General features: G+C 69.8%; 42 protein-coding genes, 3 tRNA genes and 2 pseudogenes. 26 read left to right on the plus strand and 21 right to left on the minus strand.

The features are described 5' to 3' along the window. Window positions 1–31: 31 nt before the first annotated feature. From RJQ01_RS11050 to RJQ01_RS12810, 3 genes and pseudogenes are all read right to left on the minus strand, one after another. A complete protein-coding gene (locus RJQ01_RS11050) occupies window positions 32–751 on the minus strand; it encodes a DUF4386 domain-containing protein (RefSeq protein ID WP_350476777.1) in 720 nt (239 codons plus the stop codon). A 29-nt stretch (window positions 752–780) separates the two neighbouring features. After that, window positions 781–1053 carry a zinc-binding dehydrogenase gene (locus RJQ01_RS11055; RefSeq protein WP_350476827.1) on the minus strand — a complete coding sequence of 91 codons (273 nt, stop codon included), beginning with the start codon at window positions 1051–1053 and terminating at the stop codon, window positions 781–783. Window positions 1054–1112: 59 nt separating this feature from the next. Further along, a pseudogene (locus RJQ01_RS12810) lies at window positions 1113–1754 on the minus strand (NAD(P)-dependent alcohol dehydrogenase); the annotation flags it as partial. A 167-nt stretch (window positions 1755–1921) separates the two neighbouring features. On the opposite strand from RJQ01_RS12810, the gene RJQ01_RS11070 reads away from it, so the two are divergent. After that, complete coding sequence (locus RJQ01_RS11070) at window positions 1922–2566, plus strand: TetR/AcrR family transcriptional regulator (RefSeq protein ID WP_350476779.1); 645 nt, start codon at window positions 1922–1924, stop codon at window positions 2564–2566. A 76-nt stretch (window positions 2567–2642) separates the two neighbouring features. On the opposite strand, the gene RJQ01_RS11075 is transcribed toward RJQ01_RS11070, so the two are convergent. After that, window positions 2643–3338, minus strand: a complete 696-nt coding sequence (locus RJQ01_RS11075) for a PadR family transcriptional regulator (RefSeq protein ID WP_350476780.1) — start codon at window positions 3336–3338, stop codon at window positions 2643–2645. Beyond that, complete coding sequence (locus RJQ01_RS11080; RefSeq protein WP_350476781.1) at window positions 3335–4198, minus strand: DUF4097 family beta strand repeat-containing protein; 864 nt, start codon at window positions 4196–4198, stop codon at window positions 3335–3337. Before RJQ01_RS11080 ends, RJQ01_RS11075 begins: the two co-directional genes overlap by 4 nt. Before the next feature lie 352 nt (window positions 4199–4550). Here RJQ01_RS11080 and RJQ01_RS11085 point away from each other — a divergent pair, with 352 nt between their 5' ends. Next, window positions 4551–5297, plus strand: a complete 747-nt coding sequence (locus tag RJQ01_RS11085; RefSeq protein ID WP_350476782.1) for a MerR family transcriptional regulator — start codon at window positions 4551–4553, stop codon at window positions 5295–5297. On the opposite strand, the gene RJQ01_RS11090 is transcribed toward RJQ01_RS11085, so the two are convergent. Next, window positions 5273–5416, minus strand: a complete 144-nt coding sequence (locus tag RJQ01_RS11090; RefSeq protein ID WP_350476783.1) for a hypothetical protein — start codon at window positions 5414–5416, stop codon at window positions 5273–5275. The two genes, RJQ01_RS11085 and RJQ01_RS11090, sit on opposite strands and share 25 nt — an antisense overlap. Beyond that, complete coding sequence (yczE, locus tag RJQ01_RS11095) at window positions 5413–6207, minus strand: membrane protein YczE (protein WP_350476784.1); 795 nt, start codon at window positions 6205–6207, stop codon at window positions 5413–5415. The genes RJQ01_RS11090 and yczE overlap by 4 nt, the downstream gene beginning before the upstream one ends. Window positions 6208–6269: 62 nt before the next feature. Between yczE and yczR the strand changes: the two genes are divergently transcribed. From yczR to RJQ01_RS11110, 3 genes are all read left to right on the plus strand, one after another. Beyond that, window positions 6270–7694, plus strand: coding sequence for a MocR-like transcription factor YczR (gene yczR, locus RJQ01_RS11100; protein ID WP_350476785.1), 1425 nt, complete (start codon window positions 6270–6272; stop codon window positions 7692–7694). Between the two features lie 161 nt (window positions 7695–7855). Next, window positions 7856–10951 (plus strand): efflux RND transporter permease subunit, encoded by a 3096-nt coding sequence (locus RJQ01_RS11105; protein ID WP_502885264.1) that lies wholly within the window; start codon window positions 7856–7858, stop codon window positions 10949–10951. Between the two features lie 104 nt (window positions 10952–11055). Next, window positions 11056–11976 carry an ion transporter gene (locus tag RJQ01_RS11110; protein ID WP_350476787.1) on the plus strand — a complete coding sequence of 307 codons (921 nt, stop codon included), beginning with the start codon at window positions 11056–11058 and terminating at the stop codon, window positions 11974–11976. Window positions 11977–11992: 16 nt separating this feature from the next. Here the strand turns inward: RJQ01_RS11110 and RJQ01_RS11115 are convergent, their stop codons facing one another. Continuing rightward, complete coding sequence (locus RJQ01_RS11115) at window positions 11993–12469, minus strand: GNAT family N-acetyltransferase (RefSeq protein WP_350476789.1); 477 nt, start codon at window positions 12467–12469, stop codon at window positions 11993–11995. A gap of 284 nt (window positions 12470–12753) precedes the next feature. Here RJQ01_RS11115 and RJQ01_RS11120 point away from each other — a divergent pair. Further along, window positions 12754–13602 (plus strand): annotated as a pseudogene (locus RJQ01_RS11120) (DEAD/DEAH box helicase); the annotation flags it as partial. Between the two features lie 200 nt (window positions 13603–13802). Then, window positions 13803–14687 carry a DEAD/DEAH box helicase gene (locus RJQ01_RS11125; RefSeq protein WP_350476828.1) on the plus strand — a complete coding sequence of 295 codons (885 nt, stop codon included), beginning with the start codon at window positions 13803–13805 and terminating at the stop codon, window positions 14685–14687. Window positions 14688–14825: 138 nt separating this feature from the next. On the opposite strand, the gene RJQ01_RS11130 is transcribed toward RJQ01_RS11125, so the two are convergent. After that, window positions 14826–15848 carry an EamA family transporter gene (locus RJQ01_RS11130; RefSeq protein ID WP_350476790.1) on the minus strand — a complete coding sequence of 341 codons (1023 nt, stop codon included), beginning with the start codon at window positions 15846–15848 and terminating at the stop codon, window positions 14826–14828. A gap of 203 nt (window positions 15849–16051) precedes the next feature. Here RJQ01_RS11130 and cysK point away from each other — a divergent pair, with 203 nt between their 5' ends. From cysK to recQ, 3 genes are read left to right on the plus strand one after another with little or no spacing between them, the layout of a single operon-like run. Beyond that, entirely contained in the window at window positions 16052–16987 is a 936-nt protein-coding gene (gene cysK / locus RJQ01_RS11135) for a cysteine synthase A (RefSeq protein ID WP_350476791.1), read from the plus strand. Continuing rightward, a complete protein-coding gene (gene epsC / locus RJQ01_RS11140) occupies window positions 16988–17557 on the plus strand; it encodes a serine O-acetyltransferase EpsC (RefSeq protein ID WP_350476792.1) in 570 nt (189 codons plus the stop codon). Between the two features lie 60 nt (window positions 17558–17617). Then, a complete protein-coding gene (gene recQ, locus RJQ01_RS11145) occupies window positions 17618–19591 on the plus strand; it encodes a DNA helicase RecQ (RefSeq protein ID WP_350476793.1) in 1974 nt (657 codons plus the stop codon). Between the two features lie 443 nt (window positions 19592–20034). On the opposite strand, the gene trxA is transcribed toward recQ, so the two are convergent. Then, on the minus strand, window positions 20035–20418 hold the full coding sequence (gene trxA, locus RJQ01_RS11150) for a thioredoxin (protein WP_350476795.1): 384 nt from the start codon (window positions 20416–20418) through the stop codon (window positions 20035–20037). Between the two features lie 201 nt (window positions 20419–20619). On the opposite strand from trxA, the gene RJQ01_RS11155 reads away from it, so the two are divergent. Genes RJQ01_RS11155 through RJQ01_RS11165 form a run of 3 tightly spaced genes read left to right on the plus strand, consistent with a single transcriptional unit; the run spans window position 20620 to window position 24029 of the window. Further along, window positions 20620–22779, plus strand: coding sequence for an acyl-CoA dehydrogenase family protein (locus tag RJQ01_RS11155; RefSeq protein ID WP_350476796.1), 2160 nt, complete (start codon window positions 20620–20622; stop codon window positions 22777–22779). A gap of 33 nt (window positions 22780–22812) precedes the next feature. Then, on the plus strand, window positions 22813–23295 hold the full coding sequence (locus tag RJQ01_RS11160) for a methyltransferase family protein (protein ID WP_350476797.1): 483 nt from the start codon (window positions 22813–22815) through the stop codon (window positions 23293–23295). Then, on the plus strand, window positions 23292–24029 hold the full coding sequence (locus RJQ01_RS11165; protein WP_350476798.1) for a dienelactone hydrolase family protein: 738 nt from the start codon (window positions 23292–23294) through the stop codon (window positions 24027–24029). Before RJQ01_RS11160 ends, RJQ01_RS11165 begins: the two co-directional genes overlap by 4 nt. A gap of 26 nt (window positions 24030–24055) precedes the next feature. Here RJQ01_RS11165 and RJQ01_RS11170 read toward each other — a convergent pair whose 3' ends face one another. Both RJQ01_RS11170 and RJQ01_RS11175 read right to left on the minus strand, forming a co-directional pair. Then, complete coding sequence (locus RJQ01_RS11170) at window positions 24056–24202, minus strand: hypothetical protein (protein ID WP_350476799.1); 147 nt, start codon at window positions 24200–24202, stop codon at window positions 24056–24058. A gap of 105 nt (window positions 24203–24307) precedes the next feature. Next, complete coding sequence (locus RJQ01_RS11175) at window positions 24308–24568, minus strand: glutaredoxin family protein (protein WP_350476800.1); 261 nt, start codon at window positions 24566–24568, stop codon at window positions 24308–24310. 112 nt (window positions 24569–24680) lie between these two features. On the opposite strand from RJQ01_RS11175, the gene RJQ01_RS11180 reads away from it, so the two are divergent. Then, window positions 24681–25187, plus strand: coding sequence for a rhodanese-like domain-containing protein (locus RJQ01_RS11180; RefSeq protein ID WP_350476801.1), 507 nt, complete (start codon window positions 24681–24683; stop codon window positions 25185–25187). A 21-nt stretch (window positions 25188–25208) separates the two neighbouring features. On the opposite strand, the gene RJQ01_RS11185 is transcribed toward RJQ01_RS11180, so the two are convergent. From RJQ01_RS11185 to RJQ01_RS11220, 8 genes are all read right to left on the minus strand, one after another. Next, window positions 25209–26246: a TerC family protein gene (locus RJQ01_RS11185; RefSeq protein WP_350476802.1), complete on the minus strand. Its 1038-nt coding sequence runs from the start codon at window positions 26244–26246 to the stop codon at window positions 25209–25211. Between the two features lie 200 nt (window positions 26247–26446). Further along, window positions 26447–26908 carry an iron chaperone gene (locus RJQ01_RS11190; RefSeq protein ID WP_350476803.1) on the minus strand — a complete coding sequence of 154 codons (462 nt, stop codon included), beginning with the start codon at window positions 26906–26908 and terminating at the stop codon, window positions 26447–26449. Window positions 26909–26945: 37 nt separating this feature from the next. Beyond that, window positions 26946–29876 carry a DUF3427 domain-containing protein gene (locus RJQ01_RS11195; protein WP_350476804.1) on the minus strand — a complete coding sequence of 977 codons (2931 nt, stop codon included), beginning with the start codon at window positions 29874–29876 and terminating at the stop codon, window positions 26946–26948. Continuing rightward, complete coding sequence (locus RJQ01_RS11200; RefSeq protein ID WP_350476805.1) at window positions 29869–30288, minus strand: (deoxy)nucleoside triphosphate pyrophosphohydrolase; 420 nt, start codon at window positions 30286–30288, stop codon at window positions 29869–29871. The genes RJQ01_RS11195 and RJQ01_RS11200 overlap by 8 nt, the downstream gene beginning before the upstream one ends. A 156-nt stretch (window positions 30289–30444) precedes the next feature. Continuing rightward, window positions 30445–30951, minus strand: a complete 507-nt coding sequence (locus RJQ01_RS11205) for a peroxidase family protein (protein WP_350476806.1) — start codon at window positions 30949–30951, stop codon at window positions 30445–30447. Window positions 30952–31113: 162 nt separating this feature from the next. Continuing rightward, window positions 31114–31189 (minus strand) — tRNA-Phe (locus tag RJQ01_RS11210). A gap of 75 nt (window positions 31190–31264) precedes the next feature. After that, a tRNA-Asp gene (locus RJQ01_RS11215) sits at window positions 31265–31338 on the minus strand. Window positions 31339–31367: 29 nt separating this feature from the next. Then, window positions 31368–31440, minus strand: a tRNA-Glu gene (locus RJQ01_RS11220). A gap of 367 nt (window positions 31441–31807) precedes the next feature. Between RJQ01_RS11220 and RJQ01_RS11225 the strand changes: the two genes are divergently transcribed. Then, window positions 31808–33118 carry a peptidoglycan DD-metalloendopeptidase family protein gene (locus RJQ01_RS11225; protein WP_350476807.1) on the plus strand — a complete coding sequence of 437 codons (1311 nt, stop codon included), beginning with the start codon at window positions 31808–31810 and terminating at the stop codon, window positions 33116–33118. 51 nt (window positions 33119–33169) lie between these two features. Then, window positions 33170–34462: a C40 family peptidase gene (locus RJQ01_RS11230; protein ID WP_350476808.1), complete on the plus strand. Its 1293-nt coding sequence runs from the start codon at window positions 33170–33172 to the stop codon at window positions 34460–34462. 27 nt (window positions 34463–34489) lie between these two features. On the opposite strand, the gene RJQ01_RS11235 is transcribed toward RJQ01_RS11230, so the two are convergent. After that, on the minus strand, window positions 34490–34984 hold the full coding sequence (locus RJQ01_RS11235) for an inorganic diphosphatase (protein WP_350476809.1): 495 nt from the start codon (window positions 34982–34984) through the stop codon (window positions 34490–34492). Window positions 34985–35063: 79 nt separating this feature from the next. Here RJQ01_RS11235 and tilS point away from each other — a divergent pair, with 79 nt between their 5' ends. From tilS to RJQ01_RS11285, 10 genes are all read left to right on the plus strand, one after another. Further along, window positions 35064–36113: a tRNA lysidine(34) synthetase TilS gene (gene tilS / locus RJQ01_RS11240; protein ID WP_350476810.1), complete on the plus strand. Its 1050-nt coding sequence runs from the start codon at window positions 35064–35066 to the stop codon at window positions 36111–36113. A 33-nt stretch (window positions 36114–36146) separates the two neighbouring features. After that, window positions 36147–36704: a hypoxanthine phosphoribosyltransferase gene (gene hpt / locus RJQ01_RS11245; protein ID WP_350476811.1), complete on the plus strand. Its 558-nt coding sequence runs from the start codon at window positions 36147–36149 to the stop codon at window positions 36702–36704. 134 nt (window positions 36705–36838) lie between these two features. Then, a complete protein-coding gene (gene ftsH, locus RJQ01_RS11250) occupies window positions 36839–38896 on the plus strand; it encodes an ATP-dependent zinc metalloprotease FtsH (RefSeq protein ID WP_350476812.1) in 2058 nt (685 codons plus the stop codon). Between the two features lie 9 nt (window positions 38897–38905). Beyond that, the gene (gene folE / locus RJQ01_RS11255; protein ID WP_350476813.1) at window positions 38906–39490 is read left to right on the plus strand and encodes a GTP cyclohydrolase I FolE; all 585 of its coding nucleotides are present in this window, start codon (window positions 38906–38908) and stop codon (window positions 39488–39490) included. Continuing rightward, window positions 39487–40344 carry a dihydropteroate synthase gene (folP, locus tag RJQ01_RS11260; protein ID WP_350476814.1) on the plus strand — a complete coding sequence of 286 codons (858 nt, stop codon included), beginning with the start codon at window positions 39487–39489 and terminating at the stop codon, window positions 40342–40344. Before folE ends, folP begins: the two co-directional genes overlap by 4 nt. Next, entirely contained in the window at window positions 40341–40715 is a 375-nt protein-coding gene (folB, locus tag RJQ01_RS11265; RefSeq protein ID WP_350476815.1) for a dihydroneopterin aldolase, read from the plus strand. The genes folP and folB overlap by 4 nt, the downstream gene beginning before the upstream one ends. After that, entirely contained in the window at window positions 40712–41281 is a 570-nt protein-coding gene (gene folK / locus RJQ01_RS11270) for a 2-amino-4-hydroxy-6-hydroxymethyldihydropteridine diphosphokinase (RefSeq protein WP_350476816.1), read from the plus strand. Before folB ends, folK begins: the two co-directional genes overlap by 4 nt. Beyond that, on the plus strand, window positions 41278–41742 hold the full coding sequence (locus tag RJQ01_RS11275) for a DUF3180 family protein (protein ID WP_350476817.1): 465 nt from the start codon (window positions 41278–41280) through the stop codon (window positions 41740–41742). Before folK ends, RJQ01_RS11275 begins: the two co-directional genes overlap by 4 nt. A gap of 28 nt (window positions 41743–41770) precedes the next feature. Continuing rightward, complete coding sequence (locus RJQ01_RS11280; protein ID WP_350476818.1) at window positions 41771–42289, plus strand: PH domain-containing protein; 519 nt, start codon at window positions 41771–41773, stop codon at window positions 42287–42289. Next, window positions 42286–43053, plus strand: a 768-nt coding sequence (locus RJQ01_RS11285; RefSeq protein ID WP_350476819.1) for a PH domain-containing protein, incomplete at its 3' end; no start/stop codon positions are given. The genes RJQ01_RS11280 and RJQ01_RS11285, both read left to right, overlap by 4 nt.

Raw genomic sequence — 43053 nt, forward strand, 5'->3', positions numbered from 1 at the left:
GTGTGTGTGGGTGATGCGGATGGGGTGACGATCAGACGGTGGGGGCGCTCGCAGGGTCGCGCGTGACGGCACTGGACCGGCGGCCCGCGAGAAGCAGCCAGATCGTGAACGCGAATTCGGCCACGATGGACGGGATCGCGACGATCGCGAGCATGACGTCGGCGATGGCGGCGTAGTCGGCGACCAGCACGTGCGCAGCCGTGTCGACCACGTAGGCGGCTCCGGCGACAGCGAGGATGACTCCGATGGCCCTCGGTGCGATGCGCGTGCGCACGATGAGCGCACCGAGCAGCACGAGGTGGAAGCCGAAGGCGCTGAGCCCCACGAACCACGCGAAGTCGAACGCGCTCACCATGAGCAACGCGGCATCCGGGCCGAGGCCGACCGCGCCGTTCGCGATCTCGAGGGCGAGGAACAGGAACACGGTGGCGACACCGAGCATCACGGTGTAGGCGATGCGGAACCAGGCGATGAGCAGCGATCGCGCACGCCCGCCCGGGGCGAACAGCACGTAGAGGGCCCACGCGACGGGGATGTCGATGAGGAAGACCGCGACGAAGGCGGCGAGGCCGGTGCGGAACAGGGTCTCCTGCTCGCGGATCGCCGCGACCGTGGCCTCCGCGTCGCTGGGGTCGATCATCCCCTGCTTGACGATGAAGTTGGCGAAGATCGCGAGAACGAACAGTGCCAGATAGCCGACACCGGCCACGCGAGCGGCGGTGCGCCGCGACGAATCGATGAGGGTGGACATGATGTGTTTCCTTTCGGTAGGTGTGGCGCTCAGGACGCCACGTGGAGAACGGCCTTGCCGCGGATGCGACCGGCCGAGAGGTCGTCGATCGCCTCGCGCACCGCGGAGAGCGGGCGCACCACGTCGACGGTGGAACGGAGCTGGCCGGAGGAAACCAGTCGCGCGAGCTCGGGCAGCCCGGCTCGTGACTCGGACGAGATGAAGAAGCCGAGGCGACGGCGGGTGAAAGCCGAACGGATGCGCGCACCGAATTGACGCTGAATGCCACCGGTGAGCTTGCCGCCGTCTTCGCCACCGACGATGACGAGCGTGCCCTCGGGGTGAGGATGCGCACGAGGCGGCCCAGCGGGAGACGACCGTTGATGTCGATGATCACGTCGTAGCGATCAGGCGACGTGGTCACATCGGTGACCGCGTAGTCGATCACGCGGCGCGCACCGAGCGATTGGACGAAGTCGGCCTTCGCCGCGCTCGCCACGCCCGTGACCTCCGCGCCGGCGGCCGCGGCGATCTGCACCGCGTAGCCGCCGACGCCCCCGGAGGCTCCGAGAACGAGCACCTTTTGCCCCGCGGCGACCGCGCCGTGATCGCGCACCGCCTCGAGCGCCGCGAGGCCCGAGACGGGCAGCGCGGCCGCCGCGATCATGTCGACGCCGGTCGGGATGCGGGCCAGCGCCGAGGCGTCGGCAACCGCGTACTCGGCGAAACTGCCGTCGGCTGTGCCGAACACCTTGTCGCCGATCGTGAAGTCGGTCGTGCCGGAGCCGAGGGCGACGACCGTGCCGGCGACGTCGAGCCCGGGGATCGGCTGACGCGGCGTGGACATCCCGAACATCGGGCGCACGATGTAGGGCAGCCCGGCCATGATGTGCCACACGCCGCGGTCGACGCCGGCGGCGCCGACGCGGAGCAGCACTTGGCCCTCGCCCGGCTCGGGCACGTCGAGGCGGTCGACGCTCAGCACGTCGGTGGTGCCGTAGCCGCGCTGCACGACGGCGCTCATGGTCGTGGGAATGGTGGGGACGTTCGCGGGCACGGGGGCCTCCTTCGCTGATCGGATGTTCGTACTAAGTACGACGACTCGCACGACGATAGGCGTACTTAGTACGATGTGTCAAGATCGCGGCGCGGATCCGTTGCCGCAAGTTCCGGAAGGAGACGTGAGACCCCATGCTCGATCGAGCGCGCATCATCGAGGGGGCCCTGGAGGTCGCCGACCGGATCGGCCTGGAACCGTTGACGATCCGGCGGCTCGCCGAGCACCTCGGCGTGAAGCCGATGACGCTGTATCACTACGTCGACGGCAAGGACGACATCATCGACGGCATGGTCGGCCGAGTGTTCGACGAGGTGGGTGCGACCGACACGACCATCCCGTGGAAGGACGCCATCCGCGCGCGAGCACGCTCCCTTCGCGACGCTCTGCGTCGGCACCCGTGGGCGATTCCCATCATGGAGTCGCGGCGCAAGCCCGGAGAGGACATCCTCGATCACCACGAGGCGATGCTGCGGGTCTGGTTGAGCACGGGCTATCCGTTGCCGGTCGTGGCGCACGGAGTCGCGGTCGTCGATGCGTTCGTGTACGGCTTCGCGCTGCAAGAATCCGCGTTGCCACTGGGGGAGAGCGGCGGCGACCTCACTGAGGCGAGCGAAGAGGTCGTCGTGCCGCTCTCGCCCGAGCGGTATCCGTCACTCATGCGCTTCACCATGGACCACGTCATGCAGCCCGGGTACGACTTCGGCGCCTCGTTCGAGGCTGGGCTCGACTACGTTCTCGACGGCGTCGAGCGTGCCGGCGCCGTAGCCGCCGAGTAGCGCGACTGAGGAGCCGCGTGCACGGGGGAACCGCGTTCACGGGCGCGGAGTACCCGAGGGCGAGCGCCGCGTGCCGTCAGCGCACGAGGCCGAGCACGTCGGCGCGCAGCCGCGACAGTCGCGACTCCAGCTCGTCGACCGCCGACGCGAGGTCGGCGCCGCGCGCCGCCGCCGAGCGCAGCTCGGTGCGCACGTCCTGACGGAACTCGGCGAGCAGCACCTCCGCCCGCTGAACCTGAGCCCGGGCATCCGCCCGCGACTCGTGCAGCGTCGAGTGCATCGAGGTCGTCGCATCGCGCACCGCGTCCGAGGCGGCAGCAGAGGCGTCCGCGGCGGTCGCCGACGCGTACGAGGCGGCCTCGCGCGCGGTCGCGCCCGCCCCCCGCGTCTCGCGTGACGCCGCGGCGAGCTCAGCCCGCAACGAGGTCATCGCCTCCGACACCGAGGCCCGCACCTCGTCGGCGAGCCTCCGCACCGAGTCGCCGATGCCGTTCTCGATGCCCTCCAGCTCATCGCGCCGATCGTTCAGTTCGGCACGACCGGCATCGGTGAGCGCGTACACCGTCTTCCGGCCATCCGACTCCTTGGAGACGAGCCCCTCCGCCTCGAGCTTCGCGAGCCTCGGGTAGATCGTGCCCGCCGACGGCACGTAGGTGCCGCCGAAGCGATCGCTGAGCGCCTGGATGATCTCGTAGCCGTGCATGGGCCGCTCGTCGAGCACGAACAGCAGGTACAGCCGCAAGTGCCCGTGCCCGAACACCGCGGGGCTCACGAGGCGGCTCCCGAGGCGGCGGGCTCGCCCGCCGCATCCTCACCCGCCGCATCACTGGATGCCCCGCGCACCGTGTGCACGACCGACACGTCGCCCGACACCGAGTTGGCGCGCACCTCCGTGAACGACCCGGCCAGCTCGCCGTAGCGACCCGTGTACTGGCCCTTCACCCCGCTGATGCGCGCGTCATCTAGCTGCAGCCGACCGCTCAGCGTGCTGATCGAGTACTGGGACGGCCGACCCGCGTCGAGCCGCACCGTCAGATCGCCCGACACCGTGCTGTTGCGCACCCGGTCGGGTGCGCCGTGCAGGTCGGCGACCACGTTCGCCGACACGCCGTCGCACGTGAACCGCCGAATCTCACCGGACGCCGTCACGTCGCCGCTCACCGTCTGCACCGTGAGATCACCGTGCAGCCCGCGCACCGACACCTCACCGTTGACGGCGTGCACCGACACGTCGCCGACGATGCCATCGAGCACAACCTCGCCGTTGACCGTGTTGACGGTCACCTCAGAGTTCAGGCCGCTGATGAGGCCCTCCGCCGACACCGCGTTGAACGACAGCGTCGCCGAGCGCGGTACGAGAATGCTCACCTCGGCACGCGCCTTCACGCCGAACAGGCGGAAGTTCTCGAAGAAGGTCTCCCACTTCAGCTGCGGGTGGTCGACGACGAGGGTGTCGCCCTCGAGCGCGACCTTGAGGTCGCGGCCCGAGACCTCGTGCACCTCCACGCGTGCGCCCGGCTCGTCGTGCGCGACGATGTCGATCTGCCCGCCGATGAGCCCCACCTTGAGGCGGCGCACCACCTCGAGGTCGATGACGGTCGGGTCGGTGACGATCCACGTCTCCTGGGCCATGAGTGCTCCTTGCTCGAGCCCCAGCGGGGCATCCCTATCGCGATATATCGCGTCTCGAGAAGTCACGATATATCGCGAATGATGCGCGCGCAAGCGGGGCCGCCGGTCCGGCCGGAGCGGGACGGTCGGGCCCCGCTCGGCTCACGGCGCCACGCCGCACCCACACACGCCGAAAGTGACAAGCCACGGGGAACGTTCCGCGTGGCTTGTCACTTTCGGCCCCGCGAGCAGCTGGCCCGCGGGGCGCTGCCACAGGGATGCTCCGCCGAGGCTTGACCTTGACGCAGCGTCAACCTCTAGCGTGGGCACGCACCCCACCGAGGGGTGCCGTGGAGACGAGGAGGCGAGACGCATGCAGTGGTCGATCCAGGAGATCGCCCGACTCGCGGGCGTCACGAGCCGCACCCTGCGGCACTACGACGACATCGGGCTGCTGCCCCCGACGAGCGTCGGCGCCAACGGGTACCGGTACTACGACGAGGCGGCGCTGACGCGACTGCAGCGCATTCTGCTGCTGCGCGAGCTCGGACTCGGGCTGACGGCCATCGGCGAGGTGCTCGCCGAGCAGGACGACGACCTGCGAGCGCTCGTGAGGCACGTGCGCTGGCTCGAGGACGAGCGAGCCCGCATCGAGCGGCAGATCGCGAGCGTTACCACGACGATTCGCAAGAGGGAGGGAGGTGAAGAACTGATGGCAGAAGAGATGCTCGACGGGTTCGACCACACCATCTATCGGGAGGAGGTCGAGCAGCGCTGGGGCGCTGAGGCCTACGCGCGCAGCGACCGGTGGTGGCGCGAGCTGGGCGCCGAGGGGCAGGAGGCATTCCGCGCCGAGGCGGCGGCGATCACCGCCGGCCTCATCGAGGCGCGTGCGTCGGGAGCCGCCGTGGAGGACGCGGCCACGCAGGCACTCGTCGCCCGGCACTACGCCTGGGCGCGGGCCGGCTGGGGCGGCGCCCCCATGAGCGCCGAGGCCTACCTCGGGCTCGGCGACATGTACGTCGCCGACGACCGCTTCGCGCGGCACTACGGCGGCCTCGAGGCCGCGCAGTACCTGCGTGAGGCGATACGGGTCTACGCGCGGAACGAGCTCGCGTAGTACCCGTCGTGATGCGAGCGGACGGGTACGGGACCGTACCCGTCCCTCGCGATCACCTCGATCGTCGCGATGATCGCCCACACCGCGAGAGCGACGAGAGCCGTGCCGAGCGCGATCATGACCCGGCCACCACGGTCTGCGGTGCGGTGCCCGCCTCGGGCGGAGCCGGCGACTCGGCGGGAACGGCTGACGTGCCCGCGAGGGGGGAGAGCGGGCCGGCGACGGGCGCAGCCGCCGGCCCGCGGTCTGAGGCCGCATCCGAGGTCGCCGGATGCCCGAGGTCCGGCTGGTGGGCCGCCGCGGCCGCCGCGTCGCTCGGCAGCGGCACACGCAGTCGCGGCAGGGTCACGTGCACCATGGGTCCGATGAGCAGGGCGAAGGCGACCGTGCCGAGCCCGACGTTGCCGCCGAGCAGCCAGCCGATCGTGAGCACGGTGAGCTCGATCGTGCCCCGCACCGCCCAGATGGGGAACCCGAAACGGGCGTGCGCGCCCGTCATGAGCCCGTCGCGCGGCCCCGGGCCGAACCCGGCGCCCACGTAGAGCCCCGTCGCGATGGCGAGGAGGGCGAGGCCGCCGCCGAAGATGAGGATGCGCGCCCACAGCTCCTCCGGAGCGTCGAACGCCCACAGCCCCACCTCGAGAGCCGGCCCCACGAGCAGCACGTTGAGCACGGTGCCGATGCCGGGCTTCTGCCGCAGCGGAATCCAGAGCAGCAGCACGAGAGCGCCAATCAGCACTGTGACCAGTCCAATTCCCCAGCCTGTCTGCAGATCGGCACCCTGCGCGAAGACGGTCCACGGGTCGAGGCCCACTGCCGCCTCGATCATGAGAGCGAGAGCGATGCCATAGAGGAAGAGCCCGAAGAGGAGCTGCGTCCAGCGGCGCACGAGCAGGCGAGGGGAGGACATGAGGACAGTCCACCGCGTAACTGGACCGTCGTGCAAGAGGCCAATACGCGTAGAGTGGACCCGTGCCCTCGCTCACTCCCCGACGATTGGCCACTCAACTCGGCGACTGGCGGCCGACGAACGGTGATCCGCTGTACGGAGTTCTCGCCGACCACATCCGCCTGCTCATCCTCGACGGGCGCATCACGCCCGGCACACGACTGCCCGCCGAGCGGCTACTCGCCCAGCACGAGGGCCTCAGCCGCACGACCGTCGCCGCCGCCTACGCCCGCCTGCGCGAACTGGATTTCCTCACGAGCGTGCGCGGCTCCGGTAGCGTCGCCCGCCTGCCCGACGGACCGCGCTCCGTGGATCCCTCGATCACCCCCGAGGGCCTGCTCGAGTTCTCCAAGGCCACCCTTACGGCGATCCCACTCGTTGCGGACGCAGCCCGCGACGCCGCCGCCCTCCTGCCGCAGCACCTCGGGCTCGCCGGCTTCGACCTCTACGGCCTCACCGCACTGCGGCAGGAGATCGCCGACCGCTACACGCGGCGCGGCCTGCCGACCACGGTCGACGAGGTCATGGTCACACTCGGCGCCCAGCACGCGATCTCGCTCGTCGCGCGAGCCCTCGTCGCGCGTGGCGACCGTGTGCTGGTCGAATCGCCCAGCTACCCCCACGCGCTCGAGGCCTTCCAGCTGGCCGGCGCCCGACTCGTCACCGTCCCCGTGACCACGGAGAGCGGATGGGACGACGACGCCCTCGAGCAGGTCTTCCCCCGCACGGCTCCGGCGCTCGCCTACCTCATGCCCGACTTCCACAACCCCACGACGCGCACCATGCCCGCTGCGCAACGCGCGCGCGTCGTCGCCCTCGCCGAGCGGCACGGCACGACGATCGTCGCCGACGAGACCATGTGCGACCTCGCCTTCGACGGCGAGACGCCGCCGCCGCTCGGCGTCCACGGCAGAGTCATCACGATCGGCTCTGTCGGCAAGAGCGTGTGGGGCGGCATCCGCCTCGGATGGATCCGCGCAGAGCGCTCCACCATCACGCGCCTCGCCCTCACGCGCACCTCTAGCGACCTCGGCAACCCGACCCTCGAGCAGCTCATGCTGCTGCGCCTTCTCCAGCAGTACGATCGCGTGCTCGACGCCCGCCGGGAGCAGCTGCGCGCCGGGCACGCCCTCCTGACCGGGCTGCTGCGCGAGCGGTTCCCCACGTGGCGCATACCCGAGGTGCGCGGCGGTCTCACGCTGTGGGTCGCCATCGGCGCGCCCCTGGCCTCGCAGCTCGCGCTCGCCGCGCGCGCGCACGGGGTGCTCATCGGAGCGGGGCCGCGCTTCGGGCTCGACGGAGCGTTCGAACGCTACCTGCGGTTGCCGTTCTGCTATCCCGAAGCCGACACGCGCGCCGCGATCGACGCTCTCGAGCGCGCCTGGCGCGACGTGGTCGACCGCGAGCCCTCACAGCCCGTGAATGATCCTCTTGATACGGTCGTGTAGCTCGAGCCGAGCATCCCGCGCGCCGACTCGGCGGCCGCATACCGCCCGCATGGGAAATGCCCAGCAATCTTTGGGATGCTCAGCACCTCCCGCGCGTTCCTGCACGTGCGCCACCCCTGCCCCGCGCCGCTCAGCGGCACCCCACAGCATCGGAGAACCACGTGCACCTGCTCTCGGTGTTCAGCCTGCGCAACCGAGCGCTCATCGCTCTCGTCACCATCGTCGTGGGACTGTTCGGGGCCCTCGCACTCAACAGCCTCAAGCAGGAGCTGATCCCCTCGATCAGCTTCCCGCAGGTCATCGTCATCACGCAGTACCCGGGGGCTGCGCCCGCCGTCGTCGAAGAGGACGTCTCCACCCCGATCGAGACGGCCATTCAGGCCGTGCCGGGCCTCGAGGAGTCCAACGCGACATCGAACACCGGCTTCTCACTGGTGAGTGCCAGCTTCGAGTTCGGCACCGACATCGCCCGCGCCGAGCAGCGGGTTCAGCTCGCCGTCAACCGGCTGCAGCTGCCCGACGACGTCGAGCCGCAGGTGCTGACCGGGTCGATCGACGACCTGCCGGTCATCCAGTTGGCCGTCACGAGCGATCTGAGCGCCGGCGACCTCGCCGAGGCGCTCGAGGTGCAGGCTGTGCCCGACCTCACCCAGCTCGACGGTGTGCGTGAGGTCTCCGTCTTCGGCGCTGTCGGCGACCGGGTCACGATCACCGCCGACGACGAGGCGCTCGCCGAGCTCGGCCTCGTGCGCTCCGACATCGTCGACACGCTCGACGAGTACGGGGTGCTGCTGCCGGCCGGCACCATCACCGAGGACGGCCAGACCCTCGCCGTGCTCACGGGCGTGCGCATCGAGACCATCGAGGAGCTCGAAGCGCTGCCGATCCTCGGCGCGGAGAGCGCCGACGTCACCACCATCGCGGATGTCGCGGATGTCGCCATCGTCGGCGACCCCATCCAGGGCTACTCCCGCGTCAACGGGGAGCCCTCGCTCACGCTCGCCGTCACGAAAACCCCCTCAGGCAACACCGTCGACGTCTCCCGCCTCGTGCAGGAGGCCCTCCCCGGCCTCGCCACGGCGATCGGCTCCGGAACCGCGTTCACGGTTGTCTTCGATCAGGCGCCGTTCATCGAGAGCTCCATCGAGGCGCTCGCGACCGAGGGAACGCTCGGGCTCGCCTTCGCTGTGATCGTGATCCTGCTGTTCCTGCTCTCGGTGCGCTCCACGCTCGTCACCGCGATCTCGATCCCCACCTCCATCCTGCTCACCTTCATCGGCATGCAGGTCTCCGGCTACAGCCTCAACATCCTCACCCTCGGGGCCATCACCATCTCCATCGGGCGCGTCGTCGACGACTCGATCGTCGTCGTCGAGAACATCAAGCGGCACCTCGCCCTCGGTGAAGAGAAGATGCAAGCCATCCTCGTGGGCGTCAAGGAGGTCGCGACCGCGATCACCGCAGCCACCGCGACGACCATCGCGGTCTTCCTGCCTCTCGCGCTCGTGGGCGACATCACGGGTGAGCTCTTCAGGCCCTTCGCCCTGACGACCGCGATCGCGCTCGGCGCCTCGCTCTTCGTCTCGCTCACGATCGTGCCCGTGCTCTCGTACTGGTTCCTGCGCGCGCCGAAGGTGGGCTCGCACGCGGCCGCCCTGTCGCTCGAGGAGGAGTCGGCGGCTCCCACACGGCTGCAGAGGAGCTACCTGCCGATTCTGCGCTGGACCCTCCGCCGTCCGGTCGCGACCATCCTGCTGTCCCTCCTCATCCTCGGCGGCACCGCCGGGCTCGCGACCAACCTCAAGACGAACTTCATCGGCGACTCGGGGCAGAACACGCTCACCGTCACGCAGACCCTGCCCAACGCGACGAGCCTCGACGAGCTGGACCGCGCTGCGACGACCGTCGAGGAGGAGCTGCTTGCCGTCGAGGGCATCGAGACCGTGCAGGTCTCGATCGGCTCGGGCGACGGCTCCGCGCTCGCCTTCATCCGCGGCGGAGGCGACATCACCTACTCGATCACCACCGATGAGAGCGCAGACCAGGTCGCGCTGCAGGATGCTGTGCGCGAGGCGGTTGCCGAGCTCGACGACGTCGGGGAGATCGCCCTGCAGGCGGCGGGGTCCGGCTTCGCCTCCAGCACGATCGATGTCGACATCAGCGCCGCGAGCGAGAGCGATCTGCAGGACGCGGCCACGGCGATCCTCGACGCGGTGAGCGCGCTCGACGTTACGGCGGAGGCGACCAGCAACCTCGCGGCCACGCAGCCGTACCTGGCGATCGAGGTGGACAGGGAGCGCGCCGCCGAGCTGGGGCTCTCCGAGGTCGCCGTGGGCGGAATCGTCGCGCAGGCGATGTTCCCCGCGTCCGTCGGCTCTGTGGTCATCGACGAGAAGACGCTCTCCATCTTCCTGCCGAACGAGAACGCCCCGACCACGGTCGAGGAGCTGCGCGACTTCGTGCTGCCCACCGCCATCGGCCCGCAACCGCTCAGCGAGCTCGCCTCCGTGGAGGAGGCGTTCGGACCGGCGACGATCACCACGATCCGCGGCATTCGCAGCGCCACCGTGAGCATCACGCCCGCGATCGCCGACATCGGCTCGGCGTCCCTCGCGATCCAGGAGGCCGTCGACAGCACCACCCTGCCCGACAGCGCGCGGGCGACGCTCGGCGGCGTCACCGCCCAGCAGGCGGATGCCTTCAGCCAGCTCGGTCTCGCCCTGCTCGCCGCCATCCTCATCGTGTACGTGGTCATGGTGGCGACCTTCAAGAGCCTGCGTCAGCCACTCCTGTTGCTCGTGTCGATCCCCTTCGCGGCGACCGGCGCGATCGCCCTGCAGCTGATCGCCGACATCCCGCTGGGTGTGCCCTCTCTCATCGGGGTGCTCATGCTCATCGGCATCGTCGTGACCAACGCGATCGTGCTCATCGACCTCGTCAACCAGTACCGCGTGCGCGGCATGAGCGTCGGGCAGGCCGTCATCGAGGGCTCCTCCCGCCGCTTGCGGCCGATTCTCATGACGGCGGCGGCGACGATCTTCGCGCTCGTGCCGCTCGGCCTCGGCATCACGGGCAGCGGCGGATTCATCTCGCAGCCGCTCGCGATCGTCGTCATCGGTGGGCTCGTCTCCTCGACGATGCTGACCCTCCTCGTGCTGCCCGCCCTCTACTACCTCGTCGAGGGTGCGAAGGAGCGCCGCGAGGCGCGCCGCGAGGCGCGAGCGGCCGAGCTCGAGGGGCGCACGACCGCCGCCTGAGCATCCGCACCCGCCGCCGCGCGGTGGCGCCGTGAGGGTGAACGGCGCTCAGGGTCGAGTAGCGTGGGAGAGACCCTGCCATCATCCTTGCGAGCGAGGCCCCCGTGATCTCTTCCAGGCTCAACCCGGCGCGCATCCTGCGGGGCCAACCCGTCGAGCTGGCGCCGTACCGCATCGCGTGGCTCGCCCGCATCATGTACGGCACCGCGTTCGAGATCGTCGTGATCGCGGTCATCATCTCCAACGCGGTCGCCCTCGCCATCCTCACCTTCGACGGCGTCGCGCCCTCCGTGCGCGAGGTCGCCCTCGCCGTCGACAGCATCGCGCTCGTCTTCTACGCCGTCGAGGTGCTGCTCCGCATCATCTCCTACGGCACGAAGCCCTGGATGTTCTTCCGCTCCGGTTGGAACATCTTCGACTTCCTCATCGTCATCTCCGTGCCGTTCGTCGACGGCAACGCCGTCGTGTTCCGCCTCATCCGCCTGTTCCGCCTCATCCGCCTGTTCCGCTTCCTGCCCGAAGTGCGCATCCTCAGCGTCTCGATCATCAAGAGCGTCGCTCCCTTGCTCAGCATCTCCGTCCTCATCGGATTCCTGCTGTTCCTCTACGCCATGGCGGGCGTGTACCTGTTCGGCGACGACGACCCGCAGCAGTGGGGCGACCTCGGGGTCGCCATGGTGACCCTCGTCGTGCTGCTCACGCTCGAGAACTTCCCCGACGCGTTCACCGCGGGCATCGGCATCACCCCTCTCGCTCTCCTCTACTTCTTGAGTTACATGTTCTTCATCGTCTTCACGGTGCTGAACGTGCTCATCGGCATCGTCCTCAACGCGATGGATCAAGCGCGCGATGAAGAGGTCGCGCACCAGCGGGAGGAAGCCCAGGCGCGAGACCACGAGGATCCCCAGGCCGAGCTCGGTGCGTTGCAGGTTCAGCTCGACACCCTCGAGGCCGACCATGAGGCCCGGGGTGCACGCATCGCGCGGCTGCGCGCCGAACTGAACGCCTTGCGCGACGACGCGTAGAGCGCGCTCTGACGGCTCAGTCGAGTGCGCGGGCCAGGCACACGCTCGTCGCGCTGCCGACGTACTCGCCGAAGGCCGGGATGCGCTCGTAGCCACGGCGGGCGTAGAAGCTCAGCGCGGCATCGCTTCGGGTGCCGGTCTCCAGACGGAGGGTGCGGATGCTGCGCTCGCGCGCGGCCCGCTCGAGAGCATCCAGCAACAGGTCGGCGACGCCTCGGCCGCGCGCCGCCTCGTGCACGAACAGGCGCTTGAGCTCGCCTGCGCCGTCCTCCTGCTCGACGAGGGCCACCATGCCGAGCGCGGTGCCGGCCTCGTCGCGGGCGACGACGACCGTGGTGCCGGGGTGAGCGAGCTGCTCGGCCGGCAGCAGGAAGCACTCTTCGGGGCTGTAGAGAGACCGGGCGAAGGCTTCACCCGCGCGCAGCATCGCCTCCACCTCGGGCTGGCGGGGGTCCTCCACGCTCACGGTCGTCGACTCGAGCTCGGTCGTCATGATTCGCTCAGACTACCGGCGGGACGAACAGCCAGGGGAGGGTCGAAATGCCGGGCCGCGGCGGAATACGGGGTCGCACAGCGACGTCCGCTACTGTGAAGTGTCGGCTTGAGACGGGCGAAGCGATTCGCCACAGAACGTGTGCGTCTCCAGGGCCGGTACATCCCCGCCGATCGGCGGAGCGATGACACCTCGAGTTGTGACGGCCCCAGTCGAAGACTGCCTGGGATAGCGGTGCGAACGCGCCGACGATGCTTCTTGCACTATCCGAAAGACGATCAACCATGCCTCAGAACAAGAAGGCGCGCCCCGGGCGCTCCAGCACCCCCGCCCGCAGTCAGGGAGCCGGTCGCTCCGGCGGCCGCGCTGCCGCGGCGAGCGGATCGCGCAGCCCCGGGCACCGCGGCTACCGGCCCGAGGAGGCCGACGCGCCCGCGAAGAAGGCGCGCTGGAGCCGTGAGGAGCGCGTCGACCGCGGCCACGCGCCCGAGCGCTCGCGCGGCGACCGCGATGTGCGCGCTGAGCGCGCGGGACGCCCCGAACGCGACGCCGCCGCTCGCCCTGACCGCGGCAGCGCGGGTCGCCCCGAGCGCGGCCGCCCCGGCACGGATGCTCGCGGCGGTCGCGCACCGCGCGGTGCTGACTACTCGGTCGAGCGCACGGGCACGGGCCGCACGGCGCACCGCCCCGACTGGCGCCCGCGCAAGGATGCCGCGAACGAGCGGCCCGCGCGCCGCGTCGACCGTGGCGGTCGTCCGCAGGACCGACACGTCGACGACCGCGGCGGCGAGTCGCGCGCGTCCCACGGCGAGCGCGGCCGACGTGTCGGCGCTGCAGACAGGCAGGGCCGCGCAGAGCGGCGCCCCGAGCGCCGCGGCGAGCACCGAGACGCGGGCTTCTACCCGAGCAAGCCCTCCGGCGCGGGCCCCGTCGACGACGTGGTGCTGGAGCGGCTCGAGGCCGACGCCGTGCAGGCGCGCGACGTCGAGGGCGTGAGCTTCGCCGACCTCGGGCTCGGCGGCAACATCACCCGCACGCTCACCGAGCTCGGTGCCGTGCATCCGTTCCCCATTCAGGCCGCAACGATTCCTGACGTGCTCGCCGGCAAGGACGTGCTCGGCCGCGGCCGCACCGGCAGCGGCAAGACGATCGCCTTCGGCGCGCCCCTCGTCGAGCGGCTCATGCGCGCTGGAGCTGCGGCGAAACATCGCGTTCGCGCGACGCCAGCGCCGCGAAGGCTACGCCTGAGCGGCCATACGCGCACAGGAAGCGGCAGGAGGGCCGGGCGCCTCGCGCGCTCATCCTCGCGCCGACACGCGAGCTCGCCCTGCAGATCGACCGCACTGTGCAGCCCATCGCCCGCAGTGTGGGACTCTTCACGACGCAGATCTACGGCGGCGTGCCGCAGGCCCGCCAGGTCGGAGCGTTGCGCCGCGGTGTCGACATCATCATCGGCACGCCGGGGCGCATCGAGGATCTCGTCGAGCAGGGTCGCCTCGACCTGAGCCGCATCGAGATCGTCGTCCTCGACGAAGCCGACCACATGTGCGAATTGGGCTTCCTCGAGCCCGTGCAGCGCATCATCCGCCGCACGCGCTCGGGCAACCAGAAGCTCCTGTTCTCGGCGACCCTCGACTCGGGCGTCGCGAGCCTCGTGACCGAGTTCCTGTCGAGCCCGAGTGTCTACGAGGTCGCGGGGGAGGACCAGGAGTCGTCGACGATCGACCACCGCGTGCTGCTCGTCGAGCAGCGCGAGAAGCGCGCCGTCATCGAGCAGCTCGCCGCCGGCCCGGGCAAGACCCTCGTCTTCGCGCGCACCCGCGCCTTCGCCGAGGAGCTCGCCGATCAGCTCGACGACGCGGGCATCCCCGCCGTGAGTCTGCACGGCGATCTCAACCAGGCGCGGCGCAGCCGCAACCTCGAGAAGCTCACGAGCGGTCGGGTGACGGTGCTCGTCGCTACGGATGTCGCGGCCCGGGGCATCCACGTCGATGACATCTCGCTCGTCATCCAGGCCGACGCGCCCGACGAGTACAAGGCGTATCTGCACCGTTCGGGCCGCACGGGCCGCGCGGGCAAGGTCGGCACGGTCGTGACACTCGTCACGCGCCAGCGCCGCCGCCGGCTCGACGAGCTGCTCGGTCGCGCCGAGATCGACGCCGTCGTGCACGAGGTGCGCGCGGGCGACGCCCTTCTCGACGAGCTCGCGGCGCTGTAGCCGCGCTCGTCGACCGAACGACGGAGACCACGGCGTTCCACAGTGCCGGGCCCACCTGGGTCGGTGTGGAACCGTCCCGTCTCCGTCGTTCGGTCGAGTGCGGGGTCGAGGTCGAGGGTGCGGTGCGGGATGCTCGGCTCAGGCAAGCGAGAGCATCGCGCTCGCCGCGAGCGCCAGCACGAGCCCGACCCACTGCAGCCGCGCGATGCGCTCGCGCAGCACGACCGCCGCGAGCAGGATCGTGCCGGCCGGGTAGAGCGCGGTGAGCACCGAGACGACCGTGAGGTCGCCGAGCCGCAGCCCGATGAGCACGATCGCGTTGGCGGCGGCGTCGAGCACTCCGCACCCGACGGCGAGCCAGAACCCGGCGCGCCACCCGCCGCGCAGGGCTGCCGCGCTCGCGCGCAGCAGGGTCGTGCCGGGAGGCGCGGTGCTGGGCGACGGCGCCGGTCGAGCCTCAGCGGGCCCGGCACCGACCGGCTCGCCGAGTGCGTGCGGGGCGCCGTGGGTTCCTTCGAGGATCGCGAGCGGAGCATCCCGAGCGGAGACGTGGCGCCGCCCCGCGATCACGGCCAGCACGACGATGACCGTGATCATGAGACTCGCGTTGACGACGCGGTTGGCGACGAGCGGCACGAGCCCCGAGTCGTCGGGAGTCTGGTCGATGAGGATGTAGAAGGCGCCGATGAGGGCCCCCGACCCCGTCGCCATGAGCAGGCCGCGCAGGCTCGGCCGCACCGCGCCCTTCTCGGGCACGAAGCCGACGAGCACGACGGCGATGAGGGCGAGGCCGAGGGCGGGGTACGCGATCGCACCGAGCCGCTCGCCGGTCACGAGCCCCCACGTCATGGGCACGATCGCCGAGATCACGGCGGTCAGGGGCGAGAGGATGCTCATGGGCCCGATTGCGAGGCACGCGTACAGCAGGGCGATCGCCCCGGCTCCGGTCACGCCCGAGAGTGCGCCCCAGAACAGAGCCTCGCGGCTCCACTCACCGCCGACGACGGCGGCGGCGAGGGCGAGCAGCACGACGCCGGAGAGCGCTGCGAGGGCGGTGACGCGCAAGGCCGAGATGCGTCGAGAGGCGAGCCCGCCGAGGAAGTCGGCGGCGCCGTAGACGAGCGCACCGGCGAGGCCGAGAACCACTGTGAGCACGCGCACCTCCCGCAGTCGACCGGCCCGCCGTCGATTCTCGCACTCCAGGGGAATGCTGAGGTGCACGCGCCGGTTGGGGGGAGAGGGGTCAGCGTCATATTCGCGCGCGAGGCGCGGGACTCTCGTAGCCTGGATGCCCGCGGGTGTGCGCGCCGATCAGCCCAGCCCCGTCAGACTTTCACCGCCGATCCACCAAGGAGAGACCCACCATGGCTCGCATCTATCAGGACATCACCGAGGCGTTCGGCTACACGCCTCTCGTGACGCTCAACGCCGTGACCGAGGGCGCCGGGGCGACGGTGCTCGCGAAGCTCGAGTTCTACAACCCTTCCGCGAGCGTCAAAGACCGGCTCGGTGTCGCGATCATCGAGGCGGCCGAGAAGAGCGGCGAGCTCACCAAGGGCGGCACGATCGTCGAAGGCACGAGCGGCAACACGGGCATCGCGCTGGCGATGATCGGTGCGGCCCGCGGCTACCACGTGATCCTGACGATGCCGGAGACCATGAGCGAAGAGCGCAAGATGCTGCTCAAGGCCTATGGCGCCGAGCTCGTGCTCACCCCCGGTGGCGAAGGCATGAAGGGCGCTGTCGGCAAGGCCGCGGAGATTGTCGCCAACACTCCCGGCGCCGTGCTCGCGAAGCAGTTCGAGAACGAGGCGAACGCCGACATCCACCGCCGCACGACCGGTCCCGAGGTCTGGAATGACACGGACGGCGCCGTCGACATCTTCGTCTCCGGTATCGGCACGGGCGGAACGCTCACCGGCACGGGGCAGTACCTCAAGCAGCAGAAGCCCGAGGTGATGGTCGTCGGCGTGGAGCCGGAGGAGAGCCCTATCCTCAACGGCGGCGCTCCCGGCCCGCACAAGATCGCCGGCATCGGCGCCAACTTCGTGCCAGCGGTGCTGGACCGCGAGATCTACGACGAGATCATCGACGTCAACATCGGCCAGTCGGTGGCCATGGCACGGCGCCTGGCCGCGGAGGAGGGCATTCTCGGTGGCATCTCGTCGGGTGCGACGGCGCACGCCGCGGTCGAGCTCGCGAAGCGTCCCGAGAACGCGGGCAAGACGATCGTGGTGATTCTGGCGAGCTACGGCGAGCGGTACCTCTCGAGCGTTCTCTACGAAGACCTGCGCTCCTAGATGCCGCTCCGGGAGGACATCGCGACGGCGCGCCTGCGCGACCCGGCGGCGCGCAGCGGCCTCGAGGTGTTCCTGACCTCGGCGGGGCTGCACGCCATCTGGTGGCACCGCATCGCCCACCGGCTGTGGCGCTGGAGACTGAGACTGCTTGCGCGGATGATCGCCCAGGTGGCGCGCGCGTGGACGGGCGTCGAGATCCACCCGGCGGCCACGATCGGCCGTCGCTTCTTCATCGACCACGGCATGGGCGTCGTCATCGGCGAGACAGCCGAGATCGGCGACGACGTGATGCTGTACCACGGCGTCACGCTCGGCGGCCGCACGCTCTCGACGGGCAAGCGGCACCCGACGGTTCGGGATGGCGTGCTCATCGGGGCGAACGCGACGGTTCTGGGCCCGGTGACGATCGGTGCGCGCTCGCAGGTGGGCGCGCTCGCGCTCGTCACGAAGGATGTGCCGCCCGACTCGGTGGCGACGGGCATTCCCGCGACCTCGCGGCCGCTCGACCGCGGCACCGCTTCGGGTGCGGGGCCCGACGGCTTCTTCATCGACCCGGCCATCCACATCTAGCCGTCCCCACCCGATACGGCGCTCGGCGGGCGCGTCGGCGCCCGCGACTACCCTGGGCGGGTGAGCATCGCGACCCGAACCCCCCAGCAGGTGCTCGAGACGGTCTTCGGCTACCCGGCGTTCCGCGGTGACCAGCAGGCGATCATCGAGCACGTCGTGGGCGGCGGCGACGCGCTCGTGCTCATGCCCACGGGCGGCGGCAAGAGCCTCTGCTACCAGATTCCCGCGCTCGTGCGCGACGGCGTCGGCGTGGTCATCTCCCCGCTCATCGCCCTCATGAAGGACCAGGTGGATGCTCTCGCCGCCGTCGGCGCCCGCGCCGAGTTCCTCAACTCGACGCAGTCGCCCGAGGAGCGGCGGCGCGTCGAGCAGGCTCTGCTCGCGGGCGAGGTGGATCTGCTCTACCTCGCGCCCGAGCGCGTGACCGTGCCCGCGACGGGGCAGCTGCTCGATCGCCTGACCGTGGCACTGTTCGCGATCGACGAGGCGCACTGCGTGTCGCAGTGGGGGCACGACTTTCGACCCGACTACCTCGCGCTGTCGATGCTGCACGAGCGCTGGCCGAGCATCCCGCGCATCGCGCTCACGGCGACGGCGACGCAGGCGACCGCAGACGAGATCGTCGCGCGGCTCGACCTGGGTCAGGCGCGGCGCTTCACGGCGAGCTTCGACCGGCCGAACATTCAGTACCGCATCGAGGCGAAGAACCAGCCGGTGCAGCAGCTGCTGCAGCTGATCCGCTCGGAGCACCCGGGCGACGCGGGCATCGTGTACTGCCTGTCGCGCGCGAGCGTGGAGAAGACGGCGACGGCGCTCGCCGAGCAGGGCATCCCGGCGCTGCCCTATCACGCGGGTCTCGATGCGCGGGTTCGGGCGGACCACCAGTCGCGTTTCCTGCGCGAGGAGGGCATCGTCATGGTCGCGACGATCGCGTTCGGCATGGGCATCGACAAGCCCGACGTGCGCTTCGTCGCCCACCTCGATCTGCCGAAGAGCGTCGAGGGGTACTACCAGGAAACGGGGCGCGCCGGGCGCGACGGCCTGCCCTCGACGGCGTGGCTCGCCTACGGTCTGCAGGATGTCGTGCAGCAGCGGCAGATGATCGACCGCAACGAGGGGGATGCCGCGCACAAGCGGCGGCAGTCGCAGCTGCTCGACGCGATGCTCGCGCTGTGCGAGACGGTCGAATGCCGTCGGGTGCAGCTGCTCGCGTACTTCGGGCAGCAGCTGGGCGGCGCAGCGGGGGCGAAGCAGCGGTGCGGTAACTGCGACACGTGCCTCGCGCCGCCGGAGAGCTGGGATGGCACCGTTCCGGCGCAGAAGCTGCTCTCGACCGTCGTGCGGCTCGACCGCGAGCGGCGCCAGCGGTACGGCGCGGGCCAGCTGATCGACATCCTCACCGGCAAGCGCACGCCGCGCGTCGAGCAGCTCGGGCACGACGCGCTCTCGACCTTCGGCATCGGCGACGACCTGAGCGATCAGGAGTGGCGGGGCGTCGTGCGGCAACTGCTCGCGCAGGGGCTGCTCGCGGTGCACGGCGACGGCTACGGCACTCTCGTCATCACGGAGGCGAGCGGCGCCGTGCTCAAGGGCGAGCGGGAGGTGCGGCTGCGGCGCGAGCCGAAGCGCGCCCCGCGCTCCTCGCGACGCTCGGCGCCTGCCGAGCTACCCGCAGCGGCGTCGCCACTGTTCGAGCGCTTGCGCGCGTGGCGCGCGGCGACCGCGCGCGAGCTCGGAGCGCCCGCCTACATCGTCTTCGGCGACGCGACCTTGCGCGGCATCGCGCTCACCGAGCCGAGCACCCTCGGCGAGCTGGGCGAGATCAGCGGTGTGGGGGCGAAGAAGCTCGAGCAGTACGGCGAGGCGGTGCTCGCGATCGTGCGCGGCGAGGAGCCTGCCGCCGGAGCCGCGTCGGCAGGGGAGCCTCCGATCGCGCCGCGCGGACCAGCGAGCTCGGCCGAGCCGGAGCCGGGCATCCCGTTCTTCGACGAGCCGCCGCCGGAAGACGAACCCCCGCCGCCGGACGACTGGTGACGGTGCACGCGACCGCCCTGCACGCCGAACCGCGCAACGCGTTCTGGCCGCGGCACCCGGTCGGGGATTCGACGAGGTGCTGTCCTTCACCGCCGCGATCAACACGCCGTCGATCTCCGTCATGGAACGCATCGGGCTCCGCCGCGACCCGGAGGGCGACGTCGACCATCCGTCTGTGTCGCCATCCGTCCGTGCCGCCGGGCCACCCGTTGCGGCCGCGCGTCCTGTTTCGGTGACCCAGGGCATCACTGCGGGTCGGCGTGCCGCTGCGCGAGAGGCGCGCACACGTGCACCGTCGATGTCGTGGGCACGCGTGCCGCGCGGGGGCGGGTGGCCTGTTGCGCTGTGTGCCTCCCACGGCACATGCCACGGCAGGCACAGTCCCAGAACGGAGAGGCCCATCCGTTGCCGCCAGGTCCGCGGCGCCCAGGCCCCCGCGGCGCTTACGCCTCCGCGGCGCCCTGCTGCGCCTGCTGCTCGGCGAGCTGCTTGCGCACGTCGTCCATGTCGAGGTCCTTCACGGCCGTGATGACCTGCTCGAGCGCGGGGGCGGGCAGCGCGCCGGGCTGCGCGAAGACGAGCACGCCGTCGCGGAACGCCATGAGGGTCGGGATCGAGCGGATGTTCGCGGCCGACGCGATCGCCTGCTCGGCCTCCGTGTCGACCTTGCCGAACGTCACGTCGGGGTGCGTCTCGCTCGCCTGCTCGTAGACGGGGGCGAATTGGCGGCACGGGCCGCACCACTCGGCCCAGAAGTCGACGAGGGTGATGCCCTCGGCGGTGACGGTCTTCTCGAAGTCTGCAGTGGTCAGGTCAACGGTAGGCATCACCCCATTGTGCCAGAACGGGTCGATACCCCCAAGGGTATTCGCTCCGGGCGAATCCCCGCCGAGACGGGAGGTTCCGCACAGGGCGAACGCTCAGCAATGTGCGACACCCCACAATTCGAGACGGGATGATCCGGGTCGGGTTCGTCGCCTGCTCACCATGAAGACCCAGGCAGGGGCGCGCATGCCTAGCGTGTGACCATGGCCACTCGTGAATCCTCTGTTCGTGAACCGAGCGTCGACGACGCGCCCGCTGCGGACGCGCCCGTCGCCGAGCACACCGAACCCGCTCAGCCCGCGCCCGCCGCTCCCGTCGAGGAGCAGAGGGCGGAGGAGTCGGCGCCGCGACTCGATGTCGCCGCGCTCGGCGAGCAGCTCATGGGCCGGTGGGTGGAGAGCCGCCGCGCCTCGCGCGAACTCATGCGCCGCGAAGAGTTCCACCGCATCCCCACCGACGACATGCACGCTCAGCGCGAGCGGGTGCTGGGCCAGCTCGGTCTGCTCGTCGAGAAGGGTTCCGTGCACCGCGCTTTCCCGAAGGAGTTCGGGGGCGAGGACGACCACGGCGGGTTCATCGCGAGCTTCGAAGAGCTTCTGCTCGGCGACCCGAGCATGCAGATCAAGTCGGGTGTGCAGTGGGGCCTCTACGCCTCCGCGATCCTGCACCTGGGCACTGAGCCGCACCGCAAGGCCTGGCTCCCCGACGCCCTCACGTTGACCACACCGGGCGCCTTCGCCATGACCGAGACCGGTCACGGCAGCGACGTCTCGGCCGTGGGCACGACGGCGACCTTCGACGAGGCCGCCGACGAGTGGGTCATCCACACGCCGTTCCGCGCCGCGTGGAAGGACTACCTCGGCAACGCCGCCCTGCACGGGCGCTCCGCCGTCGTCTTCGCCCAGCTCATCACGCGCGGCGTCAACCACGGCGTTCACGCGTTCTACGTGCCGATCCGCGATGAGGCCGGCGCCTTCCTGCCCGGAGTCGGCGGAGAGGACGACGGGCTCAAGGGCGGCCTCAACGGCATCGACAACGGGCGACTGCACTTCACGCAGGTGCGCGTGCCCCGCACCAACCTGCTCAACCGCTACGGCTCGGTCGACGAGAAGGGCGTCTACACCTCGCCCATCGAGAGCCCCGGCCGCCGCTTCTTCACCATGCTCGGCACGCTCGTGCAGGGCCGCGTCTCCCTCGACGGCGCGTGCGTCGTCGCCAGCAAGCTCGCCCTGACGATCGCGCTGCGCTACGGCTCCGAGCGTCGCCAGTTCGATGACGGCGAGAACAACGAGGTCGTGCTGCTCGACTACCAGCGGCACCAGCGGCGCCTGCTGCCGCGACTCGCCCAGACCTACGCGATGTCGTTCGCGCACGAGGTGTTCCTCGAGAAGTTCGACGGCGTGTTCTCCGGGCGCACCGACACCGACAGCGACCGCGAAGACCTCGAGACCCTGGCGGCGGCGCTCAAGCCGCTGAGCACCTGGGCGGCGCTCGACATCATCCAAGAGGCGCGCGAGGCGTGCGGCGGCCAAGGCTTCCTCGCCGCGAACCGCCTGACCCAGCTGCGCGCCGACCTCGACATCTACGCGACGTTCGAGGGCGACAACAACGTGCTGCTGCAGCTCGTCGCCAAGCGCCTCCTCACCGACTACTCACGAGCGTTCGCGAAAGCCGACGCCGGCGTCATGGCGCACTACGTCGCCGACCAGGTCAACGAGGCGGTCATGCACCGCTCCGGGCTGCGTCGCCTCGTGCAGTCGGTGGCCGACTTCGGCTCCACCGCCCGATCGGTGGGCTACGTGCGCGACACGGAATCTCAGCGGCAGCTGCTGACCGACCGGGTCGAGACGATGGTGGCTGAGCTTGCGGGCAAGCTGCGCAGCGCATCCAAGCTGTCGAAGAAAGATGCCGCGGCGCTCTTCAACCGTCACCAGAACGCTCTCATCGAGACGGCGAAGGCGCACGGCGAGCTGCTGCAGTGGGAGGCCTTCACCGAGGCGCTGGCCGGTGTCGAGCACGACGGCAACCGCCAGGTTCTCACGTGGCTGCGCGACCTGTTCGGCCTCGGGCTCATCGAGAAGAACCTCGCCTGGTACGTCATCCACGGCCGCCTCAGCGACCACCGCGCGCAGGCCATCACCGACTACATCGACGACCGGCTGCTGCCGCGCCTGCGCCCGCACGCGCTCGAGTTGACCGACGCGTTCGAGCTGCGCGACGAGCACATTCGCGCCGACATCGCCACGGGCGAGGAGCGGGCTCGGCAGGAGGAGGCTCGTGAGTACTACGCCGACCTGCGAGCGCGCGGCCTCGCACCGATCGACGAGAAGGATCTGCTGGCAGCGAAGAAGTCTCGGCGCTGACACGGCAGCGGGGCGGGGAGTAGCCTGCGGAGCATGAGCACGACACGCACCCTGCACCCCGCCGCGGCGTGGAGCCTCGTCGGCGCCCAGTTCGTGCTGCTCATGCTGCTCGGCTTCCTGCCCTGGGGGTCGCTGTGGCAGCGCGGCATCGACGCGCTCGTCGTCGGCCTCACCCTTGTCGCCCTCGGCGGCATCCTCGCCGTCGTCGCGGGCACGGGGCTCGGCCGCGCACTCACGCCGACGCCCGTGCCCCGCGACAGCGCCGAGCTGACGACGACAGGCATCTACGGCCTCGTGCGGCACCCCCTCTACTCGGGGCTGCTTGTGCTCGGCGCAGGTCTCGTCGTCATCGGCGCGTCGTGGCTGCACGTGCTCGCATGGGTCGCCCTGCTCGTGCTGCTCGCGGCGAAGGCGCGCCTCGAGGAGTGGATGCTGCTCGAGCGCCATGACGAGTACGCGCAGTACGCCGCCCGCGTGGGGCGCCTGGTGCCGGGCGTCGGGCGCATCCGCCCGTGACCCTGGTCGACGTCACGATCCCGCAACCGGCGGATCGCCGTGCGGGCGAGCTGACGGGGGTGCTCGGCGCGCCGGACGGCTCGGGCCCGTTCACTCCGCTCGTGGTCGTGCACGAAGCGTTCGGCATCGACGACGCGATGCGCGACCACCTCGAGCGGCTCACGAGCATGGGCTACCTGGTGCTCATGCCGAACCTCTACAGTCGCGGCGGTGCGCGACGCTGCCTCGTGGCGACCTTCCGCGCACTGCGCAGCGGCTCTGGCCCGGCGTTCGACGACATCGAGGCGGCCCGGCGCACCCTGCTGGAGCGCGACGACACGACGGACGCTGTCGGGGTGCTCGGGTTCTGCATGGGCGGCGGCTTCGCGCTGCTGCTCGCGGGTGCGGACGGCTACGGCGCAGCATCCGTCAATTACGGGATGCTCCCCCGCGACCTCGACGACACCCTCGACGGTGCGTGCCCTGTCGTCGGCTCGTTCGGCGGCCGCGACCTGTCGTTGCGGGGCGCGGCCGAGCGGCTCGAGTCGGCGCTCGCCGCGCGCGGCATCGACCACGACGTCGTCGAGTACCCCGAGGCGGGCCACGCTTTCCTCAACGCGATCCCGAACGGCACGAGGCTCACGCGCGTCGCGATGGGCCCGCTGCTGCGGCTCGGCCACCGCCCGGTGGAGGCGGAGGACGCGTGGCGTCGCATCGACGCGTTCTTCCTCCGCCACCTCTCCGTCGCGACCTGAGTGCGCGGCGGGCCGTGCGCGACCGCCTAGTTCTTGGCCGCCTTGGACACGGCGTCTGAGCTTTGCGAGCGGGTGTTGGCCGCCTTCTTGTCGGCTTTCGCGACACGCTTTTCTTTGAGCGTCTTCGACGCGGCGGTCTTCGAGGTGTTCTTGCGTGCGGACTTCTCGCCCATGATGGCTCCCTCTGTCGAGAGCCCGGGTGGCCCTGTAGGCCTGAGCGTACGCCCTGCCGCTCGCCGAGCGAGTACCTCGCACCCGACGGCGTCAGCGAATCTGGGCTAGACGCCCAGCTTCGTGCGCACGGCGTCGTCGCTCGGCTCGACCAGGTGGCTGCCGTCGGTGAAGTGCACGACGGGGATGTTCATGCGGCCGCTGATGGCTTTCGCGGTCTCGGCCGCCTCGGCGGAGGCTTCCACGTCGACCTTCGTCCACTCGACGCCGAGCTTGTTAAGCAGGGCTTCGGTGCGGCGGCAGTCGCGGCACCAGTCGGCGCCGTACATGGTCACGTGGTCGGGTGCGGGTACTGAAGTGTTGGTCATGCTGAGGTGAACGCGCGACGCCCGCGCTGTGTTCCCGCCTCGCACCGTCGGCTTCCTGCCAGAGTCGACGGCTGAGCACTTGCAGGGGCTCGGCGCGCTCTAGCGTGAGCGCATGAGCGAGAGGGTGGAGCAGAGCATCCTGGGGCCGTTCGCCGAGCCGCAGGTGGCGCGCGCGCACTTCGCGGCGCGCTTGGCGTTCGAGACAGACCCGAGCGATGTGGCGGCGGCGATCGCCGCGGGGGAGAGCATCCAGCTGGTGGATGTTCGGGGCCGGGCCGCGTGGGATCAGGGCCACGCCGCGAGCGCCGTGCACGTACCCCGCGCAGAGCTGCTCGATCGTCTCGACGAACTCGACCCGGCGCGGCCCATCGTCGTCATGTGCTGGGGGCCCGCGTGCAACGGCGGCGTGAAGGCCGCGCATGCGCTCGCGGGTGCGGGGCTCCGGGTGAAGGAGCTGCTCGGTGGGTTCGAGTACTGGGCGCGCGAAGGTCTGCCCGTGGAGTCTGCGGCGGGGCACGTGCACCGCGAGGTGGATCCGCTCACGGCGCCGGTGGCGGGCGGCGGCACTGCGCCCGCGGCCACTGCGGCGGCGGCCCGCGCCGTCAGCTGCGACTGCTGACGTCGCGGGCGCCGCGCACGGTCACTCGCGGTCGGGCGTGGGCACCACGCGCCGCGTGCGCCGACGCAGCAGGGGCTCGGCGTCGGCGAGCTCGTCGGCCGTCGCGTAGTGGAACGGCGGCGCGTCGGGCACGGTGACGGCGTGGCGACCTTCGCCCCGTGTCGCGCGCAGGCTCGCCACGATCGACACGGTGATGATGAGCGCGACGACCCCGAGCGAGACGGGGGTGGGGATCTTGTACACGTCGAGCAAGAGCATCTTGATGCCCACCCAGATGAGCACGAACGCGAGCCCAAGCTTCAGGTAGATGAAGCGGTGCATGAGGTCGGCGAGCAGGAAGTACATGGCCCGCAGGCCCAGAATGGCGAAGGCGTTGGCGGTGAACACGATGAAGGGTTCCTGCGTGACGCCGAAGATGGCAGGTATCGAGTCGACGGCGAAGATGATGTCGGTCACTTCGACGAGCACGAGCACGGCGAGCAGCGGCGTCGCGACGATCACGCCGGCTTTGCGGATGAGGAACTTCTGCCCGTGGTACGCATCCGTCATGGGGATGACGCGGCGGAAGGTGCGCAGGATGCGCGAGTTCGCGACATCCATGTGCTCATCGCGCTTCCTGATCATCATCCAGCCGGTGTAGAGCAGGAAAGCGGCGAACACGTAGAGGATCCACGAGAAGTTCTCGATGAGGACGACGCCGAGGGTGATGAAGATGGCGCGAAAGACGAGAGCACCCAGCACGCCGAGGAAGAGCACGCGGTGCTGCAGCTCGCGCGGCACTCCGAAGAAGGCGAAGATGATCGCCCAGACGAAGACGTTGTCGACGGCGAGCGATTTCTCGATGAGGTAGCCCGCGTAGTACTGCTGGCCGATCTCGGCGCCGTACTGCGCCCACAGGTAGGCGCCGAATCCGACTCCGAGCGCCACCCAGATGCCCGACCACAGCGCTGCCTCGCGCACGCTGATGATGTGGGCTTTGCGGTGCGCGAAGAGGTCGATCGCGAGCATGACGAGGATGACGCCGAGCACGGCGAACCACAGCCACAGGGGAACATTCATGAGAGCAGACTCCTGAATCAGTAGCGTTCAGGAGGTCTTTCCCAGCCCGGGCGATGTGCCTAGCGGGCCCACGACGCCGATCCCGACAGGGCGGAATGTAATGACGACGTCGTGCGGATCGGGGATACTCCCCTCCGCCGCTAAGTGAACCACAGTTCGCGCATCACGATGCACGTGCGAGGTGCGGGCCGGGCGAATTCTCAGCCGATGGCGCGCCGTACGAGCTCAGTGATCGCCTTCTTCTCGGCGGCACCCACCGCGGTGACCGCGAACGACGCCGGCCACATGGCACCGTCGTCGAGCTGCGCGGTGTCGTTGAACCCGAGCGTCGTGTACCGAGTGTCGAACTTGCTGGCCGGCTGCACGAAGCACAGCACCTTGCCGTCGAGCGCGTAAGCGGGCATGCCGTACCAGGTGCGCGGAGCCAGTTGCGGAGCCGCCGCCATGATGACCTCGTGCAGGGTCGTGGCGAGCGCCCGGTCGCCCCCGTCGGGAAGCTTCGCTATCGCCTCGAGCAGGTCGCCCAGCTCGGCCTCGGCCTTCGCCGCCCCCTTGGCCCGCTTCGCCTCGGCGCGCAGCTCGGCCGCGCGCTCCTTCATCGCGGCGCGCTCGTCCGCGGTGAACCCGTCATTGCCGGTGGATGCTCGGCTCTTGTCGGTCATGCCCACAGGCTAGACCTGCATCCGATTGACTTACGACCTACTCCGTAATCGTCGGCTGGAAGTAGTCGAAAAGACCTTGCGGCATGGGCTGATCGAACTTGAGCGTCATTCGTACAACCGGAAGCAGCGTGCCCTTCTTGTCCTTCATCTCAGTTTGAAGGGCGTGCCCAGCCTCTGCCCGGCCGAGATAGAAGAAATCTGTTCCGTCGTTGTCATCCTTCTTCACGAAGACATCCAGCGTGACTGAGTTGCTGGCGATGGTCTTGACGTCAGGACTCTCGAGAGTTTGACGATTGCGGGTGAACCAGATCAACGTGCCTGGGTCGAGCAGCTCATCTGCGTATCGAGTGCTCGCCGTGACGTCTTCCGCCTTGTGATAGGTGATGAAGATGGGGCAGGTCTTCGTGGAGGCATCTACCTTGTATCCGAAAATGACACCCATCATGTTTGATCGCCATCGGAGCAGCCGGGAGGCGTCCTTCCGCGAATACTGACGGCCCACGCTAAAGGGCTGAGCGCCCCCGTACTTGCGGGGGACAATTGCGCGAGCAGTCCACAGCAGGTCATGCACTTCGTTGTGGAATTCCCTGTCTTGTTCCAGGGCGTTGTGGACACTTTGACTGAGTCGGTAATCACCCTCGGGCGTGAGGACGACCGGAGCGTTCCCATAACGCGTTCGCTCGGCCTCGGTTAGGAACTCGAAGCTGAGGGTCCTCAAGGCGCTCGCAGTGAGCTCTTTATCCTTCTCGCCCCCAGCGTCGGCTATCCGCTTAGCCAGATCATCAAGCGACCGCGATGACCCGCTGAGCAGTTCGAACAGCACTTCCGTCTCGGCCAACCGCTTAACCGCAAGCACCTCACTGCCAAGGAAGTCGAGCAGCCGTGATTGTTCGTCGGTCAGTCGATGTTCGACCTTCAGCGTGCGGCTAAGGAGCTCCGGGTAGTGTTTCAGGCTCGTCGCAAGAACGACCGGGTCAGTCGAATCAGACTCCGCGAAGTCGATGAGGCGCGGAGTCCGTCCTAGGCGTGACCGCATGGCTTCCAGCGCGGGCTTAAGCAAAGCGGGAGTGCTTAGTTTTGTCACCGCAACGGCGTCCAATACGCGTTTCTGGGCAATGCGGTCGAAGCGGATGCTCGAGATGTTCGCAAGGACGCCGCGCTCTTCGGCCTCGATGAGTCGACGCCGGAGCGACTCCTTGTCCTGAGAGTTGTCGCCAAAAAGCGCGATGGGGATGAGGTAGTTGTTTGTGTAATTGCCGATGAAGTCGATGACGATCGTGTAGTCCTTGTCCAGCGCTTTGCGCAGACCGCGCCCGAGTTGCTGGACGAACACGATGGCTGATTTGGTCTGACGAAGCATGACGACTTGATTGACGGAGGGAATATCGACGCCCTCGTTGAAGATGTCGACGGTGAGGATGTAGTCGAGGTCCCCCTGCTCGAGCCGGGCGACCGCTTGAAGGCGCTCCTCGACCGAGTGCATACCAGACAGGGCGACTGTACTCAGCGGTCGGCCATGCAGGCCGAGAGAGTTCAATTCGTCGGAGAGTGCCGTGGCCTCCTCAACGCGGCTGCAGAAAATCAGCCCCTTCGGGGGAAGCCCTGCGTGACCATAGATCTCGAGGTTCTTGACGATGTGTTCGGCCCGTAGACGGGAAGAGAGTCGCTCGACGCTGGTCGCATCGTCTGTCGTTGCTCCGTCCTCGAACTCGACATCCGCGACGCCGTAGTAGTGGAAAGGTGCCAGCATGTCCGCTTCGAGCGCTGCCTGGAGACGAATCTCGTAGGCCACGTTGTAGTCGAACAGTTCGAACACGTCCGACTGGTCTGATCGCTCGGGAGTCGCCGTCAAACCGAGGGTGAAACTTGGACTGAGGTGCTTCATGACCCGTCGGTATGTGTCGGCGCCCACGTGGTGGGATTCGTCGACCACGACGTAGTCGTACTCGTCAGCCTGGATTCCCTCCAGCACGTCGGGGCGCGACAGCGTCTGAATGGTGGCGAAAACGAATCGCTTGTTGGTCTCCTTCTTGCCGCCCGCAAGCTTGCCAACCTCCTGCTCGGATAGACCGAGAAGATTCGTGAACTCTTCGATGGCGCGATCGAGGATTTGTTCCCGATGAACGATGAAGAGGAACCGCTCGGGGTCGACCATGCCGACGTGGAAAGCGGCGAGAGCTGTCTTTCCTGTTCCGGTGGCCGACACCACCAGTGCCCTCCGCTGGCCTTGTGTCCTGAGCATCTCGATAGCCGCCAGCGCCTCCCGCTGCATCGCGTTGGGTTTGAAACGTGGCCGGACAACTTGGGTTTCCAGCTGAGGTTCAGGGGCCGCAGGCGCCTGGGCCGGCCCGCCCGGAGTCCACACCGTGGTTGGTCTCGGCCGTGCCTCGTATTCGGTGATCCACTCGGGGGTGATGTCACGTGAGTTTTCACGCTGCTCGAGCTCGAGCTCGTCCAGTTGGCGCGACAGGTTGCTCTCGGGCGAGCCGGAGACCTTGATATTCCACTCGAGGTTCGCGACGAGGGCGGACTCTGTAAGGTTCGCGCTGCCAAAGAGTGCGACGGAGCGGTCGGGCCGGTGGAAAATGTAGCCCTTGGCGTGGAACGCCTTGCTGGAGTGAATCCGGGAAGAGATACCGATCTTCTCAAGGGCCTTGAGCTCCTTGAAAACGCCAGGAGTGTTGAAGCCAAGGTAGTCCGAGGTGATGATCGTCCCAACACCCCGAAAGTCGACGAGTTCTTGCTTCAGCAAAGCAAGTGCCCGCGGAGTCACGAAAGCAACGGAGAAAAGAAATCGCTCTGCGTGCTTCAACTCTCGGCGGAGCACTCGCAGGACGGAGGAGTACTCGTTGTTGAGGACGACTTCCGGGTTGAGGTTATGCGGAACGAGCGACGACTCGAGCAGGTAGCCGAACTCCGTCTCCCGCCCGAGGGGCGAGTTCCAGAAGTCCTGCTGGGCGTCAGACACCGATGGCTCGCAGCTTCTCTACCGCGGGGATATCCGCTGGAGCCCAGTCAAGGATGTCGAGCTGGTCGGCCGGCAGCCAACGCTCCTCTGCGTGCTCGTTCGACCGCGGCTCACCTGCAATGAGTTTGCAGATGAAGGTCGCCAGGGTGACTATCGCGAAGTCGTACTCGTGGGTCGTGGTTTCCAGCGCCTCGATGACCGAGATCTCACATTCGAGCTCTTCGTTAATCTCTCGCACGAGAGCCTCGGCGAATGATTCCTTCTTCTCGACCTTGCCGCCCGGGAACTCCCACATGCCGGGGAGGGCGCCGCCCGGCCCGCGGCGGGCGCAATAGATCAAACCGTCGCGAACGATGACGGCGCCGACCACCGTGATGTGCTTTTTCATGACCCCTCGCTCGCCCTCGTTCACCACAGTCTTGACGATAGGAGCGACAACCGTTCACTGGCGGGAGGACTCTCGCTTTCCGGGCAACCTCGCGTTTCCCAAACCTCCTGCGAGACAGAAAAGGCCGGGGCCTCTGCAGAGACCCCGGCCCGAGCATCCATCAGCCGGAAGAGGCGCCGATCAACCCGCCACCAGATCAAACCGGTCGGCGTTCATGACCTTGGTCCAGGCGGCGACGAAGTCGTGCACGAACGTCTCGCGACTGTCGTCTTGCGCGTAGACCTCGGCGTACGAGCGCAGGATCGAGTTCGATCCGAAGACCAGGTCGGCGCGGGTGGCCGTGTAGTCGACCTTGCCGGTGGTGCGGTCGCGCAGGTTGTAGGCGTTGAAGCCGGCCGGCTCCCACACGTAGGTCATGTCGGTGAGGGTCACGAAGAAGTCGTTCGTGAGCGAGCCGACGGTGTCGGTGAAGACGCCGTGGGTCGTTCCGCCGTGGTTGGTGCCGAGCGTCCGCATGCCGCCGACGAGGCAGGTCAGTTCGACCGGCGTCAGGTTCATGAGGCTCGCGCGGTCGAGCATGAGCTCTTCGGCCGGCACCGTGTAGTCCTTCTTCACGTAGTTGCGGAACGCGTCGTGGGTCGGCTCGAGCGGCACAAACGAGTCAGCGTCGGTCCATTCGTCGGTCACGCCACCGCGCCCTATGCACTGGGGGTCGATGCCGTGCCAGTCGCGGTACAGGGCCGGGCGAATGCGGTCTTACGGCGTCCAATCCGCAGTTTTGCTGAACGTTGCACCGCGGACGCCAGACGTCCGACCACGTACACGGACGCCAAGACAAGAGCGAATCGGTGGTGGCTCCGACGGGCGTCGATCCCGTGACCTCACGATTTTCAGTCGTGCGCTCTACCAACTGAGCTACAGAGCCGTGCGGGTTCAAGACCCTAGCGAAAAAGCCCCACCTCGTACCCACATGCTCGGTACTTCAGCGAGGCTCTCACCGCGACCCTGACCGGACTTGAACCGGCGACCTCCGCCGTGACAGGGCGGCGCGCTAACCAACTGCGCTACAGGGCCTTGCGTGTTCAGTTGTGTCGGTTGCCGAGTGACCCCAACGGGATTCGAACCCGTGCTGCCGCCGTGAAAGGGCGGTGTCCTAGGCCGCTAAACGATGGGGCCGTGACCGGAAGGAACTCTGCAGCAACCGAGGCACAAGCATACGGGTCGAGGGGCGCAAATGCCAAACGCGGGCGCGAGCCCATTCGCCGCCGATCCGACCGGCCTCCCCGCCGCGCGGGAGGGCCGGGGTTAACGTCGCACCAGGAACGCAGAGCGCGCCGGCGACGGTGCGCCTTCCGCGCACGCCGCACGAACACTGGCCGTGCGCGCAAACCGTTGGTAGTGTTGTCAATGGTGTTCGTGTGGAAAATGTGACATAACGCACGAAGACCGGAATGGGTTCGGGAACATGCGCGGTACACCACGGCACGGGGATGGCCACGGGAGTGCACGAAGCGAAGCAGCACAGGGCTCGGGGGGAGCAGGCATGAGGGGGTTGCACGGCACGACGCAGCGCAGCGCCGTGCCGTGCAACGCCGATCATCCCGCGACGCCGCGGGCCGGTGCACCGCTGCCGGCAACGAGCCTGCGCCGGGCATCCCTGCGCCGCCGCATCCTCTCCGCCGTCGGCGGTCTCGCCACCGTCGTCATGCTCGTCAGCGGCGTGGTCGCCGCCACCGAGCGCCCCGCCTACGCCGTCGACTACCCGAGTTGGGACGACGTGCTCGACGCGCGCCGCAGCGTTGCCGCCGCGCAGACGAAGGTGAAAGAGATCCGCGCCGCGATCGCCGCGATCGCCGCCGACGTCGAGCGCACGCAGGCCATCGCCGACGAGGCCGGTGAGGCGTACTTCGACGCGCAGACCGCCTTCGACGAGGCCGCCTACACCGCCGACCAGCTGCAGGCCCAGGCCGACGAGGCCCAGGCCACCGCCGAGCAGTCCCGCCAGCGCGCCGGCCAGTTCGTCGCGGAGCTCTCGTGCACCGGCGGCGGCGACCTCTCCGCCTCCCTCCTGACCAACCCCGGGCAGGCGGATGCTCTGCTCTCCCGCCTCGGATTCGCGAGCAAGATCACGCAGCAGGCCGAAGGCATCTACGCCGCAGCCCTGCAAGACCAGAACGCCGCGCAGGCCCTCACCGATCAGGCCAACGTCGCCAAAGAGATTCGCGACGAGCTGCGGCTCGAAGCCCAAGCCGCCTTCGAGACCGCGCAGGCCGCCGCGCAGGAGGCGCAAGACGCCCTCGTCGCCCAGCAGGAAAATCAGGCGCGCCTCGAAGCGCAGCTCGCCGTGCTCGTCGAGAACCGCGAAGCGACCGAAGAGGACTACAAAGCCGGCATCGAAGCGCAGTACGGCGCGGGCGGCAGCCTCGACGCCGGCCAGATCGTCAACGGCTGGGCCAACCCCGTCAACGGGTGGATCACCTCCCACTTCGGCAACCGCGTGCACCCCTACTACGGGTACGTGCGCCTGCACACCGGCACCGACATCGCAGCCGGCTGCGGCACCAACATGTACGCGGCCTCCAGCGGCACCATCACCTACGCGGGCCCCTACGGCACCTACGGCAACTTCGTGCGCATCGACCACGGCGGCGGGCTCACCACCTCGTACGCGCACATCCAGAACGGCGGCATCCTCGTGCAGATGGGCCAGACCGTCGTCGTCGGCCAGAACATCGCCAAAGTCGGCTCCACCGGGGCCTCCACTGGGTGCCACCTGCACCTCGAAGTGCGCCGCTACGGGGTCGCCGAGAACCCCGTGCCCTTCTTCAGCAACATCGGAATCCAGCTTGGGTAGCGGCTGACGATGCGTGGCCCCCGGCGCCGCGGAATCGCAGCCGTCACCCTCGTGACGGCTCTCACCGCTGCACTCGGGGTCACTGCCGCCAGCGCGGCGCCCGGCCCGCCCAGCTGGGACGACGTCGAGCAGGCACGCGGCGACGTCGTCGCCACCCAGCTGGCGATCGCGCGCATCGAAGACGCTGCGCGGGCCGCCGAGCAGACTTACCTCGACGCGGCGAGAAGCGCTGTGCAACTCGGCGAAGACCACCACCTCGCCCAGCTCGCCCTCGAGCAGGCCGAAGCCGCCGCCGAACGGCTCGAGCTGCGCCGCGACGCCGCCCTCGCGCGTGCCGCCGAATCGGGAGCGCGCGCCGCGCAGCTCGCCGCCCAACTCGCGCGCTCCGGCAGCGGCGACCTCACCACCGCCCTCCTCACCGGAAACGCCGACGATGCGGAAGATCTGCTCTACCGTCTCGGCGCGATGAGCTCCGTCGGCGCGCGCAGCCAAGCCGTCATGGACAGCGCCGTGCAAGACAAGAACACCGCCGAAGCGCTCACCGCACAAGCCGACGTCGCCCTCGACGAGCGCGAGCGGCTGGCGGACGAGGCCACCGACTCGCTCGACGCGGCGATCGCCGCCGCCGAGCAGGCCGAGCAGCGCCTCGCCGCGCAGCAGATCATGATGGGCGAGCTCGCCGCCCAACTCGCGAGCCTCACCGGTCGCAGCGAGCAGCTCGAGCGCGACTACCTCGCCGGCCTCGGCGGCGACGAGGAGCCGGCGCCCGGCAACCCGGCGCCGGGCACGCCGAGCAACCCCGCACCCAGCCCGAGCGCCCCGCCGAGCAACCCCGCACCCAGCCCGAGCGCCCCGCCGCCCGCGCCGGGCCCGAGCCCGAGCATCCCGCCCCCCGCCCCGTCGCCGAACCCAGCGCCCAGCGCACCTCCTGCGCCATCTCCGCCCGCCCCGAACAGCGCGGCCGTCGCGACCGCGATCGCCTTCGCGCGCGCCCAGGTCGGCGAGCCCTACCAGTTCGGCGGCCGCGGCCCGAGCGTGTGGGACTGCTCAGGCCTCACCATGCAGTCGTACGCCGCCGCGGGCGTCACGATCGGCGGCCACTCCGCGACGCGCCAGTACACGACGGCCGCCTCGCGCGACCGGCTCGTGCCCTACGCGCAGGCGCAGGCCGGCGACCTCATCTTCTACTCCACGGGCGGCGCGACGTCCGGGTCGAAGTACCACGTGACGCTCTACCTCGGCGGCGGCCAGATGATCGAAGCGCCGTACCCGGGCAAGACGGTGCGCATCGTGCCCGTGCGCAGTTACGACCGGGTGCCGTACGTCGCGCGGCCGACCGGCTAGATCCTCGCGCGGGGAATCCGATCGGGGCTAGTGGCCGGCGGGCGGCACGTACGCCTCGATGCCGGCCTGCACGACCGCCTCGGCGTCGGCGGCCGAGCCCCAGCCCTCCGTCTTGACCCACTTGCCGGGCTCGAGCGCCTTGTAGTTCTCGAAGAAGAACTCGATCTCCTTGCGCGTCTGCTCGGGCACATCCTCAAGGTCTTGAATGTGCGCCCAGCGCGGATCCTTCGCCGGCACGCACACGACCTTCGCGTCGCTGCCGCCGTCGTCGGTCATGTTGAACACGCACACCGGGCGCACGTCGAGGCCGACACCGGGCAGGAGGGGGAACTCCAGCAGCACGAGCGCGTCCACCGGGTCGCCGTCGAGCCCCAGCGTGTGCTCGAAGAAGCCGTAGTCGGTGGGGTACACGAACGGCGTGAACAGCACCCGGTCGAGGAAGACGCGCCCCGTCTCGTGGTCGATCTCGTACTTGTTCCGGCTGCCGCGGGGAACTTCGATGACGACGGGGTAGGCGCCCATAGGTGCTCCTTGAGAGAGTGCGAGAAAAGTCAGAAAAACTGCTGGCGATCGTGCTCCAGGCCGGCCTTAACCTTAGTGGATGCCCACCCCACCGCCCGGGGCGCCCGAGCGCCGGCCGCGCCTCACCCCGGCGGTCGCCGACGCCCGCCGCGCGGTGCGCGAGTCGCTCGCCGACCTCGCGGACGGGTCCCTCGTGCTCGTCGCCCTCAGCGGCGGCCCCGACTCGCTCGCGCTCGCCGCGGCCACGGCCTTCGAAGCACCCCGCGCCGGGCTGCGCGCGGGCGCCGCGATCATCGACCACGGGCTGCAGAGCGCCTCGGCCGAGGTCGCCGAGAGTGCGGCAGCGGCAGCGCGCGTGCTCGGGCTCGACCCCGTGCTCGTGAGGCGCGTCGAGGTCGGCAGCGAGGGCGGCCCCGAGGCTTCGGCGCGCGCCGCGCGGTACGACGCGCTCGACGCGCTCGCCGACGGCGCCGGAGCCTCGGCCGTGCTGCTCGGGCACACCCGCGACGACCAGGCCGAGACCGTGCTGCTCGGGCTCGCGCGCGGCAGCGGCACCGCGAGCCTCGCCGGCATGGCGCCCGTCGTCGGCCGGTACCGCCGACCCCTGCTCGGGCTGCGCCGCGCCACGCTCGTCGCAGCCTGCGCCGACCAGGGGCTCGAGCCGTGGCACGACCCCCACAACGACGACGCGGCCTTCGCGCGCGTGCGGGTGCGGTCGAGCATCCTGCCCCTCCTCGAATCGCACCTCGACGCGGGCGTCGTCGACGCGCTCGCGCGCACCGCCGAGATCGCCCGCGAAGACTCCGAGGCGCTCGACTCGCTCGTCGACGAGATCGCCGAGGAGCTCGTCGACCTCGCCGAGGGCGGATGCTCCCTGCCCGTCGCCGCGCTGCTCGCCAACCCGCCCGCCCTGCGTCACCGGCTCGTGCGGTTCGTCGCCGATGTCGAGTTCGGGCTTGCCCTCAGCCGCGCGCAGACCCTCGAGATCGCGCGCCTCGCGACCGACTGGCACGGGCAGGGCGCCGTGCACCTGAGCGGCGTTAGGGTGGAGCGCGAGGGGACGCGCATCGTGTTCCGCGCGGCGCCGCCCGGCAGCGTCGAACGTCCCGCCGAACCGCCCGCAGACTGAGCAGCAGAGGCTCAGCCGTACCGAGGAGAACTCTTGGACGTCGAGGACATCCGCTCCGACCTCACCGAGGTGCTCATCACCGAGGAGGAGATTCACTCGAAACTCGCTGAGCTCGCACGTCGGGTCGAAGCCGACTACCCCGACGAGCCGCCGCTGCTCGTCGGCGTGCTCAAAGGCGCCGTCATGGTCATGGCCGACTTCGCGCGCGAGCTGCGCATCCACGTCGAGATGGACTGGATGGCGGTGAGCTCGTACGGCGCAAGCACCCAGTCGAGCGGCGTGGTGCGCATCCTCAAAGACCTCGACACCGAGATCGCCGGCCGAGACGTGCTCATCGTCGAAGACATCATCGACTCCGGCCTCACCCTCTCCTGGCTGCGCGCGAACCTCGAGTCACGCGGCGCCCGGTCGGTCAAGATCCTCACCCTCCTGCGCAAGCCGGAGGCGGCCAAAGTCGAGGTCGAGGTCGAGTACGTGGGCTTCGAGATACCCCCCGCCTTCGTCGTCGGCTACGGGCTCGACTACGCCGAGAAGTACCGCAACCTGCGGGCCATCGGCGTGCTGGCCCCGCACGTCTACCAGGCCGAGTAGACCGCCGCCCCGTCCGGCGACCCCGCCTGCGCGCGCGGTGCGCCGGGGGCGAACATCCAGGCCCTGCTGGTGAGGCGAGGGGTACCCTGTGGGAACGTCTCACCGGCAGAAAGGCGCGGGCGCACGCCCACACCATGAACTTCAAGAAACTCCTCCGCGGGCCCTTCCTCTACATCATCGCTGGAGCGATCGTGCTCTGGATCGGCTTCACCCTGCTCGCGGGCCTCGGCGGCTTCCGCCCCATCAGCACCCAGCAGGGCCTCGAACTGCTCGAGAGCGGCCCCGTCGTCTCCGCCAAGATCGTCGACGGCGAGCAGCGCGTCGACCTCGTGCTCGAGGCCGAGACCGAGCAGGCCGAGGAGTTCGGCACGCAGGTGCAGTTCTACTACGTGACGCCCCGCGGTGATGAGGTCATCGCCGCCCTCAACGCGGCCGACCTCGAGACGTTCGACGACGAGGTGCCGCAGACGAACTTCTTCGTCAGCATTCTCGGGCTCATCATCCCGTTCCTCATCATCGGCGTCATCTTCTACTTCATCCTCACGCGCCTGCAGGGCGGCGGCGGCCGCGTCATGCAGTTCGGCAAGTCGAAGGCGAAGCTTGTCAACAAGGAGGCGCCGCAGGTCACCTTCGACGACGTCGCCGGCGCCGAGGAGGCGATCGAAGAGCTGCACGAGATCAAGGACTTCCTGCAAGACCCGACGAAGTTCCAGGCGGTCGGCGCGCGCATCCCCAAGGGCGTGCTGCTGTACGGCCCTCCCGGCACGGGCAAGACGCTCCTCGCGCGCTCCGTCGCCGGCGAGGCGGGCGTGCCGTTCTACTCCATCTCCGGCTCCGACTTCGTGGAGATGTTCGTCGGTGTCGGCGCGAGCCGCGTGCGCGACCTCTTCACCCAGGCGAAGGAGAACGCGCCGGCCATCATCTTCGTCGACGAGATCGACGCGGTCGGCCGCCACCGCGGTGCCGGCATGGGCGGCGGTCACGACGAGCGCGAGCAGACCCTCAACCAGATGCTCGTGGAGATGGACGGCTTCGACCCCAACACGAACGTCATCATGATCGCGGCGACCAACCGCCCCGACATCCTCGACCCCGCGCTGCTGCGCCCGGGTCGCTTCGACCGGCAGATCCAGGTCGACGCGCCCGACATGAAGGGCCGCGCGAAGATTCTCGAGGTGCACGCCAAAGGCAAGCCCATGGCCGAGGGCGTCGACTTCGAGGTGCTCGCGCGCAAGACGCCGGGCTTCACGGGCGCCGACCTGGCCAATGTGCTCAACGAGGCCGCGCTCCTCACGGCCCGACAGGGGGGCGAAGAGCTCACCGATGTGACGCTCGACGAAGCGGTCGACCGCGTCATGGCCGGCCCGCAGCGCCGCTCGCGGGTCATGCGCGACCACGAGAAGCTCATCACCGCCTACCACGAAGGCGGCCACGCGCTCGCGGCGGCGGCCATGCGCAACACCGACCCGGTCACGAAGGTCACCATCCTGCCGCGCGGCCGCGCCCTCGGCTACACCATGGTGTTGCCGCTCGACGACCGGTACTCGGTCACGCGCAACGAGCTGCTCGACCAGCTGACCTACGCGATGGGCGGACGCGTCGCCGAGGAGATCGTCTTCCACGACCCCACCACGGGCGCCTCCAACGACATCGAGAAGGCCACGAGCATCGCGCGCCGGATGGTGACCGAGTACGGCATGAGTGCGACCGTCGGCGCCATCAAACTCGGCCAGTCCAGCGGCGAGGTGTTCCTCGGCCGTGACATGGGCCACCAGCGCGACTACTCGGAGCGCATCGCCGAGAAGGTCGATGAGGAAGTGCGCGCCCTCATCGAGCAGGCCCACGACGAGGCCTGGCGGGTGCTCAACGACAACCGGGAGATCCTCGACCGGCTCGCGACCGAGCTGCTCGAGAAGGAGACCCTCGACCACGTGGCGCTCGCCGAGATCTTCGCCGACGTGGAGAAGCTGCCGGAGCGCCCGCAGTGGCTCTCGAGCGAGGACCGGCCGCTGCCCGACCTGCCGCCCGTGCCCATGCCGGCCAAGCCCGCGATCGAAGACCTCGACACGGGTGCCGGCGAGCCCGTCGGCGCGGGGGCCGGGTCAGCGCGATCGCAGGCGCACGACGCGCCGTCGAGGCCGGGCGAGGGCTCCGCACCGAGCGACACCGCTCAGACGCCGCGACGCGAGTAGGCTCCCGCCGTGCCGCCCATCGACTCCCGCCGCATCGAGGCCGCTGTTGCCGAGCTGCTCGCGGCGATCGGGGAGGACCCCGCACGCCCGGGTCTCTCGACCACGCCGCAGCGGGTCGCCGAATCGTACGGCGAGTTCTTCGCCGGCGTCGGCGTCGACCCGGCGCCGCACCTGCACGACGACGTCGAGCTGCAGTCAGACCCCGGAGAGCGCGGAGAGATCGTGCTGCTGCGCGACATCGCCCTGCGGTCCATGTGCGAGCACCACCTCCTGCCGTTCATCGGTGTGGCGCACGTCGCGTATCTCCCCGCCGAGCGCCTCACCGGCCTCGGCAGCATCGCGCGCGTCGTCGAGACGGTCGCGTCGAGGCCGCAGCTGCAGGAGCGCCTCGGTGAAGACATCGCGGCGACCCTCGAGAGCGCACTCTCGCCGCACGGCGTTCTCGTCGTCGTCGATGCTCAGCACGGCTGCGTCACCGCCCGCGGTACGCGGCAGAGCGGCAGCACGACCGTCACGGTCGCCTCCCGCGGCGCGCTGGCCGACCCGGCGCGGCGGGCCGAGGTGATGTCGCTCATCGGCCGGGGCACGGCATGAGCGCAGTGCAGTCGTCGCCGGCGGCACCGGAGGTGTGGGGCATCCTCAATGTCACCCCCGACTCCTTCAGCGACGGCGGCGCATACCTCGACCCTCAGCGCGCCGTCGACCGCGCACGCCGCCTCGCCGCCGACGGCGCCCACGTGATCGACGTGGGGGGCGAATCGACACGGCCCGGCTCGCAGCCCGTGACGCCCGCCGTCGAGCAGGCGCGCGTGCTGCCCGTCGTCGCCGCACTCGCCGCGGAGGGCCTGCGGGTCTCCATCGACACCATGCACGCATCGACCGCCGCCGCGAGCGTCGACGCGGGAGCCGCGATCGTCAACGATGTGAGCGGCGGCCTCGCCGACCCGGCCATGCTCGAGACCGTCGCCGGGCTCGACGTCGACTACGTGGTGATGCACTGGCGCGGCCCGGCTGCCGTCTGGGATGCCGTGAGCGACTACCGCGACGTCGTCACCGAGGTGCGCGACGAGCTGCACTCGCGGCTCGAGGCGGCACTCGCCGCGGGCATCCCCGCCGGGCGGCTCTGGCTCGACCCGGGGCTCGGCTTCGCCAAGCGGCACGACGACTCCTGGGCGCTGCTGCGCGCACTGTCCTCCCTGACCGCACTGGGGCACCGAGTGCTCGTCGGTGCCTCGCGCAAGAGGTTCCTCGGCGAGTTGCTGCCCCCCGAGCACGCGGTCGAGGAGCGCGATCTGCCCACCGCGGTCGTGAGCGTGCTCGCCGCCGACGGCGGCGCCGCGGCCGTGCGCGTGCACGACGCGCGCTCGACGGTGCGCGCCCTCGCGACGCACTCCGCCTGGCAGGGCGGCGGCGCCGGCCGGTCTGCCCGCACTGAGGTGCCCGCATGAGCGGCGACGCGCGCGACGCGATCACGCTCACCGGAGTGCGCGCGCGCGGCCATCACGGTGTGCTGCCCGAGGAGCGGCGCGACGGCCAGGAGTTCATCGTCGACGTGCGTCTCGCGCTCGACCTCGCGCCCGCCGCGCGCAGCGACGACGTCGCCGACACCGTGCACTACGGCGAACTCGCGCAGGCCATCGTCGCCGCGGTCGAGCGCGACCCCGTCGACCTCATCGAAGCGCTCGCCGAGCGCATCGCCGCCCTCGTGCTCGAGCACGACGCAGTGCACGAGGTCGTCGTGACCGTCCACAAGCCGCAGGCGCCCATCCCTGTGCCGTTCGCCGACGTCGCCGTGACGATCACGCGGGGACGGTCATGACCGGTCATGAGCCGCACAGCGACGACGGCACGGCGGTCGACGCCGTCGTCGCGCTCGGTGCGAACCTCGGCGAACGCGCCGCCACACTCGACACGGCCGTCACCGAGCTCGATCGGCTGCCCGGCACCGCGGTCGTCGGCGCTTCCCGATGGCACGAGTCGGTGGCACTCACCGCGGAGGGACTCGACCTCGACAAGCCCGCCTACCTCAACGGCGTCACGGTGCTCAGCACGCGACTCGACCCCCAGGCACTGTTGCGCGAGCTGCGCCGCATCGAGCTCGCGCACGGCCGAGACCGCTCGGCCGCCGCCCCACGCTGGGGCGACCGCACGCTCGACCTCGACCTCATCGTGCACGGCGACGCGCGCCTGGAGACTCCGCAGCTCACGCTGCCGCACCCACGCGCGCACGAGCGGGACTTCGTGCTGCGCCCGTGGCTGGAGGTGCGCCCCGAGGCCGTGCTGCCCGGCCGAGGCCCCGTCGCCGAGCTCCTCGCGAACCTCACCGAATCCGCCGTGCCGGCAGAGCAGTCCGCACCGTCGCCCCCCGCCGGCGGTGGGTCGTGACGCGCACGCGCCCCCTGCCGCTGTTGCTGCTCGCCGTGCTCGGGCTCGTGCTCGGCTTCCTGCTCGACACCGCGCTCGCCGCGCAGGGACTGCCCGTCGTCGTGCCGCCGCTCTCCCTCGCCCTGGCCCTCGTGCTCATCGCGGCGGTGCTGCTCCTCCTCGCCTGGCCGGTGCGCGGCGCCGCTCGCGGCGAGACGCGCATCGACCCGTTCTACGCCACACGCGTGGTCGTGCTCGCGAAGGCGAGCGCGCTCTCCGCCGCGCTGCTCGCAGGAGGCGCCGCGGGCATCCTCACCTACCTGCTGAGCCGCGCCGTCGTGCCGTTAGGCTCGACGCTGACCACGGGGGCTACGCTCGTGGCGGCGGTGATCCTCGTGGTCGTCGCCCTCGTGGCCGAGCATCTCTGCTCACTGCCACCGCAGGATGATGAGCTCGACGAGGCCGCCGCGTCTCCCCCCTGAGCGCATCGAGAAAGGAGAAGACGCACGCATGAGTGCTGACGACCGGAATGACCGCACCGAACCCCCGGTCACGCGCCTCGAGCGCCCCGAGACCGACTGGCAGCGTGTCTCGCCCAAGTACATCGTCGTCGACGTCGTCGGCTACGTCATCTTCGGGGCCATCGTGACCGCCGGCGCCTTCGTGCCCTTCTGGGTGGGCTGGGAGTACGGCTGGATTCTCGGCACGGCCATGGCCGTGCTCTTCCTGCTCATCATCGCCTTCACGCCGCGCCGGGTGCGCTCCATCGGGTACCTCCTGCGCGATGACGACCTCCTCTTCCGCCGCGGCATCATGTTCCAGCGCTTCGTCGCCGTGCCGTACGGCCGCATGCAGCTCGTCGACATCACCCGCGGCCCCGTGGCCCGCGCGCTCGGCCTCGCCGAGCTCAAGTTCGTCACCGCCGCTGCCTCGAGCGGCGTGCTCATCCCCGGGCTGCCCCTCGAGACGGCAGAGCAGCTGCGCGACCACCTCGTCGCCGTCGCCGAGACGCGTCGAGCGGGCCTGTGAGCGAGCAGCCCGCTGAGCCGCAGCGCGACGAGCGCGAACCTGACGCGCCGCGCGAGCCTGATGCGCCGCGCGACCCTGACGCGCCGCGCGACCCCGCCACCGCGAACGGCGTCTCGACGAGCACCGACCTCGCCGACGGCCAGTGGCACCGGCTGCACCCCGCCACCCCGCTCTTCCGCGGCGGCATCGCCTTCATCGTCGTGCTCGGCATCCTCATCTCGAATTTCCGCGACCGCGCGATCGACTTCTTCTTCGGCGGCGACGGCGACTTCGACGGCGAGGGCGACCCGATCGACTACATCATCGAGCAGGACCTCGTGCTGCTCGCGCTGCTCGCCCTCATCGGCGTGATGCTGCTCTTCATCGCCGGCTTCTGGCTGTCGTGGCGGCTGCACACCTTCCGCATCACCGAGGAGGTCGTGGAAGTGCGCTCGGGCATCCTCTTCCGCACCAACCGCAAGGGCCGCCTCGATCGCATCCAGGGCGTCAACGTGGGTCGCCCCTTCATTCCTCGGCTGTTCGGCGCGGCGAAGCTAGAAGTGTCGGTGGCCGGCAACGACGCCAACGTGCAGCTCTCGTACCTGCACTCGCGCACGGCCGACGCGCTGCGCGCCGACATTCTGCGCCTCGCCTCCGGCGCGCGGCGGGAGGCCCCGGGCGGTTCCGCTTCCGCCAGCGGCGCGGGGGCCGCGGGGGCCCCCCCCCTGGGGGGGGTGGGCGACGAGGCCCGCGCCGGGGTGCGCGCCCCCCCCGCCCCCCCCGCC

Origin of the sequence: Microcella sp. (genome assembly GCF_040286215.1) — a bacterium.
Taxonomy (GTDB): Bacteria; Actinomycetota; Actinomycetes; order Actinomycetales; family Microbacteriaceae; genus Microcella.

Coding starts and splice junctions, on each gene's coding strand:
- RJQ01_RS11085 (WP_350476782.1), top strand. CDS start 4,551: ATGCAGTGGTCGATCCAGGAGATCGCCCGACTCGCGGGCGTCACGAGC.
- cysK (WP_350476791.1), top strand. CDS start 16,052: ATGGCTCGCATCTATCAGGACATCACCGAGGCGTTCGGCTACACGCCT.
- RJQ01_RS11155 (WP_350476796.1), top strand. CDS start 20,620: ATGGCCACTCGTGAATCCTCTGTTCGTGAACCGAGCGTCGACGACGCG.
- RJQ01_RS11180 (WP_350476801.1), top strand. CDS start 24,681: ATGAGCGAGAGGGTGGAGCAGAGCATCCTGGGGCCGTTCGCCGAGCCG.
- ftsH (WP_350476812.1), top strand. CDS start 36,839: ATGAACTTCAAGAAACTCCTCCGCGGGCCCTTCCTCTACATCATCGCT.
- folP (WP_350476814.1), top strand. CDS start 39,487: ATGAGCGCAGTGCAGTCGTCGCCGGCGGCACCGGAGGTGTGGGGCATC.
- RJQ01_RS11185 (WP_350476802.1), bottom strand. CDS start 26,246: ATGAATGTTCCCCTGTGGCTGTGGTTCGCCGTGCTCGGCGTCATCCTC.
- RJQ01_RS11090 (WP_350476783.1), bottom strand. CDS start 5,416: ATGATCGCGCTCGGCACGGCTCTCGTCGCTCTCGCGGTGTGGGCGATC.
- RJQ01_RS11170 (WP_350476799.1), bottom strand. CDS start 24,202: ATGGGCGAGAAGTCCGCACGCAAGAACACCTCGAAGACCGCCGCGTCG.
- RJQ01_RS11070 (WP_350476779.1), top strand. CDS start 1,922: ATGCTCGATCGAGCGCGCATCATCGAGGGGGCCCTGGAGGTCGCCGAC.
- yczE (WP_350476784.1), bottom strand. CDS start 6,207: ATGTCCTCCCCTCGCCTGCTCGTGCGCCGCTGGACGCAGCTCCTCTTC.
- RJQ01_RS11160 (WP_350476797.1), top strand. CDS start 22,813: ATGAGCACGACACGCACCCTGCACCCCGCCGCGGCGTGGAGCCTCGTC.
- RJQ01_RS11080 (WP_350476781.1), bottom strand. CDS start 4,198: ATGGCCCAGGAGACGTGGATCGTCACCGACCCGACCGTCATCGACCTC.
- RJQ01_RS11280 (WP_350476818.1), top strand. CDS start 41,771: ATGAGTGCTGACGACCGGAATGACCGCACCGAACCCCCGGTCACGCGC.
- epsC (WP_350476792.1), top strand. CDS start 16,988: ATGCCGCTCCGGGAGGACATCGCGACGGCGCGCCTGCGCGACCCGGCG.
- folK (WP_350476816.1), top strand. CDS start 40,712: ATGACCGGTCATGAGCCGCACAGCGACGACGGCACGGCGGTCGACGCC.
- RJQ01_RS11235 (WP_350476809.1), bottom strand. CDS start 34,984: ATGGGCGCCTACCCCGTCGTCATCGAAGTTCCCCGCGGCAGCCGGAAC.
- RJQ01_RS11050 (WP_350476777.1), bottom strand. CDS start 751: ATGTCCACCCTCATCGATTCGTCGCGGCGCACCGCCGCTCGCGTGGCC.
- folB (WP_350476815.1), top strand. CDS start 40,341: ATGAGCGGCGACGCGCGCGACGCGATCACGCTCACCGGAGTGCGCGCG.
- tilS (WP_350476810.1), top strand. CDS start 35,064: ATGCCCACCCCACCGCCCGGGGCGCCCGAGCGCCGGCCGCGCCTCACC.
- trxA (WP_350476795.1), bottom strand. CDS start 20,418: ATGCCTACCGTTGACCTGACCACTGCAGACTTCGAGAAGACCGTCACC.
- RJQ01_RS11190 (WP_350476803.1), bottom strand. CDS start 26,908: ATGACCGACAAGAGCCGAGCATCCACCGGCAATGACGGGTTCACCGCG.
- RJQ01_RS11175 (WP_350476800.1), bottom strand. CDS start 24,568: ATGACCAACACTTCAGTACCCGCACCCGACCACGTGACCATGTACGGC.
- RJQ01_RS11115 (WP_350476789.1), bottom strand. CDS start 12,469: ATGACGACCGAGCTCGAGTCGACGACCGTGAGCGTGGAGGACCCCCGC.
- RJQ01_RS11225 (WP_350476807.1), top strand. CDS start 31,808: ATGAGGGGGTTGCACGGCACGACGCAGCGCAGCGCCGTGCCGTGCAAC.